General features: G+C 43.7%; 50 protein-coding genes (1 of these 50 cut by a window edge). 35 read left to right on the plus strand and 15 right to left on the minus strand.

Annotation, left to right across the window (positions count from 1 at the left end; genetic code table 11):
• On the minus strand, positions 1–84 hold the start of the coding sequence (locus D908_RS15140) for a YajQ family cyclic di-GMP-binding protein (RefSeq protein ID WP_001138888.1). The gene continues 399 nt to the left of window position 1, outside the view; only the first 84 of its 483 coding nucleotides appear in the window; the start codon lies at positions 82–84; its stop codon lies beyond the left edge, outside the window.
• Between the two features lie 11 nt (positions 85–95).
• Positions 96–1,157 (minus strand): 3-deoxy-7-phosphoheptulonate synthase, encoded by a 1,062-nt coding sequence (locus tag D908_RS15135; RefSeq protein ID WP_001128800.1) that lies wholly within the window; start codon positions 1,155–1,157, stop codon positions 96–98.
• A 286-nt stretch (positions 1,158–1,443) separates the two neighbouring features.
• On the opposite strand from D908_RS15135, the gene D908_RS15130 reads away from it, so the two are divergent.
• Positions 1,444–1,929, plus strand: a complete 486-nt coding sequence (locus D908_RS15130) for a PaaI family thioesterase (RefSeq protein WP_000950841.1) — start codon at positions 1,444–1,446, stop codon at positions 1,927–1,929.
• On the opposite strand, the gene D908_RS15125 is transcribed toward D908_RS15130, so the two are convergent.
• Positions 1,913–3,262 carry a hypothetical protein gene (locus D908_RS15125; RefSeq protein WP_000633705.1) on the minus strand — a complete coding sequence of 450 codons (1,350 nt, stop codon included), beginning with the start codon at positions 3,260–3,262 and terminating at the stop codon, positions 1,913–1,915. The two genes, D908_RS15130 and D908_RS15125, sit on opposite strands and share 17 nt — an antisense overlap.
• 101 nt (positions 3,263–3,363) lie before the next feature.
• On the opposite strand from D908_RS15125, the gene D908_RS15120 reads away from it, so the two are divergent.
• A complete protein-coding gene (locus D908_RS15120; RefSeq protein ID WP_005522971.1) occupies positions 3,364–4,197 on the plus strand; it encodes a CvfB family protein in 834 nt (277 codons plus the stop codon).
• A 172-nt stretch (positions 4,198–4,369) separates the two neighbouring features.
• Here D908_RS15120 and rsmF read toward each other — a convergent pair whose 3' ends face one another.
• From rsmF to D908_RS15100, 4 genes are all read right to left on the minus strand, one after another.
• Positions 4,370–5,791, minus strand: coding sequence for a 16S rRNA (cytosine(1407)-C(5))-methyltransferase RsmF (gene rsmF / locus D908_RS15115; RefSeq protein ID WP_005522973.1), 1,422 nt, complete (start codon positions 5,789–5,791; stop codon positions 4,370–4,372).
• A gap of 122 nt (positions 5,792–5,913) precedes the next feature.
• Positions 5,914–8,550, minus strand: coding sequence for a PqiB family protein (locus D908_RS15110; RefSeq protein WP_005522975.1), 2,637 nt, complete (start codon positions 8,548–8,550; stop codon positions 5,914–5,916).
• Positions 8,551–8,559: 9 nt separating this feature from the next.
• Entirely contained in the window at positions 8,560–9,804 is a 1,245-nt protein-coding gene (locus tag D908_RS15105; RefSeq protein WP_005522981.1) for a paraquat-inducible protein A, read from the minus strand.
• Positions 9,805–9,840: 36 nt separating this feature from the next.
• Positions 9,841–11,637, minus strand: coding sequence for an ABC transporter ATP-binding protein (locus D908_RS15100; protein WP_005522983.1), 1,797 nt, complete (start codon positions 11,635–11,637; stop codon positions 9,841–9,843).
• A gap of 83 nt (positions 11,638–11,720) precedes the next feature.
• Between D908_RS15100 and D908_RS15095 the strand changes: the two genes are divergently transcribed.
• From D908_RS15095 to rmf, 14 genes are all read left to right on the plus strand, one after another.
• On the plus strand, positions 11,721–12,194 hold the full coding sequence (locus D908_RS15095; protein WP_005522985.1) for a GAF domain-containing protein: 474 nt from the start codon (positions 11,721–11,723) through the stop codon (positions 12,192–12,194).
• 99 nt (positions 12,195–12,293) lie between these two features.
• The gene (gene proQ, locus D908_RS15090) at positions 12,294–12,917 is read left to right on the plus strand and encodes an RNA chaperone ProQ (protein ID WP_000432044.1); all 624 of its coding nucleotides are present in this window, start codon (positions 12,294–12,296) and stop codon (positions 12,915–12,917) included.
• 17 nt (positions 12,918–12,934) lie between these two features.
• Positions 12,935–14,932, plus strand: a complete 1,998-nt coding sequence (gene prc / locus D908_RS15085; protein ID WP_005522988.1) for a carboxy terminal-processing peptidase — start codon at positions 12,935–12,937, stop codon at positions 14,930–14,932.
• A 151-nt stretch (positions 14,933–15,083) separates the two neighbouring features.
• Complete coding sequence (locus D908_RS15080) at positions 15,084–15,755, plus strand: hypothetical protein (RefSeq protein WP_005522990.1); 672 nt, start codon at positions 15,084–15,086, stop codon at positions 15,753–15,755.
• Positions 15,756–15,936: 181 nt separating this feature from the next.
• On the plus strand, positions 15,937–18,543 hold the full coding sequence (pepN, locus tag D908_RS15075; RefSeq protein ID WP_005522992.1) for an aminopeptidase N: 2,607 nt from the start codon (positions 15,937–15,939) through the stop codon (positions 18,541–18,543).
• A 50-nt stretch (positions 18,544–18,593) separates the two neighbouring features.
• Positions 18,594–18,812, plus strand: coding sequence for a DUF2835 domain-containing protein (locus tag D908_RS15070; protein ID WP_005522993.1), 219 nt, complete (start codon positions 18,594–18,596; stop codon positions 18,810–18,812).
• A gap of 188 nt (positions 18,813–19,000) precedes the next feature.
• The gene (locus tag D908_RS15065) at positions 19,001–23,842 is read left to right on the plus strand and encodes an NAD-glutamate dehydrogenase (protein WP_005522994.1); all 4,842 of its coding nucleotides are present in this window, start codon (positions 19,001–19,003) and stop codon (positions 23,840–23,842) included.
• Positions 23,843–23,915: 73 nt separating this feature from the next.
• Complete coding sequence (gene pyrD / locus D908_RS15060) at positions 23,916–24,926, plus strand: quinone-dependent dihydroorotate dehydrogenase (RefSeq protein WP_005522996.1); 1,011 nt, start codon at positions 23,916–23,918, stop codon at positions 24,924–24,926.
• Between the two features lie 153 nt (positions 24,927–25,079).
• Complete coding sequence (locus D908_RS15055) at positions 25,080–25,622, plus strand: cell division protein ZapC (protein ID WP_000917534.1); 543 nt, start codon at positions 25,080–25,082, stop codon at positions 25,620–25,622.
• Between the two features lie 458 nt (positions 25,623–26,080).
• Positions 26,081–28,204 carry a bifunctional 23S rRNA (guanine(2069)-N(7))-methyltransferase RlmK/23S rRNA (guanine(2445)-N(2))-methyltransferase RlmL gene (gene rlmKL / locus D908_RS15050; RefSeq protein WP_005522998.1) on the plus strand — a complete coding sequence of 708 codons (2,124 nt, stop codon included), beginning with the start codon at positions 26,081–26,083 and terminating at the stop codon, positions 28,202–28,204.
• Positions 28,205–28,212: 8 nt separating this feature from the next.
• The gene (locus tag D908_RS15045; protein ID WP_005523000.1) at positions 28,213–28,455 is read left to right on the plus strand and encodes a glutaredoxin family protein; all 243 of its coding nucleotides are present in this window, start codon (positions 28,213–28,215) and stop codon (positions 28,453–28,455) included.
• On the plus strand, positions 28,433–30,352 hold the full coding sequence (locus D908_RS15040) for an ABC transporter ATP-binding protein (protein WP_005523002.1): 1,920 nt from the start codon (positions 28,433–28,435) through the stop codon (positions 30,350–30,352). The genes D908_RS15045 and D908_RS15040 overlap by 23 nt, the downstream gene beginning before the upstream one ends.
• A gap of 5 nt (positions 30,353–30,357) precedes the next feature.
• Positions 30,358–32,058, plus strand: coding sequence for a DUF3466 family protein (locus D908_RS15035; protein WP_005523004.1), 1,701 nt, complete (start codon positions 30,358–30,360; stop codon positions 32,056–32,058).
• 163 nt (positions 32,059–32,221) lie between these two features.
• Positions 32,222–32,395, plus strand: a complete 174-nt coding sequence (gene rmf, locus D908_RS15030; protein WP_001881287.1) for a ribosome modulation factor — start codon at positions 32,222–32,224, stop codon at positions 32,393–32,395.
• 92 nt (positions 32,396–32,487) lie between these two features.
• Here rmf and fabA read toward each other — a convergent pair whose 3' ends face one another.
• Positions 32,488–33,006, minus strand: coding sequence for a bifunctional 3-hydroxydecanoyl-ACP dehydratase/trans-2-decenoyl-ACP isomerase (gene fabA, locus D908_RS15025; protein WP_001180256.1), 519 nt, complete (start codon positions 33,004–33,006; stop codon positions 32,488–32,490).
• A gap of 64 nt (positions 33,007–33,070) precedes the next feature.
• Positions 33,071–34,720, minus strand: coding sequence for a S16 family serine protease (locus tag D908_RS15020; RefSeq protein WP_005523008.1), 1,650 nt, complete (start codon positions 34,718–34,720; stop codon positions 33,071–33,073).
• Between the two features lie 163 nt (positions 34,721–34,883).
• On the opposite strand from D908_RS15020, the gene matP reads away from it, so the two are divergent.
• The 3 genes from matP (at position 34,884) to D908_RS15005 (ending at position 36,124) form a co-directional block, all read left to right on the plus strand.
• Positions 34,884–35,333, plus strand: a complete 450-nt coding sequence (gene matP / locus D908_RS15015) for a macrodomain Ter protein MatP (protein WP_000877150.1) — start codon at positions 34,884–34,886, stop codon at positions 35,331–35,333.
• Positions 35,334–35,343: 10 nt separating this feature from the next.
• Complete coding sequence (locus D908_RS15010) at positions 35,344–35,661, plus strand: DUF3634 family protein (RefSeq protein WP_005523010.1); 318 nt, start codon at positions 35,344–35,346, stop codon at positions 35,659–35,661.
• Positions 35,662–35,791: 130 nt separating this feature from the next.
• Positions 35,792–36,124: a hypothetical protein gene (locus tag D908_RS15005; RefSeq protein ID WP_001257281.1), complete on the plus strand. Its 333-nt coding sequence runs from the start codon at positions 35,792–35,794 to the stop codon at positions 36,122–36,124.
• A gap of 214 nt (positions 36,125–36,338) precedes the next feature.
• Here the strand turns inward: D908_RS15005 and D908_RS15000 are convergent, their stop codons facing one another.
• The 3 genes from D908_RS15000 to D908_RS21410 form a co-directional block, all read right to left on the minus strand.
• Complete coding sequence (locus D908_RS15000) at positions 36,339–38,063, minus strand: ATP-binding protein (RefSeq protein WP_005523014.1); 1,725 nt, start codon at positions 38,061–38,063, stop codon at positions 36,339–36,341.
• Positions 38,064–38,065: 2 nt separating this feature from the next.
• The gene (locus tag D908_RS14995; protein ID WP_167733103.1) at positions 38,066–39,181 is read right to left on the minus strand and encodes an FIST signal transduction protein; all 1,116 of its coding nucleotides are present in this window, start codon (positions 39,179–39,181) and stop codon (positions 38,066–38,068) included.
• Between the two features lie 166 nt (positions 39,182–39,347).
• Positions 39,348–39,698: a hypothetical protein gene (locus D908_RS21410; RefSeq protein WP_005523018.1), complete on the minus strand. Its 351-nt coding sequence runs from the start codon at positions 39,696–39,698 to the stop codon at positions 39,348–39,350.
• Positions 39,699–39,956: 258 nt separating this feature from the next.
• On the opposite strand from D908_RS21410, the gene ccoN reads away from it, so the two are divergent.
• The 11 genes from ccoN to ttcA all read left to right on the plus strand — a co-directional run bounded on the left by ccoN (position 39,957) and on the right by ttcA (position 49,934).
• Positions 39,957–41,384, plus strand: a complete 1,428-nt coding sequence (gene ccoN / locus D908_RS14985) for a cytochrome-c oxidase, cbb3-type subunit I (protein ID WP_000076725.1) — start codon at positions 39,957–39,959, stop codon at positions 41,382–41,384.
• A 13-nt stretch (positions 41,385–41,397) separates the two neighbouring features.
• On the plus strand, positions 41,398–42,018 hold the full coding sequence (gene ccoO / locus D908_RS14980) for a cytochrome-c oxidase, cbb3-type subunit II (RefSeq protein ID WP_000097776.1): 621 nt from the start codon (positions 41,398–41,400) through the stop codon (positions 42,016–42,018).
• A gap of 11 nt (positions 42,019–42,029) precedes the next feature.
• Positions 42,030–42,194 (plus strand): CcoQ/FixQ family Cbb3-type cytochrome c oxidase assembly chaperone, encoded by a 165-nt coding sequence (locus tag D908_RS14975; RefSeq protein WP_000351116.1) that lies wholly within the window; start codon positions 42,030–42,032, stop codon positions 42,192–42,194.
• A gap of 7 nt (positions 42,195–42,201) precedes the next feature.
• Positions 42,202–43,182, plus strand: a complete 981-nt coding sequence (gene ccoP, locus D908_RS14970; RefSeq protein ID WP_005523020.1) for a cytochrome-c oxidase, cbb3-type subunit III — start codon at positions 42,202–42,204, stop codon at positions 43,180–43,182.
• Between the two features lie 81 nt (positions 43,183–43,263).
• Positions 43,264–43,740 carry a FixH family protein gene (locus tag D908_RS14965; RefSeq protein WP_005523022.1) on the plus strand — a complete coding sequence of 159 codons (477 nt, stop codon included), beginning with the start codon at positions 43,264–43,266 and terminating at the stop codon, positions 43,738–43,740.
• Positions 43,741–43,744: 4 nt separating this feature from the next.
• On the plus strand, positions 43,745–46,117 hold the full coding sequence (locus D908_RS14960) for a heavy metal translocating P-type ATPase (protein ID WP_005523024.1): 2,373 nt from the start codon (positions 43,745–43,747) through the stop codon (positions 46,115–46,117).
• Positions 46,118–46,119: 2 nt separating this feature from the next.
• Entirely contained in the window at positions 46,120–46,284 is a 165-nt protein-coding gene (ccoS, locus tag D908_RS14955; RefSeq protein ID WP_000445303.1) for a cbb3-type cytochrome oxidase assembly protein CcoS, read from the plus strand.
• On the plus strand, positions 46,281–46,955 hold the full coding sequence (locus D908_RS14950; protein WP_000074286.1) for a sulfite exporter TauE/SafE family protein: 675 nt from the start codon (positions 46,281–46,283) through the stop codon (positions 46,953–46,955). Before ccoS ends, D908_RS14950 begins: the two co-directional genes overlap by 4 nt.
• Before the next feature lie 89 nt (positions 46,956–47,044).
• Positions 47,045–47,797 (plus strand): FNR family transcription factor, encoded by a 753-nt coding sequence (locus tag D908_RS14945; RefSeq protein WP_000622578.1) that lies wholly within the window; start codon positions 47,045–47,047, stop codon positions 47,795–47,797.
• Between the two features lie 129 nt (positions 47,798–47,926).
• Positions 47,927–48,874, plus strand: a complete 948-nt coding sequence (uspE, locus tag D908_RS14940) for a universal stress protein UspE (RefSeq protein WP_000029908.1) — start codon at positions 47,927–47,929, stop codon at positions 48,872–48,874.
• Between the two features lie 127 nt (positions 48,875–49,001).
• Positions 49,002–49,934 (plus strand): tRNA 2-thiocytidine(32) synthetase TtcA, encoded by a 933-nt coding sequence (gene ttcA / locus D908_RS14935; RefSeq protein WP_005523027.1) that lies wholly within the window; start codon positions 49,002–49,004, stop codon positions 49,932–49,934.
• A 71-nt stretch (positions 49,935–50,005) separates the two neighbouring features.
• Here ttcA and D908_RS14930 read toward each other — a convergent pair whose 3' ends face one another.
• From D908_RS14930 to D908_RS14920, 3 genes are read right to left on the minus strand one after another with little or no spacing between them, the layout of a single operon-like run.
• On the minus strand, positions 50,006–50,665 hold the full coding sequence (locus D908_RS14930) for a DUF2987 domain-containing protein (RefSeq protein WP_005523029.1): 660 nt from the start codon (positions 50,663–50,665) through the stop codon (positions 50,006–50,008).
• A gap of 1 nt (position 50,666) precedes the next feature.
• On the minus strand, positions 50,667–51,458 hold the full coding sequence (locus tag D908_RS14925; RefSeq protein ID WP_005523031.1) for a glucosaminidase domain-containing protein: 792 nt from the start codon (positions 51,456–51,458) through the stop codon (positions 50,667–50,669).
• Positions 51,451–52,257 (minus strand): hypothetical protein, encoded by an 807-nt coding sequence (locus D908_RS14920; RefSeq protein ID WP_001058039.1) that lies wholly within the window; start codon positions 52,255–52,257, stop codon positions 51,451–51,453. Before D908_RS14920 ends, D908_RS14925 begins: the two co-directional genes overlap by 8 nt.
• A 323-nt stretch (positions 52,258–52,580) precedes the next feature.
• Between D908_RS14920 and potA the strand changes: the two genes are divergently transcribed.
• The 5 genes from potA to D908_RS14895 all read left to right on the plus strand — a co-directional run bounded on the left by potA (position 52,581) and on the right by D908_RS14895 (position 57,609).
• On the plus strand, positions 52,581–53,714 hold the full coding sequence (gene potA, locus D908_RS14915) for a spermidine/putrescine ABC transporter ATP-binding protein PotA (protein ID WP_005509866.1): 1,134 nt from the start codon (positions 52,581–52,583) through the stop codon (positions 53,712–53,714).
• Complete coding sequence (gene potB, locus D908_RS14910; RefSeq protein WP_005521044.1) at positions 53,698–54,555, plus strand: spermidine/putrescine ABC transporter permease PotB; 858 nt, start codon at positions 53,698–53,700, stop codon at positions 54,553–54,555. The genes potA and potB overlap by 17 nt, the downstream gene beginning before the upstream one ends.
• Positions 54,555–55,325 (plus strand): spermidine/putrescine ABC transporter permease PotC, encoded by a 771-nt coding sequence (gene potC, locus D908_RS14905; protein WP_000533751.1) that lies wholly within the window; start codon positions 54,555–54,557, stop codon positions 55,323–55,325. The genes potB and potC overlap by 1 nt, the downstream gene beginning before the upstream one ends.
• Positions 55,326–55,427: 102 nt before the next feature.
• Positions 55,428–56,459 (plus strand): extracellular solute-binding protein, encoded by a 1,032-nt coding sequence (locus tag D908_RS14900; RefSeq protein WP_005523037.1) that lies wholly within the window; start codon positions 55,428–55,430, stop codon positions 56,457–56,459.
• A 112-nt stretch (positions 56,460–56,571) separates the two neighbouring features.
• The gene (locus D908_RS14895; RefSeq protein WP_000791559.1) at positions 56,572–57,609 is read left to right on the plus strand and encodes an extracellular solute-binding protein; all 1,038 of its coding nucleotides are present in this window, start codon (positions 56,572–56,574) and stop codon (positions 57,607–57,609) included.
• Positions 57,610–57,671 lie beyond the last annotated feature (62 nt).

Genomic DNA, 57,671 nt, shown 5'->3' on the forward strand with positions numbered 1-57,671 from the left:
GCTGGCAAGTTCACGAGTTGAGTTTTCTACCGCGTTACGCAGTTCAACAGCATCAATTTCTGAAACAATATCAAAAGAAGGCATGAGGTATTCCCTTAATTACGAGAGCGACGGACTTTGATCGATTGCGCCAACATGTCGAGCATTGCGGCTGTATCATCCCATCCTAAACAAGGATCCGTGATCGAAAGTCCATAAGTCAGGTTATTGAGATCGTGCATTGGCTGGTTGCCTTCCACAAGGAAGCTTTCCGCCATGATGCCAGCAATTTTGTGGCTTCCAGCTTCGATCTGTTGGCAAATATCGCGCGCCACATCCACTTGTTTACGGTGCTGCTTTTGGCAGTTAGCGTGGCTGAAATCCACCACCAAACGTTCTGGAAGGTTGAATTGAGCCAATTGCTGACAAGCTTCATCAATCGAAGCGGCATCAAAGTTAGGCCCTGTATCACCACCACGAAGAATGATGTGACCAAATGGGTTACCACTGGTGCGGTAAACCGTCATACGGCCATTCTTATCTGGCGAATAGAAGTAGTGTGACGCTTTTGCTGCACGAATCGCATCAATCGCGATTTTCACATTACCGTTAGTGCCGTTTTTGAATCCAACCGGGCAGGAGAGAGCAGAAGCCATCTCACGGTGAATTTGCGACTCAGTGGTGCGCGCACCAATAGCGCCCCACGTGATTAGGTCAGCGATATATTGACCGGTAATCATATCGAGAAATTCAGTCGCCGTTGCCAAGCCTAGCTTGTTAATGTCGAGCAGTAGTTGACGCGCTTTGTTTAAGCCCGTTTCTAAAGCGTAGGAGCCATCGAGATTCGGGTCAGTGATCAAACCTTTCCAACCCACAACCGTGCGTGGTTTTTCGAAATAGGTACGCATTACGACAAAGAGTTCATCTTTGTAGTTTTCTTGCAATGCCGCGAGGCGGCGACCGTAATCCAGTGCGGCATCGGTATCGTGTACCGAACAAGGTCCAACAATCACCAAAAGGCGATCATCTGCACCGGTGAGAATGCTTTCGATTTGACGACGAGACTGCGCAATCCTTAGCGCGACTTCATCAGTAATTGGGTGTGCGTGACTAAGTTCTGCCGGAGTAGGCATAGGTCCCAATGCTTGGGTTCTTAATTCATCGGTTTTCAGTGGCATAGGAGCGCCTGTCCTTTTGTTGCGAAGCGCTAAAGATAACGAATTTGTCAACGAGAATAAACCATTGCGACGAAAACAGATTGGGAATCGAGTGTAAATCGTGCCGTTAAAACCGTATTTGGTGAGAATTTCCCCATCCACACCGCATGCATCAACAGATAGTTGCCTTTCGCACAGACTATCAACCTAGGAAAATCGCGACCAACAAGCACTTTATTAACAATTATTTGACATTTATTCAGTGATCGATTGAAGTGGTCGGACAACTTACTCATGCGGAGTTTTTATGCTGTCACCTTTAGCGAAAGCCAATCTTTATCTTAATCTGTTCGGCTTTTTTAAAGTGCCTTTAATTTGGGCATGTCGCCCGAAAATTCTTGCACTCAGTGATCACGCGGTGGAAGTACGCATTCCGCTGAAAAGACGCAATAAGAATCATCTTAACAGTATGTATTTTGGTGTGCTGGCAGTAGGCGCTGATGTCGCAGGTGGTTACATGGCGATGCACAAAGCCAAACAAAGAGGCAGTAAGGTTTCATTGGCTTTCAAAGCCGTGAGAGGCGAATTTCATAAACGCCCAGAAGCGGCGGTGCATTTTCATTGTGTGGAAGGCGAGAAGATTGACCAAATGTTGGATGAGACATCTCGCACAGGTGAGCGGGTTAACCAAGAGGTGCATATTATTGCGACCTGCCCAACACTGCATGGTGATGAGCCAATGGCTGAGTTTTGGTTAACCCTTTCTCTGAAAGCCGTTAAGTCAGCGGAATAGATTCAATATCCACAATTCGGCTTCGGTTAAGCACGATTTTCCAACGATAGTAAGTCGGTTCGCCTTTATGGTGGTTTTCTTTCACGATCAGGTTCAGCAAATGGCGTTTTTCCACTGATTCACGGCTCACTTGACCATTGTTGAGCTGATAAATATGGTTTGAGCCCTTGTCCATCTGACGCATGATCGAACGCAAGTCAATCATCAAGGTTTCACGAGTCTCCTCGTAACCACTCATAAAGCGAGACGTCGACATTTCAGTATGGGAGCGATAATGCAGAATCTGCTCTTCACGTTGCACAATACGCTTTTTACGAATCGCTTGAATGCGATCAGGCAGATCACTCAGCTTTTTGTAATCCAGCCATTCTTCTTTATCGCCGACTTGTTTGCCTGTAGTAGGGTCGAAATAGTGACGACGCCATTTAGGTCTACCTTTACGGATCCAGCGCCACAACATATCACGGAGATCATCTTTAAAGATTTCCCGTAGGGCATAGATAAAAGACATCGCAATGATGAACGAGGCGGTAATCTCTCCCCAGTAATCGCGCGCTGAAATAGCAGTAATAGTCACCGCGACCATCACCAAACCGGTCGCTAGGCCTTTTACTGCTCGTTTAGTGTTGTTGCCTAGCGACACTATTTTTTCATTCAGGATAACTGGGTGCTCAATCAAACGACGAAGCAGGCGCATTTTATTACTCAGGCGCGTAATGTCTTGATTCGCTTTATCGGAGTTGTATTGGTTGAGTGCACGGTGCGCTTGCTCTTTCTCCACCAGCGTAATCAAACGCTCTTTATTCGTCTTGTATTCATTATCACGCGTCATGTGCGCAATCATGGATAAGAAACTCTGCTCGGTATACCAAGAGAGGTAGTTATCAATGTTGGCGTAATAGCGCTTAAGCTGCTCTTCATAAGGAATACTACGACGCAAACGTCGCAGAATATCCAATGATAACTCAATGACGCTATCCACTTCTTCCGCCGTCACCGTATCACTGGTGTTATTGAGTTGGGAAACCGCTTTATCCAGCGCAATCACATACTGGTAAGCAAACAAACTCAAACTCACTCGGTATTGCGTTGTAGAAAGATGACCACGTTGAGCAAGGCGGCTGTGTACCAGCGGCAGGAGAATCTGGTCACTGTAGTAGGCGCGCTGCTGGTGAATAGAGCTATAGAAAAACTCAGACTCAGAGATCACTTCTGGTGAGATATCCAATTCACCGGGGATAAAAAGATAAAAGTTAAGGTCGAGCTTTTTGCTGCCCGTCATCTGACTGACAATCGTCAAGGTTGCCGCATCTTGCTGCTCTACGGTGATCAACGAAAACTCCTGTAAAAATTGCCGGATTTATTGCTCGAATGCGAGAAAGCATAACAGAGATAACGTATAATCTCTGCAAATTTGCTGTGAGACAGTTTTATATGATTAACATTGGTCAAATTAATAGTTTAGAAGTGGTGAAATTCGCCGAATTTGGTGTTTTTTTGGATGCAGGGGAATACGGTACTACCTTGCTGCCTAAGCGTTTCGTGCCAGAAGGTACTGAAATCGGGCAGTTTATCGACGTTTTCCTCTATTTCGATTCTGAGAACCAACTCGCAGCCACGACTGAAACTCCAATCGCTCAAGTGGGCGAGTGGGGCTTAATGAAGATCGAAGGGGTTAACAGCACTGGCGCATTTGCTAGCTGGGGAATCAAAGGCAAAGATCTTCTGATCCCGTATAGTGAACAGCGTGCCCGTTTTGTCGCAGGCCAAACGGTATTGGTTTATGTCTATACCGATAAAGCCTCTGGCCGGATCGTCGGTACGACCAAGTTCAACAAGTTACTTGATAAGACACCCGCGAAATACACGCCAAACCAGCAAGTCGATCTGCTGATTGCAGAACGTTCCGAGTTGGGTTTCAAAGCAATTGTTAACGGCACCCATTGGGGAATGATTTTCTCTTCAGATGTATTTGGCAAATTGTTCATCGGTAAGAAACTTAAGGGCTATATCAAGAGCGTGCGTGAAGACGGCAAGATCGATCTGTCACTGCAAAAAATTGGTATGGAAAAAATGGATGATCTGAGCTCTAAGATCTTAGAAACCTTAGAAAAGAAAGGTGGTTTCCTGCCATTGAGCGATAAATCGACGCCTGAAGCCATTTTTGCCACTTTCCGTACGAGCAAAGGTACTTTTAAAAAGACCATCGGCAGTCTGTATAAGCAAGGCAAAATTGTGATTGAAAATGACGGTATTCGTTTAGCTTAAACCGATTTTACCCCCGAAAAAAAGGCCCAAAACGTAAGGTTTTAGGGCCTAGGGGAATGGCTCCAAAGAGCCTGCGCTAATCGAAAATATAGGAAGTTGCTTTATCCTAAGACTAGTACAGATACTGAAATTAGCGACAGGCTTTTAGAATTTCATCCTATAGTTCACTCTATCAGAATAAATTTTTGTCTCTTACAAGCTCTCTTGGCAGTCCATTCTTCACCCGATTTCCAACCCATTTTCCTAACCCAATCACATCGTTAGCGTAACGAACGATCACTTCACCTTGACCACTTTTTCCCTCTGGTCTGACATCTCTACCCATGAACCATTCTCGTGCTTGAGCAGTATCCAACTCCACACTGTGATCGATACTTTCGGAAGCCAGACAGGTTGCAACTTGATGCTGCCAGCGATATCCAGATTTATGTGCTTCAGCAATTTTTATTCCCATACGGGAAAAACGCAGCTCACCCAACAATGGCTCTAATGCTTGGGGGAATAACCATACATCATTATCACGCAGCCAAACTTGTGAGTCCGATGGAAGCTCTACGCCAAGAGACTTATTGAGTTGCTGAGCAATTTCTGATTGCTGCTTTTGACTTGCTTTGTTAAAAGGAAATTTCCCCAGACGTTTATTCACTTCTGGAACGGGCACTGAAGCCAATTTGCGAATTTTGGCCACAAAGAAGCCTTCACAGTCGTACATTTGCGGGAAAATATGCAGAAAACCTTCTTCGGTCAGCGCAAGTGAAGCCTGTTCAAATAAGTTGTCCAGTGATTCAAAGCTCACTGCCTCCCCATAACTCTGTTTTAAGTGCCAACACACTTCCTGATTTTCCTCACGGCTCAGTGTGCAAGTCGAATAGACGAGGGTTCCGCCGACTTTCAAAGCCTGAAACGCGCTTTCAATCAAGGCTTTTTGTGTAGACGCAATACTGTGGATGGCATCCATACTCCAGTTTTTCATTGCATCAGGATCTTTACGAATGGTTCCTTCACCTGAGCAGGGCGCGTCAATCAACACAGCATCAAAACGTTCGGGAAGCCAGCCTCCGAATACACAACCATCAAAATTGGTTAAGGCGGTGTTACGAATGCCACAACGTTCAATATTGGCGTGTAGCACTTTCACGCGGCTCGCGGAGAATTCGTTAGCAACCAGCACTCCTTGATTGTCCATCAACGCGGCCATTTGCGTAGTTTTAGAACCCGGCGCAGCTGCCATATCAAGCACAGAATCATACTGTGCATGATCCATAAATAGGGCAGATACAGGCATCATTGAGCTGGCTTCTTGGATGTAAAACAGCCCAGCCATATGCTCTGCAGTATTACCCAGTGGAACTTGGCTTTCATCTGCTTCAATCCAAAAACCATTCTCACACCAAGGCACTGGCGATAGCTGCCAATTTTTCTCAGCTGCACGTAGGCAAAAATCCGCTACAGAAATTTTGAGCGTATTAACCCGAATGCTTTTTCGCAGAGGCCTTTGGCAGGCAGCAATAAAATCCGCAAGCTGGGTAGAATCGGGCAGTATTTTCGCCATCGAAGTGATGAAATCTTCGGGAAGAGAAATGTTCGGATGCACAGGCAAGTTCCGTTGATGAATAAGGTCGGCGATTATAACCAGATAGCTCCATGACATAAAGGCTAGCCGCTAAAGTAGAAAAGCAGCCTAAGGCTGCTTTTCTTCACGTGACATTTTTCTCGTTAAGGCTTGGGAATTGGCGTACGCCATTTAGTCCAATCTTCCTGAGCTTGAGAGTAGAGGTAGAAGGTATGTCCTTCTGGTGCTGCTGGTGGCAGATGCTTTTGCTCGGGAGTTGAGAAAGTAATGCCGCCGCGCAGCATACTCTCAAAAGTGCCTGCTTTGACATTTGCACCCGTAATACCAATCGACATATCTAACCCAGAAACATTCCAAAACACGCTATTTTCACGGAGCAAATAGGTGTACTGCGGGGCAATACGGATCGTAGTAATAACGCGATCGGCAAACTCACCCAAACGTACATCAATCACTTTGCCAACCTCAATATCACGATACAGAACTGGGGTACCGACACTGACTGAACCGCGGGTTTCACTCTGTAATGTGTACGTTTTTCCTGCACCACCATGACGCGCTTCTTTATGCAATTCAAACTCAAAACGGCTTTCTCCCGTTCCCGGTTGAACTTCGATGCTATGGCCCAACAGATTCTGCACATTCTCAATACCACTTAAGCCGATTTTGGCTTGCGAGAGCCAGAATTGCGTATTTTGCTTGGCAATTTTTGACGCGTATTGAGGCTCAATACGTGCGGAGAGTTTGACAAAATCGGACTCGAAATCAGGAATCACTTCGAAGATCTCACCAATAGGCACACCTTGATACTGCACTGGTGTCCCCACTTTCACACCCAATGTTCCTAAGGCGGTCAGGGTGATCTTTTCGCCATAACGACGAGCATGATCGTAGTCGTTATAAAGCTTCCACATCGATCCGATTTTGTTCTCAATACCCGGAAGATTATCAAACGCGATACCGCCGCGAATCAGAGTCTGCAATGGCGCAGCTTTTACGTCTACACCATCCATGGAGGCTTTGATTTCTACACCAGAGCGGTTCCAGAAAACCGTATCTGGGGTTAATAAATGCTGATATTGCTTTTCGATTGTCGCTTCAATCTGCACACCTTTTGGAGTAAGTGTAAAACCCGAAATGCTGCCCACTTTTAAGTTGCGATATAAAAGGGGAGAGCCAGCATTAATCGAAGGTAGCTCATTCGCAAATAGCGTGAGTGAGCGAGAACCCGATTGATTGTATTTCGCGAGTTCCGCTAAGGACTGGCTAGGGTAGAGGCGATATTGCTCAAGTGGTGTGCTACTACCTTCACTAGCAAAGCTGATTGAGCCGAGCAAAAGTTGTTTGGCTGGTGGAATGGATACAGAAAGGCCAGATTCAGTGAGCTCAGCAGAAGCACTGCCTGTAATATAAAAGCGGTTTTGCGAGCGGATCAATGCGCCATATTGCTCGTCAATCAGTACATTCAACTCTACATAATCGAACTTCAAATTCACCGCTGTGACGCTGCCGACCGCAACCCCACGGTACAGAATTGGCGTACCAACATCCAACCCGAAAGAGTTATCTGCCACCAATTTAAAGCTAATGCTGTTGGAGCTTGCATATTTAAATTCGTTCTTGCGTAGCGCTTTAAAGTTACGTGTACGCTCGCCTTCACCGGGAATTAAAGAGAGATAATTGCCTTTAACAAAGTTAGCGAGGTTTTCTACCCCAGCTAAGGAGACTTGTGCCTCTTCCAGCACAAATTGGCTACCGCTATTGAGCATGTCACTGAATGCTGGTTCGATTGCCGCAGAAGCTTCGATGCCTTTGCGATTTTCGGTCAATTGCAAATCGGTGATTTGGCCAATCTCGATTCCTCGGTACATGATAGGCGCAGGAGCAGAGATGTTGTTGTCATCCGGTAGGATGATTGATACAGCAATCCCGCGTCCCGCGGTTTTCAAATCTCGATACAGGCGGAACTGTGCGTTTTGCTCGACGGGTTTACCTTCATCTGGAGAATCAACCGCTATCGAGCCACCAATCAGAGCGCTCAAACTTTCTAAACGGACATCGACCCCTTCAAAACCAATGCTGGCACCAATACCACTAACGTTCCAAAAACGGCTTTCGGTGTTGATGATGTGACGATATTCCTCTTTGATGGAAGCTTGAACGGTTACAGATTGTGCATCCTCATCCAACTGATAGTTAAACACTTCACCGATCGGGATTTTTTTATAAACGATTTGTGAACCAACAGAAATGCCGCCCAAATCACTCGCTTTTAGTGAAATGGTCAAGCCTCGCTGCGACAATGGATCGGAAGGCGCAGATTCTAGTGCATTGTATTCGGTCGGATAATCATCTTGGTGAAGAGTTCCCGGCTGAATAGCGATATAGTTACCTGATACCAAAGCATCCAAACCGGAAACTCCTGACAAACTGGCCGTTGGTTTTACCATCCAGAATCGAGTTTGGGTGGACAATAATTTAGTGGCTTCAGGATAGATATCCGCTTCAACATAAATACTGTCAAGACCCTCAGACAGTTTAATGTCACGCACCATACCCACTTCTAAGCCTTGGTAGCGAATCGTAGTACGTCCTGCAATTAACCCTTGTGCATTTTCAAAATGGATTTGAATACGCACACCGGCATCATGTACGGCTTTAAACACTAACCAGCCAGCCAAAACCATAGTCACGATCGGTAAAATCCACAGCGGAGAGATGCCTCTATGCTTGCGAACTTCCGGTGTATACGAGGTTTGCGTTGTATTTTCTTGACTCATTCAAACAACCTATTGTTGAGTACGAGTAGAGTTGGGTTCATCCCACAACAGGCGCGGATCTAAGCTTTCCGCTGCCAACATGGTGAGAACCACAACCATACCAAAAGCCACAGCCCCATATCCGGGGGTAAAGTCGAGGATCTGACCTCGGTCGACCAAAGTGAGCATTATGGAGATAACAAATAGGTCCATGACTGACCATTTGCCAATCCATTTGATGCCCCGATAAATCATCATTCGCTGACGTTGATGTACTTTATGCTTAAACTTTATCGCCAGTAACAAGTAGGCGAGGCCAACAATCTTGATCACCGGTACCACAATACTGGCGACGAAAATAATCAGCGCGATTCCCCACATGCCATTTTTCACTAACGAAGCAACGCCTGAGAAAATCGTATCCTCTAAACGTTGTCCATTGGTGATCAAAATTGAGATCGGGATAAGGTTAGCAGGAAAAATGGCAACGGTTGCCGCCAATACATAAGCCCATGTACGCTCGATAGAATTGGGCTTTCTGTGGTGAAGCTGATGCTGGCAACGCACACAGTGTCCGCTCTCTGGTTGAGAAAGATGACAATTATGGCAATGAACCTGTTTTTGCGGTAAATCGTAATCCGTTTCCTTTTGCCAAGTTTCCCAATAACGACGCGTGCTAATTCGACTAAGTAAAAGGACAGTGAATAATTGCAAAAGCACTAAACCCCATAACCCCGGACCAATAAAGATGTCCGAGTAGTCTTTGAGTTTGAAACAAGAGACTGCAACGCTCACCAGAAACACATCCAGCATCACCCACACCTTGAGATGGTGAATAAGTGATAGCGAATAACGCAGCAATCGAAAATGACGAAAACGCAAAGCGAGATGGGCATTCACCACACTCACACACAAGATAAGTGGGGCAATAGAGCTACAAAACAATACGAGTAGGGCTAATGCCCAATACCCTTCATTCCACAGTGCGAAAACCCCTTGCGGCAAAGTGGCAGGGATCATCACCCCAAATAAGCGAATATTGATGTAGCTAAAAAAGTGCGAAGGAATAAACAGCAACAGGCAAGTAACGGCAAGTGCCAAGTTCCCAGATAAAGAAGGTGTACCCCCGCGATAGAGCTGAGTTCCACAACGAGGGCAGTATGCACTGTGGCCTTGACTAACTGTCACCGTATCAACAGGCAATTCGCAACCCGGACACAAGCGCACATGGTTTGGTGGCACAGAATGCTGGTGTAGAGAAGATGGCGGTATCATTGTCAAAAGACACCACCAATAGTGACATTGTCACACTCAATGATGTGATTGGACACTCCCATACAGAGTTTGGTAGAGGCCTTCTTGTTCCAGCAACTCGTTGTGCGTGCCAGATTGGCTGACATGTCCATCTTCCAATACATAAATTAAGTCCGCTTGTTTCACCGCTGAGAGGCGGTGGGCAACAATCAAAGTCGTTCTACCATGCAAAAATTGCGATAACGCACGGTGCAAGGCAGCTTCAGTTGCGGTATCAAGTGCTGAGGTAGCTTCATCCAAAATCACAAATTTCGGATTACTGAGCACCATGCGTGCGATCGCTAATCTCTGCCTTTGACCGCCAGACAAACGAATGCCATTACGGCCAATTTGGCTTTCCAGTCCATGATCTAACTTAGAGATCACATCTTGCAACTGCGCGATCTCTAAAGCTTGCCACAAGGCTTCATCGCTGAAATGGCCACCGAGCGTTAGATTATGCCGCAAAGTGTCATTAAACAGTATAGGTTGTTGTAAAACAACGGCAATTTGATCGCGTATCACATCAAAACTGATATCGTCACAGTTTTGCCCATTAAATCGAATCGCACCGCTTTGCGCACGATAAACGCCAATCAACAACTGGATCAAAGTTGACTTACCGCCGCCACTGGCACCCACCAAGGCCACTTTTTTACCTGCTGGGATGCTTAAAGACAAATTGTTCAGTACCGGTGTTTCACCATCATATGAGAAATTGAGGTTTTCTATCTCAATCTCAACTTCACCAGGTTTTGTAAACGGATTCACCTTACTAACAGGGCGGAACTCTTCTTCTAAATCCAACAAACCATTGATTCTAGTTAAAGCAGCTTTTGCAGCGTACCAAGAAAACTGAATACCAAGCAGCTCTTGGACTGGGCTTAGCATAAACCACAAGTAACCAAACACAGCAAAGATCTGGCCAATAGTGAGATCACTGAACACTACCATTAACATCGCAACAGCACGGAACAACTCAAAGCCAAGCAAAAAAAGTAAGAAGGAAAGGCGACCAGCAGCCTCAGATTGCCAAGCGTACTTATCAGCATTCTCACGAACGGCATCCGCATCGGCGATAAGTCGGTTTAAAAACTCACGCTCTTTATTCGCCGCTCGGAGCTGATAGATACCGTCTAAAGTTTCCACCAAGCGATTTTGAAAACGCTCAAAGGCTTGGTTCTCTCGTTTCTTAAGATGCTTGACCTGACCACCTAGCATTCGGGAAAAGTAGATGACAATCGGGTTAACCAAAAGAATGAACAATCCTAATCGCCACTCTAACCAGAGTAGAACGATGGCTGTACCAAATACGGTAAGTAGAGAAATTAGAAATTTGCTGAGCGTTGAACCGATGAATTGATCAATCGTTTCAATATCCGTGATGAGATGTGCATTGATGCCGCCGCTACCACGTGTTTCATACTGACGAATACTGATCCGGCCTAACTTCTCAATCATCTTACGACGCATCTCGTAAGTGATCGTTTTAGACACCAAAGTGAATTGACGATTTTGCAAAATATTCAGCAATTGGCTGGCAATTCGCATCAGCACAACCATCAATAGGGTCAGCATGATGTAGCCTGTTGCGGTTTGCCAGCCTTGTGGGAGGAAATGATTCATCACATCAATCCCTTTAGCAGGCTGATTAAGCAATACTTCATCGACCATTAAAGGCATTAATAGGGGAATTGGCACACTAATCAGTGTTGCTAGCACTGCAACTAGGTTAGCAAACAGAAGTTTAGTGCGATGTTTTTTTACTTGAGTTATCAGCCAAGAGCGGCTAATAGTGTCGTTGAAGTACGTCATATTAATGAGAATGCATCCTATTATTGATTTATATAGTACGTAGTTCAGAACGTGAAGTCTTTATTTTTCAAATGGAAGTTATTATGAATTTAGAGCAGTACCAACGCTTAGCCAAGCAAGCTGTGGCTTTATTAGAAGGTGAAAGCAACCTAGTGGCGAATCTTTCTAACTTGAGTGCCTTACTGAATATGGAACTTACAGAGCTTAACTGGGTAGGGTTCTATCTGATGCAGGATGATGAGTTGGTGCTTGGCCCGTTCCAAGGTAAACCAGCGTGTGTTCGTATTCCGGTAGGCAGGGGAGTTTGTGGTACCGCAGTTTCCGAAAACCGTGTTCAACGTGTGTATGATGTCCATCAATTCGGAGGACACATCGCTTGTGATGCCGCGAGCAATTCTGAAATCGTTATCCCGTTCTCGATTAACGGAAAAATTGCCGGCGTGTTGGATATTGACAGTCCAAACATAGGCCGTTTCAGTGAAATTGACGAACAAGGCCTGACCTATTTGATGAGCGAAGTAGAAAAGCTGCTCAATTCACAGGCTAATAAGGCATAATTTGCCCTTTGCCTGTGGTTTTTCCGTTGCAGGTCTTTATAATACCGCACATATTTACACTCAATGTTTGGCGGGCAGCCGCAATAACCAGGAATCCTCATGGAAAACACTGAAAAGTTAAAAAACAGCAAAGAAGTAATCGCGTACATTGCTGAATGTTTCCCTAACTGCTTTACTTTAGAAGGTGAAGCAAAGCCTCTGAAAATTGGTATTTTTCAGGATCTTGCTGATCGTTTGAATGACGACTCTAAAGTAAGTAAAACTCAGCTTCGTGCCGCGTTAAGACAATACACCTCTTCTTGGCGTTATTTACATGGTGTCAAACCTGGCGCAGTTCGTGTTGATCTTGATGGTAACCCATGTGGTGAGCTGGAAGAGCAACATGTGGAACACGCACAAGCGGCATTGGCAGAGAGCAAAGCTCGTGTTGAAGCTCGTCGTAAAGAACAAGTAAAGAAAGTGCGTGAAGAAGCGAAAGCGAGCAAGCCAAAGGCGAAAAAGCCTCAAGCTCGTCGTCCTCAAAACGCACCGAAAGCGGAGAAAAAACCCGTAGAAACTCGCACATTGACAGCGACAGAGCTCAACGTCGGCAAAGAAGTTAATGTGAATATGGGTAAAGGCAACATGGCTGCAACCATCGTTGAAATCAGTAAGGAAGATGTGCGTGTTCAACTTGCCAACGGCCTACAAATGGTTGTGAAAGCGGAGCACTTGCGCGCATAAGGGAGATACTCCTACGCATGAAATGCCGTTCAAAAATATCTCTGATTGCTGCTAGCCTTTGGCTAGCAGCCTCTTCAGCTCAGGCTCTGGAAGCCAAACTCAAACCAGAAGATTTACCTCTTCTTGCCCCTGAAGCTCAACACGAAACGGCAGCGAAACGTGTCACTTCGCGTTTTACCCGTTCCCATTACAAACAATTCAATCTGGATGATCAGTTTTCTCAAGCTATGTTTGAACGCTATCTTGAGATGCTCGATTACAGCCGCAACATTTTTACTCAAGCCGACATTGATTCGGTCAAAGCTTGGTCTTTGCAATTGGATGATCAATTAAAAGCGGGTAACAACCAGATTGCGTACGATTTGTATAACTTGTCGATGGAAAAGCGTTTCGAACGCTTTAAGTACGCGCTTTCTCTGCTTGATAAAGAGATGACGTTCGATACGGACGAATCGATCGAGTTAGACCGTGCTAAATCACCTTGGCCTAAGGACATTCAAGAGGTCAATGAGCTGTGGCGACAACGGGTAAAATACGACGCACTGAATTTGAAGCTAGCGGGTAAAGAGTGGCCAGAAATCAAGGAAACGCTTGAAAAACGCTACAACAACGCGATGAAACGTCTCACACAGACCAAGAGTGAAGATGTGTTTCAAGTGTACATGAACGCGTTTGCCCGTCAGGTCGATCCGCACACCAGTTATTTGTCACCGCGTAACGCTGAACAATTCCAATCTGAAATGAATCTTTCACTTGAAGGGATTGGCGCGGTATTACAGATGACCGATGACTACACCATTATCCGTTCATTAGTCGCCGGTGGGCCTGCCGCACTCAGTAAACAGTTGGGTGAGGGAGATCGCATTATTGGTGTTGGCCAAAACAGCGAAGAAATGGTGGATGTGATTGGCTGGCGACTCGATGATGTTGTGCAGCTCATCAAAGGCCCGAAAGGCAGCAAAGTTAAGTTGTTGATTTTACCGGAAGGTAAAGACGCAAAAAGTCACGTTGTCACTATTGTTCGTGATAAAATTCGTTTAGAAGATCGTGCGGTAAAAGCTGAAGTTATTGAAAAAGCAGGCAAAAAAATCGGTGTGCTAGAAGTGCCGAGTTTTTATGTTGGTTTGGCTCAAGACACAGATAAATTACTTGCTGAGCTAAAAGCGAAGAAAGTCGACGGTATTATTGTTGACCTGCGTAACAACGGCGGCGGTGCATTAACTGAAGCTACAGCACTTTCTGGTCTGTTTATTACCAGCGGGCCTGTAGTCCAAGTTCGTGACAGTTATGGCCGAGTTAATGTGAACTCTGATACTGACGGAAACATTAGCTACAACGGACCATTAACAGTATTGATCAACCGCTACAGTGCGTCAGCATCCGAAATTTTTGCAGCAGCGATGCAAGATTATGGTCGTGCGATTATTCTGGGTGAGAACTCTTTCGGTAAAGGCACGGTGCAGCAACACCGCTCTCTCAATCATATCTATGACTTGTTTGATAAAGAGCTAGGCTATGTGCAATACACGATTCAGAAATTCTATCGAATCGATGGTGGCAGTACACAGAATAAAGGTGTTGTACCCGACATTGCGTACCCAACAGCTATAGAACCTTCTGAGACAGGTGAGAGTGTTGAAGACAACGCACTACCTTGGGATAGCATTGATAAAGCGAAATATGAGCGTTTGAATAACTTCAAATCGATCATTGCCAATCTCGATGTGAAGCATCAACAACGTGTCGCTAAGGATTTAGAGTTTGGTTTCATTGAGCAAGATATTGCGAAATATCGTGCAGAAAAAGATGACAACCGGTTATCTCTGAACGAAAAAGTACGTAAAGATGAAAGTGCTAAAGCGGATGAAGAACGCTTAGCTCGTATCAACCAGCGTCAAAAAGCCTTAGGTAAATCTGCCTTTGCTAACTTGCAAGATGTACCGAAAGATTATGAAGCGCCAGATGCGTATTTAGATGAATCGGTAAACATCATGCTTGATATGATTACTCGATAAATCATTCATTTCAAACGGCATACTATAAACGGACCTCATGGTCCGTTTTTTTACACTTTTTTAACTTCCAAAAATAATGTGATGAGATTCAAATAATTTCGCATTTCATAATTTCTCTGCCTACGCTTACAAAAAAGCGAGGAGAAGACACATGAAATGGATTTTTGCATGCCTGATCAGCACACTGTTTGCCGCCTCATCACCCGTATTGAGCGCAAATAACGGTAGCCGTGCCGACTTAACCCAATTTGATCAACCTCTTTTGCTCGGCGACTGGTACTTGTTAAACCCAAATCCAGAACAATCTAGCGATAACTTTAGAGTGATTAAATTGAGTCTGGCTTCTGACTACCATTTCTCGATTGATATTCAGAAGAAAGACTACAGTGTCGATCACTGGAATGGTGATTATTCTGCGGATGCAAAAACCATCATTTTAGGTCTGGATAGCTCAGAGCCACAAACCTATCAATACGAAAACAATCACCATCTGCTAACACTTAATGGTGTGACTTTTACTAAAGGTTTACCCAACACACTAGCTGGTAATTGGAGTAGTGAGCAAATCAAGGCACTAGAAGGGGAAATTCTCGATCGCAGCCTTATACAACTGACCCTACAACCTGACTTTGTCTTTTCATTCCACATAGTCAATCAATACGGCAATGAAGCAACGCATCGTGGCGTTTACTACACAGAAGGTAATCGGCTGGTTCTCCTGTATGCAGAGGGAGAGCACGATACACGTTACGTACTCGATCAAGATCGACTCACTTTAGAAATTGATGACAGTATGACCGTAGTGATGAACCGCGTTCAATAAACAAGTAAACAGCAAGAGTGGCAGGGAGTTTACAGACAAACTCCCTGTTTTTTTGTGTATAGGGCTTGTTATTCATTCGTTCAGGCCTAAGATCTTGGTTCAATTAAAGCTTTTTACATCTCAAAATACTTAACGCTGTAGCGTTTTTGTCGCAGAACATAAAGTCAAAAGGATTACGACAATGGCTCATACACCTCAAGCCAAATACCGCCTTGATTATCAACCGCCTTCACATACCATCACAGACATCGATTTAGTGTTTGATCTTTATGACAACGCCACTTTGGTCACCGCTGTATCTCAAGTTAAACAGCAGCATGAGAGCAATACCTTAACGCTCGATGGTGAAGCACTCACGCTGAAAGAACTCAAAGTGAATGGTCAAGATTGGCAAGATTACACTTTAGCTGAAACTAGTCTTGAAATTCGTGGTCTGCCAAGTGAATTGACTCTCACCGTAGTCACGCAAATCGATCCACAAGCTAATACCGCACTCGAAGGGCTTTACAAGTCCGGTGGCGCATTCTGTACTCAGTGTGAAGCCGAAGGTTTCCGTCGCATCACTTATTATCTGGATCGTCCAGATGTATTAGCGCGCTATACGACAACCGTCATCGCGGATAAAGCTCAATATCCTTATCTACTCAGCAACGGCAACAAGATTGCCCAAGGTGAGTTGGAAGCAGGCCGACACTGGGTTAAATGGAAAGATCCTCATCCAAAACCCGCTTATCTGTTTGCTCTCGTTGCTGGTGATTTTGATGTTCTGCGCGACCAGTACGTCACTCAATCTGGCCGCCAAGTTGCGTTAGAAATTTTCGTCGACAAAGGTAATTTGGATCGTGCTAATCACGCGATGACATCATTGATCAACTCCATGCGCTGGGACGAACAACGCTTTGGGCTTGAATATGACCTTGACATTTACATGATTGTCGCTGTCGATTTCTTCAATATGGGCGCCATGGAAAACAAAGGGTTGAACATTTTCAACTCAAAATTCGTACTGGCTAATGAGAAAACAGCAACCGATACCGACTACCTTGGCATTGAAGCTGTAATTGGCCACGAATATTTCCACAACTGGACAGGCAACCGCGTAACTTGCCGAGATTGGTTCCAATTGAGCTTGAAAGAGGGCTTAACGGTATTCCGCGATCAGGAATTCTCCTCTGATCTGGGTTCACGTGCCGTAAACCGTATTGGTAACGTGCGCATTATTCGTGGCCCGCAGTTTGCGGAAGATGCAAGTCCAATGTCACACCCAATCCGTCCGGATAAAGTGATTGAAATGAATAACTTCTACACCCTGACCGTATACGAAAAGGGTAGCGAAGTGATCCGTATGATGCACACTTTGCTTGGCGAAGAGAATTTCCAACGCGGTATGAAGCTTTACTTTGAGCGCCATGATGGAACAGCAGCAACATGCGAAGATTTCGTTGCAGCAATGGAAGGTGCTTCAGGTATCGACTTACAACAGTTCCGTCTTTGGTACAGTCAATCTGGCACACCAACTCTAAAAGTGAAGAGTGAGTACGATGCAACCAGTAAAACCTATGAGTTGACGGTAGAGCAAAGCACCGAACCGACTCATGAGCAGAAAGAGAAACAGCCACTGCATATCCCGTTTGATATTGAGCTTTATGCACCAAACGGTGATGTCATTCCGCTACAGTGTAACGGAAAGGCTATTTCTAATGTGCTTGATGTAAAACAAGCTAAGCAAACTTTCCGCTTTGAAAATGTAGCGCAACAGCCAATTCCTTCATTGCTACGTGAGTTTTCTGCTCCAGTCAAACTGGAATACGCCTACAGTGATGAAGAACTGATCTTTTTGATGGTTCACGCTCGTAACGAGTTTGCACGTTGGGATGCAGGGCAAATGTTGCTTGCAAAATACATTCGTACCAACGTTGAGCGAGTACAGCAAGGCAAGCCTGTAGAACTGGCAGAAGCAGTAGTAGATGCTTTCCGTGGTGTATTGCTCAGTGACAACTTGGAAGCCGAATTTGTTGCAGAAATGCTTTCTCTACCAAGCCATAACGAAGTGTCTGGCTGGTATAAGCGCGTTGATGTTGATGCCATTGCCCAAGTACTGAAGTCAATGAAAACCATTTTGGCTAGCGAACTTGAAGATGAACTCAGCGCAACGTATCACACACTAAAACAAGACGCTTATTCCATTGAGCATGCGGCGATCGGTCAACGCACTCTACGTAATGTTTGTTTAGGCTATCTTGCATATACAGAGCAAGGTAACCAGTTGGTGCAAAAACAGTATGCGCAAGCCAACAACATGACGGACACCATTGCAGCGATGACTGCCGCTAACCAAGCTCAGTTAGCGTGTCGTGAAGCCTTGATGCAAGATTACAGCGACAAGTGGAAACACGATGGTTTAGTGATGGATAAATGGTTTACTCTGCAAGGTTCAAACCCATCACCACAAGTGTTGAACGTGATCCAACAAGCGATGCAGCATGAAGCGTTTAGTTTGAAAAACCCAAACCGTACTCGCAGCTTAATTGGCGCATTCTTGAATGCAAACCCAGTCAATTTCCATGCGAAAACAGGTGAGGGTTATCGCTTTGCTGGGCAAATTCTGCGTGAGCTCAACAGCAGTAACCCGCAAGTAGCATCACGCTTGATCGATCCACTGCTCAAGTTCCGTCTCTACGATGAACAGCGCCAAGCCCTGATCAAACAAGAGCTGGAACAATTGAAAGCAATGGAAAATCTCGCGCGTGATTTGTTTGAAAAAGTGAGCAAAGCACTCGAAGCATAATCGGTTAAGAAAGGTGAACCAGGTGGCACTTTGTGCCACCTGATACAGGCATGAACTACTATTTTTTTTCTCTCAACATCTCTTATCAAACCTTCGTGGCTCATTACTCAGGAGCTGCCAGCAGCGTTATGGTGACAACAGAGCAGGGGTTAAAGTTACAACTTCCTGCAACGCGTTTGCGGCCATTTTTAAGCCAAATTGGAGTAAAAGGTCGATTTCGGTTAACAACTGACCAGAGTAATCGTTTCGTTAAGTTAGAAGTTCTGTAAAAGCATTAATTTGTAGTGGTTTAAACAGGTACCTTAGTCACATTCTCACACTTTCATTCCACAGCAACCCCAAAACAATTAACTATTTATCAATAAAACTCTTACAATAAGCCCTGCATTACCAATAGTAAGCGCTATGCTTACTGCACACCCCCTACAAAAATAAGAATCAAATTCTGGAGTCGACCATGACTGCGCGTGAAACTTTGATGCCAGTTTTGCTTGAAAAAGTGTATCAACTGATTCAAGACAAACTAGAGCTTGCTCAACAACCCTTAGTCACTCAACTTGGACAACACCTGTTCAGCAATATTTCGCAAGACGACCTACTCGAACGTAACGAGTCCGATCTTTATGGTGCAGTGCTTAGCTTATGGCACCACATTAATGAAAAGAAAGCGGACGAACGCTCAGTTCGAGTGTTTAACCCAACGGTCAGTCGCCAAGGTTGGCAATCGACTCATACCATTGTTGAAATTGTTCTGCCAGATAGCCCATTTTTGGTCGATTCGATCAAAATGGCATTAAGTCGCCTAGGATTGGCTTCTCATTTAATGCTCAATGGGCCGGCATACATTGAACGTCATGAAGACGGTTCAGTGAAAAGCATCAACCAGGGAGAAGGGCAACTCATTTCCATGTTCCACATTGAAGTGGATCGCTTAAGCAGCAAGGAAGAGATGACACAGCTTAAAGACGAGCTACTCGATATCCTGCAAGACACTGCTTTGGTCGTGAAAGACTGGAAACCTATGTCTAGCAAGCTTGAGCATGTGATCAAACAATTGGAAACAGAACAAAAACAGATTCCGATTGAAGCAGAACGCTTACATGAAACCATTCAATTCTTACGCTGGCTTGGTAACCATAACTTTACTTTTATGGGTTACAAAGAGTTCGACTTGGTAGAAAAGAATGGCGATACAGAACTGACTCCGACCAAAGAAGCAGGTTTAGGTTTATTCTCAGAACATGAGCGTGTGCGCAGTGTAAAACTCTCTCAATTCCCAGACTCTGCTCGACTCGAAGCGAAAAAACCATTCTTACTGATCCTCACCAAAGGCAATAAACAGTCCCGCATTCACCGCCCGGCATATACCGACTACATCGGTATTAAGAAATTTGATGCGAAAGGCAAAGTGATTGGTGAGCATCGCTTCACTGGTTTGTACACCTCTGCCGTGTATAACCAAAGCGTGGAAAGCATCCCGCTTATTCGCGAAAAAGTAGGCCGCATCTTAGCCGCAAGTGGTTACCGCCAAGGTTCTTATGCTTATAAAGCACTACACAATATTCTGGAAAACTACCCACGCGATGAACTACTGCAAGCGCGTGAAGAAGAGCTGCTTGAAGTAGGGATGGGTGTAGTGCAGATGCAAGATCGCGATCTGCTACGCCTGTTTGTGCGTAAAGACCCGTTCGGACGTTTCTTTAGCTGCATGGTTTATGTGACCAAAGAACGTTATAACACTGAGCTTCGCCGCAAAACGCAACAAGTGTTTAAACACTATTTTGGTTGTGAGCAAGATGTTGAATTCACAACCTATTTCTCAGAAAGCCCACTGGCTAGAACTCACTACATCGTTCGTGTAGACAATAACAACATCAATGTTGATGTGAAAAAAATAGAGCAGAACTTAATGGAAGCCTCAACCACGTGGGACGATCGTCTCGCTGAAGCCATCGTCGCGAATTTCGGTGAGAGCCGTGGATTACCGCTCTCGAAAGAATATCAACGTGCTTTCCCACGTTCTTATAAAGAAGAAGTGATGCCAGGCTCAGCGCTGGCTGATATTGAACATCTCGAAGCTTTGGATGAAAACAATAAGCTTGGCATGTTGTTCTACCGCCTTCAGGAAACCGCTAAAGATTCCAAAGCTGTACGCTTAAAGCTCTACCACAAAGATGAGCCTATCCATTTGTCAGATGTGATGCCAATGCTAGAAAACCTTGGCCTGCGTGTGATTGGTGAATCGCCTTTCGAGGTGGTGAAAGCCAATGGACAAGTGTATTGGATCCTCGATTTCTCCATGCTGCATAAGAGCGATAAGCAGGTTGATCTTCGTGAGGCTCGTGACCGATTCCAGCAAGCTTTTGCTGCGATTTGGGCAGGTGAGCTAGAGAGTGATGGTTTTAACCGTTTGATTTTAGGCGCATCGCTTTCAGGACGTGAAGTATCTATCCTGCGCGCTTACGCACGTTATATGCGCCAAGTGGGCTTCCCATTTAGCCAACACTATATTGAAGATACACTCAGTCACCATCCTGATCTTGCCAAAGGACTGGTCGATCTATTCGTACATCGCTTTGATCCTAAACACAAAGGTAGTGAAAAAGGCCAAGCCGAACTGATCAAATTGCTCACCGAGCAGTTAGATCAAGTGGAAAGCCTTGATGATGACCGGATCATCCGTCGCTACATGGAAATGATCAATGCGACTTTACGTACCAACTATTACCAACTGGATGAAAACAAACAGCCGAAACCTTGGCTATCACTCAAAATGAAACCGAGTGAAATCCCAGAGATTCCAGCTCCTGTACCGGCTTTTGAAATCTTCGTTTATGCGCCAGATATCGAAGGTGTGCATTTGCGCGGTGGTAAAGTTGCTCGTGGTGGCTTGCGCTGGTCTGATCGCCAAGAAGACTTCCGTACCGAAATTTTGGGCTTGGTAAAAGCACAACAAGTGAAGAATACCGTTATCGTTCCTGTTGGTGCGAAAGGTGGCTTTGTTTGTAAGAAACAGTATCTATATACCACACGAGACGAGATCTTTGCTGAAGGTCAACGCTGCTACAAACGCTTCATCCGCGCGTTACTCGATGTAACAGATAACATCCTTGAAGGGCAGGTTGTACCGCCGAAAAATGTGGTTCGTCACGATGAAGATGATCCGTATTTGGTTGTTGCAGCAGATAAAGGCACTGCAACCTTCTCTGACTTAGCTAACTCCGTTTCAGCCGAATACCAATTCTGGTTGGGTGATGCGTTTGCTTCTGGTGGCTCTAATGGTTATGACCACAAAGCCATGGGTATCACAGCCAAAGGCGGCTGGGAATCAGTGAAACGTCATTTCCGTGAGATTGGCATTGATTGCCAAACGACCGACTTTACCGCAATTGGCATCGGCGATATGGCGGGGGACGTCTTTGGTAATGGTATGTTATTGTCGCAACACATTCGCCTACTAGCGGCCTTTAACCATATCCATATTTTCATTGACCCAACGCCAGATTCAGCCAGTAGTTGGGAAGAGCGTAACCGTTTGTTCAATCTACCTCGTTCCAGTTGGGAAGATTACAATCCTAAGCTCATTTCCAAAGGTGGCGGCGTCTTTTCACGTAAGGCAAAAGCCATCACGCTGACACCTGAAATACAGAAAATGCTCAACACCAAGAAGGCATCTCTGGCTCCAAACGAGCTGATCAAGATGATCCTTAAAATGGAAGTTGATCTCCTCTGGAATGGCGGTATCGGTACCTACGTGAAATCGTCAATCGAAACCCATACTGATGTGGGAGATCGTGCAAACGATGGTTTACGTGTTGATGGACGTGAGCTGAATGCCAAGATTATCGGCGAAGGTGGCAACTTAGGTATGACCCAGCGTGGGCGTATTGAATTTGCGCTCAAGGGTGGCCGAGTCAACACCGACTTCGTGGATAACGTAGGCGGCGTGGATTGCTCAGATAACGAAGTCAACATCAAGATCTTCCTCAATGGCTTAGTCGCCAATGGTGATTTAACGCTGAAACAGCGCAACCAAATTCTTGAATCGATGAAAGATGAAGTCGGAAGCATTGTTATTGAAGATGCTTACGGCCAGTCTGAATCAATTTCCGTCACGGAAGCGCAGGGCGTTTCTCTGATGAAAGAGCAAATCCGCTTTATCCATCATATGGAGAAAAACGGATATCTGGATCGCGCATTGGAATATATTCCTGATGATGAAACTCTGCTTGAGCGTGAAAGACAGGGCATGGGTTTAACTCGTCCTGAGCTTTCTGTACTGATGGCTTACGGCAAGATGGCTCTGAAAGAAGAGCTCGCCAACGAAGAGATTGCGCAAGATGAATTCCATGCAAAACAGTTGGTTAATTACTTTCCAACTGAGTTACGCGGTCACTACTCTAAGCAGATGACCAATCATCCGCTACGAGTTGAAATCATTGCGACAGCTCTGGCAAACCAGATGGTCAATGAAATGGGCTGCAACTTCGTTACTCGTTTGCAAGAAGAAACGGGCTCAAGCGTGGTTGATATTGCAAACGCCTATGCTGCAGCACGCGAAATTTATGGCCTTGGTACAGTGCTGGAAAAGGTACGCCAATTGGACAACATCGCGCAAAGTAGCGCTCAGTATGATGTGATGTTCCTCGTGCGTCGCACGTTACGCCGCCTCACTCGTTGGTTACTACGAAACCGTACTGGTAAACCATGCGTAATGAGTATGGTGGAGCGCTATCAAGGTGATGTTAAAGCCATTACTGAACAGCTTGATCATGTTTTGGTGAAAGAGGAGATTGCGGAGCATCAACTGATGGCCGAGGCATGGATAGAGAAGGGTGTCGAGAAAGAATTGGCTCACTATGTAGCTCGTCTCTCTAGCCTCTATTCAGCACTTGATATCTCTAGCGTTGCCAAAGAGAAAAACACTGAAGTAGCTCAAACCGCTAAACTGTACTTCAGCTTAGGGGATCGCTTATCACTGCACTGGTTCTTAAAACAGATTAACCAACAAGCCGTAGACAACCATTGGCAAGCACTCGCAAGAGCCTCTTTCCGTGAGGATCTTGATTGGCAACAGCGTCAGCTGACTGCTCAAGTGCTTGGTGGGAATTTCAATGGCATGCAATTGGATGTAGGGCAGGCTCTTGATAGCTGGTTGGAACGCAATCAAATATCGATTAGCCGTTGGGAGAATATCCTGAACGAATTCAAAGTCGGTACTGTACATGAGTTTGCGAAATTCTCTGTTGCACTAAGAGAGTTGACTTTGCTCAACTTAAATTGCCTAACTGCAGAATAAGCATTGAATTGACCCACGAATGCGTCAATAATAACGCCCCGTTTATTCGGGGCTTTTTTCTTTCGGAGGCATTATGCTTTACCGCTTAGCCAGAGCTGGCTTTTTTCAATTGGATGCTGAAAAAGCACATGATCTAGCCATCTCTAATTTCAAACGTTTTACCGGCACACCTCTCGATCTCTTCTACCGTCAACATCTTCCTCATCGTCCAGTTCAATGCATGGGTTTAACCTTCAAAAACCCAGTAGGTTTAGCAGCAGGACTCGACAAAAATGGCGAATGTATCGAAGCGTTTGGCGCTATGGGTTTTGGTTTCATTGAAGTAGGAACGGTAACGCCAAGACCACAAGCAGGCAATGACAAACCACGTCTGTTCCGCTTAGTACACGCTGAAGGCATCATCAACCGTATGGGTTTCAATAACCTTGGTGTTGATCACTTGGTCGAGAATGTCAAACGCGCTAAATACGATGGGATCCTCGGGATCAACATTGGTAAAAACAAAGATACTCCGATCGAGAAAGGGGCAGAGGACTATTTGATCTGTATGGACAAAGTCTACCCTTATGCTGGTTACATTGCGGTGAACATCTCTTCACCTAACACGCCGGGGCTTCGTTCACTGCAATATGGTGAAGCACTTGATGAGTTGCTCTCCGCTCTGAAAACACGTCAAGCAGAATTGGCAGCTAAGCATGATAAATATGTGCCACTTGCACTAAAAATTGCCCCAGATTTAAGTGACGACGAAATTAAGCAGATTTGTCAGTCTCTACTAAAAAACAAGATCGATGGGGTGATTGCGACCAACACCACTTTGGATCGTTCATTAGTAGAAGGAATGAAGTTTGCTGATGAAACCGGCGGTCTCAGTGGACGTCCACTACAAACTCGCAGTACTGAAGTGATCAAGAGCCTATATAAAGAACTTGGAGACGAAGTTCCTATCATCGGTGTCGGTGGCGTTGATTCTTACATCTCCGCAAAAGAAAAACTGATGGCAGGAGCCAAACTGGTTCAGGTATACAGCGGTTTTATTTATCAAGGCCCACGTCTAGTAGCAGATATTGTGAAAAATCTCTAATTTCTTGAAAGCTACGAGCTGAATTACAGAGGAAATGCTTTATGCATTTCCTCTTTTTTTTTCTCAGCGCCCTCATAAAATTACCGATATTCATAGGCAAAGGTAATTTAAGCGTTTTACCTAGTCCCCAAATATATCGTTGAGAGTGGAACAATGCTTAAACCAAGTGACAAATGGAGTTGGTACTACTCAGATAGCGAAGGTTATCTGATGCTCAACCTTGGTGACGATATGTTATTTCGCACAAACCTCAGCCGTAATCTCTTAGTCGATTGCGCGTTTGTCGAAAACCACTTTACCGTCGATGATGCTTCCGATTTTCAGCTGTATAAAGAACGTATTGCTTGTTTACCATTAAGTGAACCTCGCAAAGCTGAGCTGGCGCTTTACTGTATTGCCGCTAAACGATTCCATAAACCAGTACAACCTAAAAGTTGGTTTTTTGAATCGCAAGGCGTTGGTCATGCACCAGAACAAGGGGATCTCGTCAGCTTACGTAACGCTCTCAATGACGGTGTTTTTATCGCATTGGAAGTGGGGGAGAATGCTACTCTTTGCGCCTATACCGATCTCGTTCCTTTTGCATTAAATGACAGCAAAACGTTGGAATTTGGCCAAGTGATTAAAGTGATGCATGACAGAATGTCTGATGCCAATACGCTTTTCTTCACACAGCAGATGGCCATGGTCGGCTAGTTTTCTTTTTAATATTCGTTCCTTTCCTATTTCGTTCCTTCATTTCTTATCGGCGTAAGCCGATTTTTTTTACCTTTCATTTAAGTTGACCTAGCTCACATTGTGAACTTGGTACAAATTTTAGACATTCTTTTCAGCATAGTTAATGACCCAATTCTCATTTCAAACTGGAAATTTCCATTAAAAATTCCCTTTTTTAGGTCTTTTGTAACTTATTTACAGTGTAAAAACCCATCTGGTATAGTCCAATTTAGTGGTGCATAAGTAGTCACTTCAAGGCAGGGAGCCTTAAATATCAGTTGCTAGAGAAGGAGTGTGCGCACACTGACCAAAATGATCAGGAGTGAAGTAGCTTCAGCGAAAAACAGAGATTTTTTGGCTTGTAGGTGAGTTAGCTTTAGGTATGGTTCACATTGTCAGTTATAATCTGAGACCATTTTTATCAGCAAAAGAACACTATGAATCAGTATCTAGCGGTGACGTCTAACGGCCTTGAGAATCTATTAGTTGAAGAATTAACCCAACTGGGTATCAGCGATGCAAAACCCGTTCAGGCCGGGGTTAAATTTAAAGCAACCAATGAGCAGATCTATCGCTGCTGTCTTTGGAGCCGTCTCGCATCAAGATTTGTTCGTATTGTGGCTGAATTTAAGTGCCAGAATGATTTAGATCTTTACCTATCAACGACCTCCGTTAACTGGGTAAACCATTTCCACAGTTCCAAGAAGTTGGTTGTTGATTTCAATGGTACTAACCGAGAAATTCGTAACAGCCAATATGGTGCGATGAAGGTAAAAGACGCCATTGTCGACTGCTTTACCAAGAAAAACCTACCTCGTCCTTCGATCAGTAAAGATCTTGCGGATCTTCATATTCACGTACGTTTGCACAAAGAAACTGCCTTGCTTGGTATCGATATGGTAGGTTCAGGCCTGCATGCTCGTGGCTATCGTACTGAATCAGGCAAAGCGCCACTAAGAGAAACATTAGCCGCAGCAATTATTCTGCGCAGCGGTTGGGATGCAACCAAGCCGTTGCTAGATCCTATGTGTGGTTCTGGTACGTTGCTGATTGAAGCTGCGATGATGGCTGCAAACATCGCTCCTGGATTACAACGCAAGAAGTGGGGCTTTGAGTCATTAGAAGATTTTGAGCCAGAGCTATGGGCGAGTGTAAAATCTGAAGCGAGCGTGCAAGGCAAACGTGGCGCCAAGAAAGTTGAAACGCATTTTTACGGTGTGGACAACGACAGCCGAGTGCTACAGACAGCAAAAGATAACGCACGTCGTGCTGGTGTAGAGGAGTTGATCACCTTTACTTTAGGTGATGCCGCGAAAGTGAAACGTCCAGAGAACTTTGCTGAAGGTATTGTGATTTGTAACCCACCCTATGGTGAGCGTTTAGGCACTCATCCCGGCTTGATTGCTCTTTACACGGCATTCGGTGCACAGCTCAAAGCGGAATTTGGCGGCTGCAAAGCCTCTATTTTCTCTAGTTCTGATGAATTGCTCAGCTGTTTACGCATGCGGGCTGACAAACAGTTCAAACTCAACAATGGTGCGTTACCTTGTCACCAAAAAAACTACACTATTTCGGTACGTGAAAACACTACAACCAATGAGGGTACTCAGGAAACACTGGTTGCCCCAGACTTTGCTAACCGTTTGAAGAAAAACTTCAACAAGATTGGCAAATGGGCCAAACGCGAAGGGCTAGATTGCTTCCGCCTCTATGATGCTGATCTACCTGAATACAATGTTGCGATAGATGTCTATCAAGATCATCTGATGATTCAAGAATACGCGGCACCGAAAGATATTCCTGAAGAAAAAGCGAAGCGTCGTTTGACCGATATTATCCGTGCGGCTATCCAAGTCCTAGATGTAGATGCAAACAATGTCGTACTTAAAGTCCGTGAAAGACAAAAGGGTACTTCACAGTACGAGAAATTAGGACAACAAGCACAAACCATGCAGATTAATGAGTATGGTGTGAAGCTAATCGTCAACCTATACGATTATCTCGATACCGGTTTGTTCCTTGACCACAAAATTACTCGCCGCCGTTTAGGCCAAATGGCTAAAGGCAAAGATTTTCTCAATCTGTTCTCATATACAGGTTCTGCAACGGTTCATGCTGCTTGTGGCGGGGCAAAATCAACAACTACGGTTGATATGTCAAAAACCTATCTTGAGTGGGCGAAAGAAAACATGCAGCTCAATGGGCAAGTTGGTCGTCAGCACCAATATATTCAAGCTGACTGTTTACAGTGGCTTGCCAATGCACAAGGTCAGTACGATCTCATCTTTATTGATCCACCGACTTTCTCAAACTCCAAGCGTATGGAGCAGACATTTGATGTTCAACGTGACCACGTCACTTTAATGACCAATCTCAAGCGTTTGCTGCGCCCTGAAGGCACGATTGTGTTTTCTAACAACAAGCGTCATTTCAAGATGGACTTGGAAGCATTACAAACTTTGGAGCTTAATGCGCAGAATATCTCACATCAAACCTTGCCGATGGATTTTGAACGCAACAAACAGATCCACAACTGCTGGTTGATCACCCATCAAAGCTAGGATAGTCAATGATAACCTTGTATAGCACTGAAGGATGCCATCTCTGTGAGATGGCATATGCATTACTGGATAAAGTAGGGCTTAGCAAACAACTCAACGTAGTTGATATCGCATTTGATGACCAGCTATTTTCTCGTTACGCGGTCACTATACCTGTTGTTGCTTACCAAACTAGCGAATTGAATTGGCCTTTTGACTTACAAGAATTAATAGAGTGGTTACAGAACAATGGCATTAATTACCATCCATAACGGATTGTTGGCATTTGGTGATCATCCATTACTGGATAACGCCGATTTTGCGTTGCAAGAAAATGAAAGAGTGTGTCTGGTTGGGCGTAATGGCGCTGGTAAATCAACACTGATGAAAGTGCTCGCGGGTGAGATTCTACTGGACGATGGCAAAATGCAAATTATGCAAGATGTCGTTGTGTCACGTTTAGAGCAAGATCCGCCACGTAACCAAGCTGGAACTGTGTTTGATTATGTATCCGGAGGCCTACAAGGCATTGGTGAGCAACTCAAGATCTACCAAGATCAATTAGATCTCGTTGCAACAGATCCAACAGAATCCAACATCAACAAGCTCGCACACATTCAGGAACAACTTGAGGTTTCCGGAGCTTGGCGTTTTGAAGATCGGATTAAAAACGTACTGGGTTCTCTGAAATTAGATGGCCACACGAAATTGACGGATCTTTCTGGCGGCTGGCAGCGTAAAGCAGCGTTAGCCCGAGCACTTGCGTGTGATCCGGATGTACTACTTCTAGACGAACCGACTAACCATCTTGATGTGACTACTATTGAATGGCTTGAGGGATTCCTGAAAGATTTCCGCGGTTCCATCATTTTCATTTCTCACGACCGTGCTTTCATTAAATCCATGGCGACTCGAATTGTGGATTTAGATCGTGGCAAGCTCAGTTCATTCCCTGGTGATTATGAGAATTACCTGAATGAGAAAGAGGAGATGCTGCGTGTCGAAGAACTGCAGAATGCAGAGTTTGACAAAAAGCTTGCTCAAGAAGAAGTATGGATCCGCCAAGGTATCAAAGCACGAAGAACCCGTAACGAAGGGCGCGTGCGTGCGCTCAAGCGCCTTCGCCAAGAACGTAGTGAACGCCGTGAAGTACAAGGCAAAGTCAATTTGCAAATTGACGACACCAATCGCTCAGGCAAAATTGTTTTTGAAGCTGAAAACCTGCACTACACAATTGGTGGAAAAACGATTGTTGATGGCTTCAGTTTCAATATTATGCGCGGTGATCGTATCGCGTTAATCGGGCCAAATGGCTGCGGTAAAAGTACATTACTCAAAATTCTGCTTGGTGATTTACAAGCGGATAGCGGCAAATTGCATTGCGGCACTAAGCTTGAAGTCGCTTATTTCGATCAATATCGTGAGCTACTTGATCCGGAAAAAACGGTTATCGACAATCTAGCCGATGGAAAACAAGAAGTGATGGTAGGTGGGCGTACTCGCCACGCTTTAAGTTATCTTCAAGATTTTCTGTTTTCACCGAAGCGAGCAAGAACTCCAGTTAAAGCATTATCGGGTGGAGAGAAAAACCGCCTACTGCTTGCGCGTATTTTGCTCAAAGCCAACAATTTATTGGTTCTCGATGAACCAACCAACGATTTAGATATCGAAACTTTGGAACTTTTGGAAGAATTGCTTGCCAATTACCAAGGCACTTTGCTGCTCGTGAGCCATGATCGTGAATTCGTTGATAACACTGTCACTTCAAGCTGGATTTTTGAAGGCGATGGTAAGATTGAAGAATTTGTCGGCGGTTACCACGATGCGCAGCAACAGCGTGCACAAGTTTTACAAAGCAGAGCTGTTGAAAATATCGTCAAAAAAGAAAAAGTGGTTGAGGAGTCTCCCAAATCCGCACCATCGAAAACTAAGCTGAAGAAGTTATCTTATAAACTGCAACGCGAACTCGAAGCTCTTCCTCAAAAGTTAGAAGAGTTGGAAGTTGAGATCGCAGCATTACAGGATCTCGTCAATGGTCCAGACTTTTTCAGTCAGCCTGTCGATAAAACACAACCCATTTTAGACAAGTTAACTGCAACAGAGCAGGAACTCGAAATTGCTTTTGAGCGTTGGGAAGAGCTTGAAGCGATGCAACAGGAAAGTGAATAGAAAACATGAGTCGTATTACTTTTAAACGTTCGATCTTAGCAACTGCAGTGATGCTCGCTACCCAAACAGCTAACGCGGCACTCTACCAAGTAATGGAAGTGACACCGAGTACTGGGCAAAGTTACGGGAGTGCATGGGGTGTAGCGATTCAACCAAGTACTTCGAGTGATAGTTGTTTTACTAACTCAACGGTCGGTGGTGTCAGCTGCCAAAATTTTGCATTAGCAGGTGAAACTCGTATAGAGAAAGCCAGCACTGGCAAAGCAGTTGATGGCTTAAGCTATCGTGATGAAGTGGCTTTTGGAATTGATAATGCCTTCTTATATGTACAAGAACGTGAAGATTTTGAACGCTACTGTTACAGCGAACTTTTGTACTCGACTTGTAATACGTGGGCTGAACCACATTGGAATCGCTGGCAGGCAGAAATCAACGCATCACAAATTCCAAACTCAATCGCTTTTGTAGGTACTGGTGCAACAGGAACTTCTGTTGACGAATCTCGAAACGTAGTAATTAATAGCCTTACTAGCACAGCAGAACCTATTGGTATCAATGTAAAACCCGGAGACGTGACAGTGTATCGTCGCAATTCTGGAGCGATTACCGCCCGCAGCACAGGCACTGCACCAAATTTAACAGCGGGTTTTCTTTATACTCGCGCATGGAAAAATGACGGAAACTACACAGTAGGTAGTGTGTCTCGTCCTTTTAAAAGTGACGAAGGTGATTACTTCTCTTCAAAACCTGCAATTTGGAAAACTGATGGCACGGCAGTTGAACTTAACTGGCCAAGTAATACCGAAAACAAAAGTAACCGACTAGCACAAGGCAGTATGCGTGATGTGATTGAGAGCGGAGGTAAGCTATTCGCAGTCGGTTATAGCACATACGATCCCGACAATAACTACATGCAAGCTTCTGTTTTTCAACTTGATATCCTAGCTAATTTTTCGAATATCGCTAATTGGGCAACCAAGGCTGTTTCTGGTGCCGAAGCCAAAATTGGTGATGACTATATTCACAGTAACTCGGTTGTCACTGATGTGAACAACAATTTGGTTGCTTTGGGTGCCGCGAAACGTGCAGGTAGTCGACCAGAAAATGGGGCAGCAGGAAATCGTCTATTTGTTATAAATGATGTTTCTGCAAGTACACCAACAGCATCATTTTTGACTGGCGGTATTTTCTTTACAGGTGCCGGTGGTAAAGCGGGTTCAATCAATAACTACAATGAAATTGTCGGCCAAGTTGACGCTAATGATACTCGCGAAAACGACGGCAAACCTCGTCGCAAAAGAGGTTTTATTTATCCATACAGTGCAAATGGCAGCGATGTAGGCCGCATGGCCATTTTTGCTAACAAAGCATGGTGGCTGGATGACTTGACCAATGACGGTTCAGTCACAGGTAATAACCAATTCCGTATTATTGACGCAACCGACATTAACGATGCTGGAGTAATCTCTGCTACTGCGCTGAAATGTGCCGGTGGATATGATACGACCGCACACAATTCACTTTGTGGTGGTGGTGATCGTGAGGAAACCGTGGTTGCTGTGAAGCTAATTCCAATTACCAATGCAACAAGTGCTAATATTCAGCCCCGTAGCACTGAAGAGCAAGCCTCTGAACGTAAAGGTGGTAGTTTGGGTTTTGGGTTCTTGGCGGTGCTTGGATTACTAGGGTTCCGTAGAAAATTGTAAATATTGTCAGGAAGGGTACAAGCTCACAGATTTGGGCTTGTGCCTTTTTTATTGCTTGAGAAAGGCGCAGATTTGATCGATTCTTTAATTGTGTGGTCATAAAAGATCCACACAACTTTAATAGTTGTACGTTATACCAAAGTTACCGTATGAGGACAGAACTATGAAGAGACAAAAGCGTGATCGCCTAGAAAGAGCTCAATCGCAAGGATACAAAGCTGGTCTAAACGGCCGATCCCATGATGAATGTCCCTATCAACAAACGGAAGTACGCTCTTATTGGTTAGGTGGTTGGCGTGATGCTAGAAATGACAAACTTTCTGGTCTCTGCAAATAATTTCCCATACAACAAAGCCCGACTCGGGCTCATTAGCAAGGAAAACAGCCCTAAAAGGGCTGTTATTCGTATATAAGGACTCAAAAATGAGTTTAAAACGCTGAAGTATCTTGGAATAGACCGACTTTCAGATCTTTCGCTACGTAGATTTCTTTACCATCTACCAATACGCGCCCATCAGCTAATCCCATTACTAGCTTACGATTCACGACACGCTTCATGTTAATTTCGTAAGTCACTTTTTTAGCTGTCGGCAAAATTTGCCCTGTGAATTTAACTTCACCCACACCAAGAGCACGACCTTTACCTTTACCGCCAACCCAGCCAAGGAAGAAACCAACCAGTTGCCACATAGCATCCAAGCCTAGGCAGCCAGGCATTACTGGATCACCAGGAAAATGGCAATCAAAGAACCACAAATCAGGCGTAATATCGAGCTCAGCTAAGATCAAGCCTTTACCAAATTCTCCCTCAGTTTCTGACATCTTGGTAATGCGATCCATCATCAACATATTAGGAGCAGGGAGTTGAGGATAACCCTCACCAAACAACTTACCTTGGCTTGACGCTAAAAGATCTTCTCTAGTATACGAATCACGTTTGTTCTGCATTATTGATTACTCCATTTTTTGTTGGGTGCATCTTAGTGAACAAGTGTACGCCAAACAACTCTGATCAGTGCCAGCCAAGCCAGTTTTTGATCCGTTCCACAATTCCGAGTGGCTGTACAAGTTTTTCAAAATTATCAATTCGTTCAGCGATTTTAGCAATCACACTATCTTCATCTTCGCCTCGGAAAGGTTTACCCATTAGGAGAGGAATTGCTTCATCAACTGTTGAAACAGGCCAGATGTTGAATTCACCATTTTTAATGCTTTCTACAACCGATTTATGAAGAGACAAGTGCTTGAGATTCGAACTAGGTAAAATGACCCCTTGTTCACCCGTTAGACCTTGATGGCAGCAAACTCGATAGAAGCCTTCAATCTTTTCATTTAGGCCACCGACAGCCTGAACCCGACCAAATTGGTCAACGGCTCCAGTAACTGCTATTTGTTGGTCAATAGGGTACTCAGAAAGAGCACTCACTAAGGAGCATAGTTCAGCTAACGAGGCGCTATCTCCATCAACTTCACTATAAGACTGTTCAAAAACAACCGAAGCAGAAAAGGGCAGAGGACCATCCAAATTCAAGGCACTACTCACAAAAGCTTGCATGATCATCATGCCTTTAGCATGTAAATTGCCGCCAAGTTCTACTTTACGTTCCACGTCAGCAATATCACCATCACCAAAGTGAATGACGCAAGAAATACGCGCTGGTTCACCATAAGCTAATGGATGTCCTGCAACTTCGATTACAGTTAAACCATTTACTTGACCAACTTGTTCACCTTGGGTTTCGATAATCACTTGCCCATCAAGAATGTCATCTAAAGCTCGCTCTGGGAGATAAGATTCGCGCAGATAACGCTTATCTAACGCTATCTCAATGTGCTCCTCATCTAGCAGCTGATTTTGAGACTCAAAACGGGCTTCTTCGAGCAAAGCTCGAAGCCACATTAAGCAGAGAGGAGCATAGTGTTGATCTTCGGTATAGCGTGCTCCCGCCGTCATCAATGACTTGATGGCAGGAATGGTTAGAGCGGGTAAATCATACTGCTCGCACAGCCAAAGCAAATAGCCTAAGTAATCTTCAATAGATTCTTCATCAATCTTCAGATCAAGTTCAAGTTCTGAAAATAAGCACAAACCGGAGTGAATATCGACATCAAGAAAATCAAGATCACCCAATTGCGTCCGATCACCAACAACAATTAGCTTTACGTCATAGCTTGTGCCTAGCCCATTTGGAACCGGAGACTTAGGGTCACAGTTGATAGGTGAAACCATCTCGCCCAAGACAGCAGCTTTTAAAGTCGGCCAATATCTTGGGTTAGCCAAAAGCAAATTGGCAGAGACAATTAAATATCCACCGTTGGCTTGTTCAAGATATCCTGCAGTTTTCTGCGTTACGGCACCTTGCTCAACTTTGATTTGTCCCAATACCTCTGAAATGTCTAACGTTTCCGTGCTCAAAACGGGTACACCAAGCCCCTCATCGAGGAGAGTTTCCTTAAATAGAGCGCGGTAAATCGAGTTATCGGGAGCGTTAATCAACAGAATTCGACTAAACCCTTTTAGATGTACAAATTGTTCAAACGCACTGGTCAAACGAGGTTGAAGATCGATCAGTGAATTGAGAGCTAGGTTAGGGTAGTTTTCAAAGACTTTGTTAAACTGCTCAAATTGAGGCGTTACACTGCGCCAGATGCTTTGGGTCATTGAGATATCGAACTGATTGAAAAGAGCCAAATTATATAGAAAAAGCCCTGCAGCGAACAGCACAACTCAACAATGATCTTGCTCGCTTTTTTTGTGGTGAGAGTTGCAGGTTAGGTAACACTGGGTTACGCTGTCACTGTATAACAAGGGAAAGTGGCTAGAGATGAAATATCAACAACTTGAAAATTTAGAATGTGGTTGGAAATGGCAATATCTCATCAACAAATGGAAGGATGGGGAACAAGTAACTCACTACATTGATCGAAGTGAAATCGAAGCTGCAGTGCAAAAGCTCAAAGCCATTGAACATGAGCCTACACAAGTGTTGTCCTGGATTGAAGAACACATGTCGCCAGAGCTGGATAATAAGCTCAAACAAGCAATTCGAGCGAAGCGAAAGCGCCATTTTAATGCCGAACAAATACATACACGCAAAAAATCTATCGATTTGGACTATCGTGTTTGGGAAAAATTATCCCTTAAGGCAAATGAATTAGGCTGCACGTTATCTGATGCGATTGAATATCTACTTAGCGAAGCATCAAGAAGTGAAAAGGCGAGCAAAACCGTCAATAGTTTAAAAGAAGATCTCAGCCGATTATTGTCAGAATAAGGATATGGGTATGTTGTACGTCATATTAGTCGCAGCCATCATTATTTTTTGGTTAGTTGCAGTCGATAGACCGGTTTTAGTTGTGACCTTTAAAGATGGCCACATTACGAAGAACAGAGGACATTTCCCACATACTTTTAAACATAATCTTATAGATATTGCTCAGCACGAACCATTCTCAGGGCAACTTAAGGTTTACCAGCAAAGAACAGGTGCAAAACTCACTTTCACAAATCAAGTACCCAAAAAAGTACAACAACGAATTCGTAATGTATTTCCTCATCAAGGTTTTACACATCAGAATTCAACACTCAAGAAAGGTCGCTGAAACTCATTAACACACGACAAGTAACTTGCAACAAAACCATTCATTAGCCTCAAATACCGCAAAATCAGATAAACCAAGGGGACAAATCCAGTAGATTGTTTCCTTGGTTTTATTTTTTACGAGTCAATCTATGCGGTCTCTATATCTATTTACGATATGTACAATTGCTATTGTTTGCAGTCATTCTGCAGTTGCAGATGATGCAGAGTTAAATCGTGTTGCCAAAAAAATTAAAGCTCAAATTGAAAAATCGATAAAAAAGAGCAAGGAGCCACTCAACGGCTATTGTGACGTTTTCATAGATATCGATTATTCACATGAAAAGAAGGCAATCGTAAAGAAAGTCTCTACGCTCGGTGATCACGAGATATGTCTGGTCGCAAAGAAAACAATCAAAATTGGCAAACAGTATGCTTATGATTGGCCAGAACGTTACTTGAGAATCCATGTTGTAGCTAAATGATCCTCAATGCAGTACATGGAAGATTCATAGGTTAAGTGAAACCGCTAAAAAACTCTCCCAAAACTAAAACACCTTGGTGCGCATTATCAATCTTATGTTAAATAAAGCAGGGAGTAAACTTACTAACTAATGCCCGAACCACTTTCCTGCGAAGAATTAAACATAACTAGATTTACCATAAAATACCTAATAATCATATTTATCATTTTCAATGTTAAGTATGATTATTAGGCAGAAACCGATTAACGACATTCATGATATCTTTGCTTCGGATTGGTTTTAGCACAATGTCATTCATACCAGCATCAATACAATTCTGTTTGTCGCTTCCTGCTGTATGCGCTGTCAAAGCTATAATCGGTATATCGATATCCTGACTTCTAATTTTTCTAGTAGCCATGATGCCATCCATTATGGGCATGGAAATATCCATAAGAACAAGATCGAAAGCATTGTTGTTTTTCTCTAGTAACTCTATCGCTTCTAAACCATTTTCAGCGATTGTCACATCGTACCCCATCTTATTCAGCAAAAGTTGAATGACCATTTGATTCGTCTTTGTGTCTTCTACTACAAGAATATGATGATTTTTTGCGATTGTACTTTGTTGTAAATAAGTGACTTGATCTTTAGGGCGCTTTAACCGTGAATTAAGTGGTATTCGTAGAGTAAACAATGTGCCAATATCAATTTTACTATCAACATTAATCGTTCCATCCATTAATTCAACTAGATGTTTTGTAATTGCAAGGCCTAATCCTGTACCACCATAGTTTCTTGTAATTGAGTTATCAGCTTGGATAAATGGAGTAAACAATTGTTCAATGCGTTTTGGTTCTATGCCAATCCCCGTATCCTGCACTTGAATATCAATACCATCTTCTATGTAATTCAACTGTATGTCGACACGACCTTGTTTTGTAAATTTGATAGCATTACCAACAATATTAAATAAGATCTGAGTTAATCTCGCAGAGTCGGTGTAATATTCAATTGCTGTATTCTTATTAGATTGAACATTAAATTGCACACCTTTATCTTGTGCGATTTGTCTATGATAAACCAAAGATTGGTCAAGTTTCTTCTCAAGATCTATCCAGTGACAATGTAACGAAAAATGCCCTGATTCTATTCGACTTAAATCCAGAATATCGTTGATGATTATCAAAAGGAGTTCAGCTGAATTCTCCATTTGCTCTAGCAATTCAACTTGATAACTCGTTGAATCACTTCGCAATATATCAATTAAGCCAAGAACTGCGTTCAATGGAGTTCTTAGCTCATGGCTCATCATGGCAAGAAAATTTGACTTGGATTGGTTCGCTTGCTCTGCCAACTTTTGCGCTAAACGGAGTTCACGGGTCCTTATTTCAACCAATCTTTGAAGTTCTTCTTTATGCTCAATGTCAGATATCGCCCTTTCAAGCAGAGGCCGAAAACGTGACAACGTCTCTTTTGATTCTAAGGAAAATTGCCCTTTTAGATTACCTAACAAAATTAAGACTGAATCACTCGTTTGTGCCTGAATACCAGTGATCATTGCAGAATTGACTTGATTTACACAATTACTATCTAAACAGGTAAACTCTTCTAATTTACAAGGTTCAAATAATATTATGCATTCACCACCAAGAACTCGCTTAAATTTCAATCCATTCGGCCATGCAATCTTTTCAAATATTGGATTAGAGGTAAGTAAGGTACGAAATTCTTCACTAGCCTTATCTTTAGAAATCACTAGAAAATGATCAAACTTAATATAACGATTGAGTAGTGTTTTTAACTCTTCAAAAATTTGATTCTTGTTTGCGGCTGTACTAAAAGCTGAAATAGCGGATAAAATAACCCTATTCTCTTCTGCAAGCTGTTTCCCTCGATCTATACTTCTTTGTAGCTCAAGAGTTAGCTCATTTAATTTCTCTGTGTATTCAGAATCCATTTTTATGCCTCATAAAATACAACAGAAGAAATCATTAAATTACCATGTGCATTTTCACCATTAACAAATCGACCTTGTTCACCAAATGTGAAAGGACAAATAAAATCACAACCATTCAGTTGCTCTATCATTTTTTTGTGTACTTTATGTATATCTTTCCCTAGGCGTAACATAGAACCAGCGCAGAATATCGTTAATGAACCAAAATGAGCTCGGTCTTGATAACGTTTATAACAGGCTTCTTGGATAACGCGAGATACGCGTTCAATGAGTTGATTTTGAGATCCCGTCATCAAACTGATCTGCTCCCCCACTTCAACATTTGCAAAAACTTCTAGACCACCGTCTTGAGTGCGTCTCACAGGATGCGTCAATTTATATTGTGGAGAGCCTTGATGTTTTCCGACTATTCGCCCTAAAGGAAAGCGTGTGACATGATCAAAAACATATTGCTCAGCTATCTGAATGCCAGAATGATCTCCAACCCACTCTTTGTATAATTCACTTGCAGATTCATGATCTATTTCTTCAATCACTCGTCCATTCGCTTTTGTAATTACTCCAGAGAATTCCGTTGGCGAATATCCTGCACTGAACCCACTAAATACTGACTGTGATGGAAACATTACTTGAAGCGCAACACCTTTATTTGTCATTCCTTGTTCAGTGAAGATCGACCAATTTTGATTGATGTAGTTATCTGCCGCACTGCCACCGATAATGGGAACTTGAGAACCAAATTTACAATCAATACTTTCGATCAACACCTCTTCCATACCTGGTGTCGCGTGTAAAAGAACAAGACTCGGTAACTCCCCTGTTCGATTAGCACTTTCTAATGCGTTATCAATAGCTTGATCGATAAGCGATGAAATTGGGGCTTGATCGTGGAGATTAATTAAAGCACTTCCGTACCCTGCATTCGACTGATCATAAATCCCCATCAGACCAACCGCCGGATTGGGGAAATAACCATCCTGTGTCATTACCCCTCGGCATGATGAACAACCAATAATTGGAATGTTTGGAAAAGCTTCAGTCAATGCTTCGGCTAATTGCTTTGCATCATATTCCTGCGTGAAGTAGCAGACTAGATTGGATAAATCACTACACTCCATCGCTTTTTGAAGCTCATGGAGACAAGATTTGAGATCTGTTTGAGTGGAAACGGTTGTTTTTAGCCGCATTAAACAAATATTCTTACGCTACATGGCGCTCTTTATACCCGACATAATCATGCGTTTAAATAGCGTCAATCTATGGTTTAATTTTTCAATGACAATTCTATGGCGCACCAATCAATTTTAGTGTGATGTTCCGGTCAATTTTAAGGTCTATTCGTGGTTCATCATTGGGAAAGAGCAGCAACATTCCAGCTTGAAACTCAGTTTTACCATTAACTTCTACTTCCCAGTGCTCATCCCATGGCGAAAAAGTGTAATAGGCCGCACTTTCTTTTCGAGACACTGTCACTAATTCACCGTCAACACGAAGTTGGCAAGGTTTATCTATTCGACAAGTCACAGCGATATCACTCTCGTATGTGAAAGTTCGCCATATAAATGCGCTGATCAAAACCGACAATGTGATTAGGATTTGAACAAGTCGACCTTTTGTTAATTTTCCTACTGCCATGAATGCGGGTTCCTCGTGTAACAAACTTCAAATTTTTGAAATAAAAGGCCAAAACCTGATTGAGTGTAAGGTTACTACACTGTCATTGAATTGTTAATTGAAGTATAGTTATACGTTGAAAATGCCACTTTTTTATAAAGTCAGCAATAAGAATTAACATTTTAGATGTCATTGTTTTTATTGTGGATTTGGGTGGCATTACGACGAAAGTCGTGTTGGAAGTAAAAGTGTAGTTAATTAAACATTGGAAGCATGCAAATGAGCCAAGAAAAGCAGCTTGAACAAAACTACAACTATACCGTGGTCCGCCAATTTACCCTTGTGACAATTCTCTGGGGTATCGTCGGTATGGCTGTAGGGGTTTTGATTGCCGCTCAATTAGTTTGGCCACAGCTAAACTTTGATACGCCGTGGTTGACGTATAGTCGCTTACGTCCTCTGCATACTAATGCGGTAATTTTTGCGTTTGGTACTAGTGCCCTGTTTGCAACATCATATTATGTTGTTCAGCGTACCTGCCAAACTCGTCTGTTCGGTGGACCGTTGGTTCCCTTTACGTTTTGGGGATGGCAAGCCATCATCGTTTCCGCTGCAATCACTTTGCCTTTGGGTTATACCTCTGGTAAAGAGTATGCGGAATTGGAATGGCCAATTGATATTGCCATCGCAGCGGTTTGGGTCGCTTACGCGGTTGTGTTCTTTGGAACTTTAGTTAAACGTAAAACCTCTCATATTTACGTTGCAAACTGGTTCTTCGGTGCCTTTATTATTACGGTTGCTATTTTACATATCGTTAATAGTATGGCGCTACCTGTATCAATGGGTAAATCTTACTCAATCTATGCAGGTGCCGTCGATGCAATGGTGCAATGGTGGTATGGCCACAACGCCGTAGGTTTTCTGCTCACTGCAGGCTTCCTTGGTATGATGTATTATTTTGTCCCGAAACAAGCTGAACGCCCAGTCTACTCTTACCGTCTGTCTATCGTTCACTTTTGGGCTTTGATCTCTCTATATATTTGGGCAGGTCCACACCACTTACATTACACAGCTCTACCTGATTGGACACAATCACTGGGTATGGTGATGTCTTTAGTGTTGTTTGCTCCATCTTGGGGCGGGATGATCAACGGTATCATGACTCTTTCTGGAGCATGGCATAAATTACGTTATGACCCTATCCTTCGTTTCTTAATCGTATCTCTGTCTTTCTATGGTATGTCTACCTTTGAAGGCCCAATGATGTCGATTAAAACCGTCAATGCTCTATCCCACTACACCGACTGGACGATTGGTCACGTTCACTCTGGTGCTCTAGGTTGGGTAGCTATGGTATCGATTGGTTCTGTTTACCATCTTATCCCACGTCTATTTGGACAAGAGCGCATGTATTCTGTAAGTCTGATCAATGCTCACTTCTGGTTAGCAACGATTGGTACCGTGCTGTATATCGTCGCAATGTGGATTTCAGGCGTAATGCAAGGCTTGATGTGGCGTGCAGTTAACTCTGACGGCACACTGACTTACAGCTTCGTAGAGTCAGTTCAGGCATCATACCCATTCTATACAGTACGCTTCATTGGTGGTTTCATCTTCTTGTCTGGGATGTTCCTGATGGCATACAACGCCTATAAGACAATTTCTGCACCTAAAAATAGCCTAAAAGCTATTGTGCAGCCGGCATAAGGAGAATTAAGCAATGAGTTCTAATTCTAATAATCGCCATGAACTACTTGAGCGTAATGTCGGCTTATTGGCCATTTTCATTGTTTTTGCAATCAGTTGGGGCGCGCTTGTCGAAATCACCCCTTTGATTTTCCAGAAACAAACTACGGAAGAGGTACAGAACCTTAAACCTTACACCGCATTACAACTAGAAGGTCGTGATATTTATATCCGTGAAGGTTGTAACGTTTGTCACAGTCAGATGATTCGCCCATTCCGTTCTGAAACTGAACGTTATGGTCATTACTCTGTTGCCGGTGAAAGTGTTTGGGAACACCCATTTTTGTGGGGCTCTAAGCGTACTGGTCCTGACTTAGCTCGTGTTGGCGGTCGTTATTCAGATGAATGGCACCGTGTTCACTTATTGAACCCGCGTGAGCTTGTCCCTGAGTCAAATATGCCTGCATTCCCATGGCTGGCAAAAAACACTCTGGACGGTAAGTACACTCAACAAAAAATGACGTTGTTCCGTGATCAGTTTGGTGTTCCGTACACAGATGAACAAATCGCAAACGCGACAAAAGATGTAGAAGGTAAAACAGAGATGGATGCCATCATTGCTTATCTTCAGTCTCTTGGTCATGCAATGAAATAACAGAGGTAATTATGGATATCGGTACTATTCACAGTATTTGGACCATAGTGCTGTTCATGTGCTTTATAGGCGTGGTGTGGTGGGCTTATGGCAAAAAACGTAAAGCGCGTTTTGATGAAGCAGCCAATCTTATCTTCGCCGATGAAGAGCAAAATACCTCTAAAAACAAGGAGTGACTAAGTAATGACTACATTCTGGAGTCTTTGGATCATCGTTATTACCGTTGGTACTTTGCTAGGTTGCGCTATTCTGCTCGTTTGGTGTCTGAAAGACAAAATGGGAGTTGAAGAAGGCGTTGACATGGGCCACGAGTACGATGGTATTCGCGAACTGAACAACCCGTTGCCAAAATGGTGGACCTATCTATTTATTGGTACTTTCATTTTTGCAGCCATTTATTTAACCCTTTACCCAGGTTTGGGCAGCTTTAAAGGCGTTCTCGGCTGGCAAAGTTCAGACCAAACCGTACGTTCTATTGAGGAATCACGTGCTTCGATCGCTGCAGCGCAGCAAAACAAGCAGCTTGTTCAATACTCAAAAGAACTGGATGATGCGGAAGCCTATTACGGAGAAGCCTTTAAACGTTTAGCTTACCAAGATGGCACCACTAACCTACGCGAAATCCCAGAGATCGCAGCAGATAGTGATGCACTCAAAGTTGGTCAGCGTCTGTTCTTACAGAACTGTTCTCAATGTCACGGGTCTGATGCTCGTGGTCAGAGAGGATTCCCTAACCTGACTGACAATGCGTGGCTTTACGGTGGTGAACCACAAGCGATCGTAACTACGATTCGTCATGGTCGTATCGGCCAAATGCCTGCATGGAAAGACATTCTAGGCGAACAAGGTGTACAAGAAGTTGTGAGTTACACATTGAGCCTATCTGGTCGTTCTGTTAATGCAAAAGAAGCGGAAGCAGGTAAAACTCGCTTTGCAGTTTGCTCTGCGTGTCACGGTACAGACGGTAAAGGTAACCCAGCCTTTGGTGCACCTAACCTAACGGATAATGACTGGCTATTCGGTGACTCACGTGCCGATGTAACAGAGACTGTGATGAACGGTCGCTCTGGTGTCATGCCCGCTTGGATCGATATCTTAGGTGAAGATAAGGTTCAATTGGTTGCTGCTTACGTATGGAGCTTAAGCAACTCAGAGAATAAGTAACATTCTAATAACAGCCCCTTTCCAAGGGGCTGTCTTTCTTATATTTTCTAGCCTATTTCCCCCGTTGTTGAGAACTTTTTTATGGTAAAGCCTTGGTATAAGCAATTCTGGCCGTGGTTTCTGATTATTCTTCCACTCACGGTTGTCATTTGGACGGTTGTTACCGTTATCGTATTTGCAAATAACTCAGTTTCGTTAGTCACTGAGGATTACTATAAAAAAGGCAAAGGCATCAATATCGACCTCACTAAAATCAATGTAGCGAAAGAGTTAGGCCTACAAGCGACGGTACACTCTGAAGGTAGCACAGTGATCATTGTATTTGATAAAGGTCAACTGACGCATTTTCCGGCAATTCAAGCTATGTTTGCGCATCGTACACTGCCTGACCGAGACTTCTCACAACTCATTACCGCCGATGCAAAAGGTGTTTACCGTGTGAAACTGGATAGTGAGTTGCAAGGCCCTTGGTTCATCGAGTTGACTCCTCATGATGGCCAATGGCTCCTTCAAGGTCGCGTTACTTTCCCCTCTTCTTCAACATCATTAATGAATTAAGATCATGAACAAAACGTGTTATCACTGTGGTGAAGATGTACCAGCCAACACGAACTTTAGCGTTGATATCTTGGGCGAAAACCGTGAAATGTGTTGCCCGGGCTGTCAAACCGTCGCTCAAACGATAGTCGATAGTGGCTTGGTCTCTTATTATCAGTTCCGTACAGCTCCCGCCGAAAAAGTAGAGTTGGTCCCGGAACAACTGAAAGCTTTGATTCATTACGACAATACCGATGTTCAAGCCGAGTTTGTACGCAACAAAGAAGATTGCTCAGAGGTGACATTGTCACTTGATGGTGTCTCTTGTGCGGCTTGTGCGTGGTTAATAGAGAAACAACTGCATACTGAACCCGGCGTCGTTTCCATTCGAGTTAACACAACAACCAACCGCGCATTACTTAGTTGGAATCGTTCAAAAACACAATTGAGTCATGTCTTAGCTCAGATCCATAAATTGGGCTATAAAGCGGCACCTTTTGAAGCAGATAAGCATGAAGCACAGTATCACGATGCCATGAAGACTTATCTGTACCGTTTGGGGATTGCGGGGCTAGCCAGCATGCAAGTCATGATGCTGGCAGTGGCACTCTATCTAGAAGCTTTCGGTGACCTGGATGCTGAATTTAAAAACTATTTTCGCTGGGTGAGCTTAATTTTTGCCACACCGGTTCTGCTTTATTCGGCTTTACCCTTTTATCTCAATGCATGGCGTAGTATTCGTGGCCGAACCTTAGGTATGGATGTGCCAGTATCATTGGCACTAATTTTTGCTTATGTGGCAAGCTTGGTCGCAACGATTACTGAAAAGGGAGAAGTTTTCTTTGAATCGATTTCCATGTTCACCTTCTTCCTCTTGGTTGGTCGTTTTCTCGAAATGCGAGCTAGACGAAAAGCTGCTGCGGCCAGCGGTAATCTACTCAAGCTTATTCCTGCTATTGCCACCACTTTGGATGGTAAACAAGTTCCAGTAAAAACACTCAAACCAAGAGATTGTGTACGCGTTCTTCCTGGTGAACATATCCCCGCCGATGGGGAGATAATGCATGGTCGAGTTCATATTGATGAATCCATGCTCACGGGTGAATCTTTGCCTGTAGTAAAGAGCGACGGTGATCAAGTGTTCGCTGGAACCCTTAACGGCGATGAATCATTTGATTTGCGTGTGACAGCCTCTAAAGCTGATTCTGTCATTTCTAACATCGTCAGGCTTCAAGATGATGCGCAATCTTCAAAACCCAAAATTGCCGAAATCGCCGATATCGTCGCACGCTATTTCGTTGCAATTATCCTAGTGATCGCTGCAGGAACCTGGTTATTTTGGCATCAAGTTCGTCCTGAAGATGCATTTTGGATCATGCTCTCCGTCTTAGTGGCAACCTGCCCTTGCGCTTTATCACTCGCGACCCCGACAGCATTAACCTGCGCTACCTCTAGTATGGGCAGTGTTGGTGTGATGCTGCGGAAAAATCATGTTTTTGAAACACTCTGTAAAGTCAATCACTTAGTTATCGACAAAACAGGCACCCTCACTCATGGCAATATTGAAATCAGCTCTGTAGAAACTTTTGCGCAATTAACCAAACAAGAATGTTTGAGCATTGCCGCTGAGCTTGAGAGCCATGCTAATCACCCGATTGCTAAAGCTTTCCGCCGTTACAAAGCAGACAATGTTCAAGTAAGTGATGTAAAGAACATCATCGGTAGCGGGATTGAGGGTATTTTCCAAAATCAAACAATCAAAATTGGTAGTGCCGAGTTTGTGTTGAACTCTAAGAACGACACTGCAACAAACTGCGTGTTCTTATCTTTAGATAATCAGCATATCGCCACTTTCCATTATCGAGATCCGATTCGCAAAGAAGCCAAAGATTTCATCAATAAGTTTCATGAAGCGGGAATAAAAATAACCTTATTGACGGGAGACTCACAAACCAATGCACAAAGCGTTGCGAAAGAGATGCAAATCGATAAGGTTGTCGCCCAAGCAAAACCAGAAGACAAGCTAGCCTATCTACGAGAGCTAAATAAAACCGATGTCACTATGATGGTTGGTGATGGAATTAATGATGCTCCGACTCTTGCAGGTGCACATATCTCGGTAGCCATGGGTGGTGGTACTGATGTCGCAAAAGCTTCTGCCGATATGGTGCTGATTGGCGACCGTTTAGACAAATTACTTGAAGCCAGAACATTAGCCATCAAAACGCGTAAAATCATTCGCGAAAACCTTGCTTGGTCATTAGGTTATAACTTGCTGATTTTGCCTCTCGCTGTTGCTGGATTAGTGGCGCCTTATATTGCAGTTGTGGGAATGTCCGGAAGTTCGATAATTGTCGTCACCAATTCACTTCGTTTGCTTAAGAAGCAAGGGAGATAGATATGGAAAGCTTATATTTGCTCATTCCCATTGCCATCGTGCTGGTTTGTGTCGCGGTTGGAATTTTCCTATGGGCGGTGAAAAGTGAGCAATTCGAAGATCTTGAACGGCAAGGACATAATATTTTGTTTGAAGACGATGAAAAGCAGAATAAGGATAAGCAGTGAGCCCTGATTACTTGGGTGCTTGGATTGTAGGGTTACTCGGTGCTGGCCATTGCCTTGGAATGTGCGGTGGTATAAGTACCCTATTAACCCTCAATCAACCTAAAAGCTCTCCTGTTTTATTGCTCTACTACAATTTGGGTCGGTTACTCAGTTATGCACTGATTGGCGGAATTGTAGGGGGAATTACCTCTTCTATTACTGGTTTGATCGATCTTCAGTCAGCATTAGTATGGCTCAGAATCATTGCGGCTATGTTAATGATTGTGTTAGGCCTCTATATAGGCCGTTGGTGGTTTGGCTTACTTCGCCTTGAAAAAATCGGCCAGAAGCTATGGCCATTGATTTCCCCGCTAGGCAAATCACTTTTACCACTGAAAAAGCAGTGGCATGCTTTGCCTTTTGGATTGATTTGGGGCTGGCTTCCTTGTGGATTGGTTTACTCCATGCTGACTTGGTCAGCAGTGGCTGGAGGTTTCTCTCAAGGTGCGTTGATCATGCTGGCTTTTGGTCTAGGAACCCTACCCGCTATGTTGGTAAGTGGCTGGGGAGCAAATAAGTTAATACATTGGCAAAATTCAATTTTTTTCCGCCAATGTGCAGCGTTATTGTTAATTGCCTATGGTGTATACACAGCTTATGACGCCATAAAGCTTATGGTTAATCTCGGTTGATGGTTTAGTTATTGCTGATTTATTTTAACTACCCTTTAGGGTTAAGCGATGCTAAAATATTGACGTACATCAATTAGTGAAAGGTTGTTATGATTTCCGAAAAGCCTGCTGCGAAGCGCATTCAATCGGGTGGTTGTGCTATTCACTGTCAAGATTGCAGTATTAGCCAACTGTGTATCCCTTTTACCTTGAATGAGTCTGAGCTTGATCAGCTTGACCAGATCATCGAGCGTAAAAAACCGATTCAGAAAGGTCAGGAGCTGTTCAAAGCTGGTGACGAGCTACGCTCTCTCTATGCCATTCGTTCTGGCACCATTAAAAGCTACACCATCACTGAACAAGGGGATGAGCAGATCACTGCATTCCACTTAGCGGGTGATTTGGTGGGATTTGATGCCATTACTGAAGATCAGCACCCAAGCTTTGCTCAAGCGCTTGAAACCTCAATGGTTTGCGAAATTCCATATGAAATTCTCGATGACCTTTCTGGTAAAATGCCAAAGCTTCGTCAGCAAATCATGCGTTTGATGAGTAGCGAAATTAAAGGCGATCAGGAAATGATCCTGTTGCTATCAAAGAAAAATGCAGAAGAGCGTCTAGCGGCATTCTTATACAACCTTTCTACTCGTTTTTCTCAGCGTGGTTTCAGCCCTCGTGAGTTCCGCCTCACTATGACTCGTGGTGATATTGGTAACTACCTTGGACTCACGGTTGAGACTATCAGCCGCTTGTTAGGTCGCTTCCAAAAATCAGAAATCCTTAGTGTTAAAGGCAAATACATCACCATTCTCAATCATGCGGAATTGATGGAATTAGCTGGCGTTTCAAAAGAAACTAAATAACTTCAATGATGTAGCTCTTAATGAGCTACATCATACTTCTTCTAAATACCTACTCTTTTTGCTAAAACTCTGCTCATAACTAAGCTAAAGTAAAGCTAACAAACCTCCTCACTGAACAAGGAGTTTCTCATGAGCATATACAGTAAAATTCTTGTCGTGGCCGACATCAACCATGATGAACAACCTGCTTTAGCTCGGGCAATGCAACTGGCGCAAAAAAGCACCTCAACCAGCCACGTAACTTTCTTCCTGTCTATATATGATTTTTCTTACGACATGACTTCCATGCTTTCATTTGAAGAGCGTGATGCCATGCGTAAAGGAGTTATCCATCAACGGGAACAGTGGATGCGTTCTATTGCAGAACCTTACATCGATAAATCTGTTCAGTTTGAGATCAAGGTGGTGTGGCACAACCGCCCCTATGAAGCAATCATTGGTGAAATATTTGCTGGCGAACACGATATCCTGATCAAAGCTACACGTAAGCACGACATGTTGGAGTCCGTTATTTTTACTCCAACCGACTGGCATCTAATGCGTAAATGCCCAACACCTGTCTTATTAGTAAAAAATGCTGACTGGCCAGAAAATGCCAACATTATCGCTTCTGTACATGTGGGTTCAGAGGTTGACACACACATAGATTTAAACGACCGCATGGTTGATCAATTGCTTAACCTAAGCCAGCGCCTAGGGGCGAACCCTTATTTGGTCAACGCCTATCCAGTAACTCCGGCTAACATTACCATCGAACTGCCAGAGTTTGATCCGACCACTTATACAGATGCAGTTCGTGGACATCACCTCACTGCGATGAAAGCTCTGCGTCAAAAACATGGTTTAAGTGAAGAACAAACCATTGTGCAACAAGGATTACCTGAAGATGTCATACCGGAAGCGGCAAAACAGCTTAATGCCGCTATGGTAATTTTGGGTACAACAGGTAGAACTGGACTCTCAGCCGTATTTATCGGCAACACAGCTGAACATGTTATCGATAAAATCAATTGTGATGTTCTTGCACTAAAACCTAATGGTTATGTCAGCCCCCTCGATCCGCAAACTGCAATCTGAGTCTAACTCTTAATCCCTGCCTTATTGGCAGGGATTTTTTATCTCTTCACGCTATAGATCTAGCATCTCGTTTATTTATCCGTATCATACGCACTTCATTTTGTTTCGAGATTTAAGATACCAAGCAATGACAGCGCAAACTCAAGAGTTGACCAAAGCTCAACAATACAATTTCAACAAGTTGCAAAAGCGTATTCGTCGTAATACCGGTCAAGCAATTGCCGATTTCAATATGATTGAAGATGGTGACCGCATTATGGTGTGCCTGTCCGGTGGTAAAGACAGTTTTACCATGCTGGATATTTTGATGAGCTTACAAAAAAGTGCGCCTATCTCTTTTGAACTCGTTGCTGTCAATCTTGATCAAAAGCAACCGGGATTTCCAGCTCACGTATTACCTGAATATTTGGAAAGCTTGGGTGTTGAATACAAAATTGTAGAGGAAGACACCTACTCCATCGTTCAAGACAAGGTTCCAGAAGGTAAAACGACATGTGCACTTTGTTCTCGACTACGTCGCGGCATTTTATATCGTACTGCTAAAGAACTAGGTGCAACTAAAATTGCGTTGGGCCATCACCGTGATGACATCCTAGAAACTCTGTTTCTGAATATGTTCTACGGCGGAAAAATGAAAGGCATGCCACCTAAATTGGTTTCTGACAACGGTGAACATGTTGTTATTCGTCCACTCGCTTATTGTCGCGAAAAAGACATCATTAAATATTCAGACATGCGCGGCTACCCTATCATTCCTTGTAATCTATGTGGTTCACAGCCTAACTTGCAGCGTCAAGCTGTAAAACAAATGCTCAACGATTGGGATAAGCGTTTCCCTGGCCGCATTGAAACCATGTTCAGAGCAATGCAGAACGTGGTACCAAGTCATCTAGCCGATTTCGCATTGTTTGATTTTAAGTCAATCAATAAAGATTCTGGCGTCATCAATGGTGGTGATATTGGTTTCGATAAAGAAGAAATTGCACCACAAGTGGTTGAAGATGAAGATTTGGTCGTGGAGTTCGATCCTGCACTCCAGTTAAATGTCACCAATCTCTAACCGAAAGTCCGACTAATAACAAAGGCTGCCCTTAGGCAGCCTTTGTTTTATGTACGCTAGAAAATATGCGTTTATTTTTTCGCCTTAGGTAAATACGGCAGTACTCGTAAGGTAGGGGCAGGTAATTCCATCCAACCATCTGGACCAATTTGAGATAGAGCTACTTGAGCTTTGTGATTCACAATCGCCACCGTTTGCCCGTTACTCAAGGTAATAACCCCTTCTGTTTCTGGTGAAAACTCCAACGTGACACCTTCAACTGCCGGAGTAAACCAACTTGCAAACATACCGCCGAGTTGTTCAAGCATGGCTTGCATCTGCGGTAACAACACTTCCACTTCTTGGTAAGCGACTTTGCCTTCAAACGGCTTTTTAGCCATCACCACCATAGAAAAATCACAGCGCTTATCTTGAGGTGTATCAACAAACACCAGAGGGTTCGCTTGTCGCAGATTGTTATCCAATGGGACTAAAAGCTCATAACCCGGCCCTGTTTTCAACTCTTCATAATGCTCTTCTTTTTCCATCCACGCTTTTTCAATCACGCAGTTTTGTTTGCTCTGTGCATCAATAAAGAAAATACCCATTTTCACATCAGGGTGATCTTCTTTCGTGTTGCTTTTCATCTGAGAAAACAACTTACTGTAGGTAAACATGTACTGTTGAGCCATTACAGGTGTGCTTATAGTTAAAGCTAAAGAAGCGAGTAGGAGGTAAGATTTTGATTTCATTTTAGTTATCATTCCAATATTTTTGATTCGCCGACATCATGGCTTGTAAGTCTTGTACGTACGCTTCCCCACGCTCTGAGTATTTCAAAAGACCGTTACTCATAGCAAAAGCGCTTTCATCACTGATGGGATTCTTCTTCTTTTGGCGAAGTTGAAAACGTATTTCACGCAAGTCTTGATAAGCCGCGTTGCGATTCACATTCATAAAGTAGCCAAGAATGGAGTCTTGAACTGAGTCGAATTTGGCAACCTCATGTGTAGCACCTGGCGCGCGTTCTAGAGGAACCAAACCGCATCCCGAGTTATAGCACCACTGACCAAAATAGTTATTCGCTTCTCGAGCAAATCTTGATGTACCCCACGCCGATTCATTGGCGGCTTGTGTGAGCACTAACGCCTCAGGAATCACATCAACCCGATGTAACATCTCTTTTATCCATACGGCATCAACATTGCCATCTTTTAACTCGAATGAGTATGCACTTGCCAAACGCTCAGCCTGCACTAAATTCTTCGAGGATAGTTGGCCATCTGCGAAGTCTTTCTTGATACGTTTAAGTAACGCGCGCTCTTGTAAAATCCGCGAGTTCTCATACATCACACCGGGTTTAAGAAAACTAAAAAACGCTTCTTTTCTTTCTGAAATATCACTCATCGATGCAAAGTCAGGAGCTTGCCCCACCACTTCACCTCTCATCAAGGGAAGCTTTTGTGGTCTTTTCTGCTTTTCAAATCGATAAACCCCAAAAACCGCGATAGCAATAATAACCAGCCAGATTAACCCATTACGCATCAAATACTCCGGATGATTTGTTGCTATCTTGCTGGTCAGAATGTGGTTGATCCGTCGCAATAATTTTCAGGCGAATGCCGAACATATTACGGTAGATGATGCCTTTAACATGGAAAAAGAATGGCAAAAATAGCACTAAACCGATGCCGTATAAGAAGACGGCCATCATAAACAGCACCATTAAGACCGAGTAAATTGCGATCAGCGGGAAAATTTTCTTATTCACGGCTCTTAGTGACAGCAGTAAAGATTGCATCGGTGGTACTTTCTTTTCACAAATAAGTAACAGCGAGTTACTGAAAGCAATCGACAAATACATAGAAAGGAACGGCAAAATCATTCCTGCCACACCTTGTAACAATAAACTAAATAACGTGGCCAGAATGACAGGAATGGTAAATTGTAGGCCTTTGCTGATATGTCGCGTTTGGGTTTTAAGCCCTGCCGCATGACTCATCGCCATTAGGCTGATCCCTGCATAGATCGGAGCACTGATCACTTCATAACTGAAATTAGCGATGAACATGGCTTGAATAAGCCCTTCTGGCAATGTTCCACCGTCTTCAAACACGGATAAAATCACCGAGAGATCGCCGATCTGCAATTTGAATGCAAAATAGAAGATTGCCAATTGCACTAAGATCAGCGCAAAAATGGCAGGTGTGAAATTAATAAAGTGTTTTACTGTAATGCCCCAAGCTTCCTTTAGTACATCACCCACTTTTAATTCATAACTTCCCGATAAGGCTTTTTCTATCGAGCCGCCAAGATTGAACTCTCTTTCGATATCGTTATTCATAAATTACCCTAGTTCGGTCAAATGCGCGGATAACGTCACGCTTCGACGTGAAAATTGCGTTCATTATACTGAAATGCAGCTCAGGCTAAAATCTGATTACCAATCTGTCTTGCATTCTTGTCGATATGATTGATAATTAACCGCTTGATAGCATTAAGAGTTAAGCAAAATCAGTATGCTAGATAAAGTGGATTTAAACTGGCAAAAATTTTTATGTTTCAAGATAAGAAAAAGACTTTGAAATCGTGCTCTTGGTGTTTATGATGCGCCCCTTATTTTTGTTTAACTACAGGTCCAACAAGTAGAATTGTCTACAGGCCGAGGTGGGAGAAATACAGACGTTGAACGAACAACACTCAGTAGGAAAGCCAGTTATTCGCTTATCTGGCATTAGCAAAAGTTTCGATGGTAAGGAAATCATTGGTAACCTAAATCTTGATGTGAATCATGGCGAGTTCTTAACCATCCTAGGCCCATCAGGCTGTGGTAAAACAACAGTGTTAAGAATGATTGCTGGTTTTGAAACTGCAGATCAAGGTCAGATTCTGCTAGATGATCAAGACGTTACTCAAGTTCCTGCTGAACAACGACACGTCAATACGGTCTTCCAAAGCTATGCTCTATTCCCTCACATGACTGTGTTCGAAAACGTTGCTTTTGGCCTGCGTATGCAAAAAGTGCCAAACAGCGAAATCGAGCCTCGTGTTATGGAAGCTTTGCGTATGGTACGCCTTGCTGAAATGGCACAGCGTAAACCGCATCAACTTTCTGGCGGCCAGCAACAGCGTATTGCTATCGCTCGTGCGGTCGTCAACAAACCTAAAGTACTGCTACTTGACGAATCTCTTTCTGCTTTGGACTACAAACTGCGTAAACAAATGCAGAGTGAGCTAAAGCAACTACAACGTCAATTAGGTATCACCTTTATCTTCGTTACTCACGATCAAGAAGAAGCACTGTCAATGTCAGACCGCATTATTGTTATGCGTTCAGGCAAAATTGAACAAGACGGTTCGCCTCGTGAAATCTACGAAGATCCTAAAAACCTCTTTGTTGCTCGTTTTATTGGCGAAATCAACGTCTTCCAAGCAACGACTTTAGACCGTATTGATGAAAAACGCATTCGCGTTGAAATCGAAGGTGTCGAGTCTATTGTTTATTATGAAGATGAAGTAAAGGCTGGTGACAAGCTGCAAGTGCTCCTCCGTCCTGAAGACTTACGTATCGAAGAAATTAAAGAGTCAGAAGAAAAAGGCATTGTAGGTCATGTGACAGACCGCACCTACAAAGGCATGACTCTGGAATCAGTGGTAGAACTGGAATCCGGTATGTGTGTGATGGTTAGCGAATTCTTTAACGAAGATGACCCAGATGTGGATCACTCTATCGGGCAGAAAGTTGCTATCACTTGGGTTGAAAGCTGGGAGGTAGTACTCAATGATGAGCAAAAAGCTTAATCTGCAAAATGCGATTATTGCCTTAATTGTAGGTTGGTTAGTGCTGTTTGTACTGATCCCTAACCTAATGATTATTGGTACCAGTTTTCTGACTCGTGATGAAGCAAACCTGATTAAGTTTGTTTTCACGTTTGAAAACTACACGCGCCTTCTTGATCCACTTTACGGAAAAGTAATGTTGCATTCGTTTTATATGGCGATTGTAGCAACTCTAATCTGTCTCGTGATTGGCTACCCTTTTGCGTACATAGTGGCAAAAATGCCTGAAAAATGGCGTCCATTTATGCTGTTTTTAGTGATTGTTCCTTTCTGGACTAACTCACTAATCCGTACCTATGGTTTAAAAATTGTACTCGGCACGCAAGGTATCCTTAACCAAGCATTGATGTCACTGGGTCTGATTGATGCCCCATTACGCATCATGTTTACCGAAACAGCAGTAATGATTGGTCTGGTTTACATTTTGTTGCCATTTATGATCCTTCCGCTCTATTCGGCTATCGAGAAATTGGATGGCACTTATATTGAAGCGGCACGCGATCTGGGTGCAAACAAGTTTCAAACGTTAGTTCGTGTGATTCTGCCTCTGACTATGCCGGGCATTATCGGTGGTTGTTTACTAGTTCTGCTCCCTGCACTCGGTATGTTCTACATCGCTGACTTGCTTGGCGGCGCGAAAAACTTACTGATTGGTAACGTAATTAAGAGCCAAGTACTTAACGCCCGTGACTGGCCGTTTGGTGCAGCAACCAGTATTGCGCTGACTCTGGCAATGGCGATCATGCTGTACGCTTACTATCGTGCAGGTAAACTATTGAATAAGAAAGTGGAGCTAGACTAATGGGACGTTCAATTAGATTTAGCTTTATGAGTTTGGTGTACTTATTTTTGTACCTACCAATCATTGTTCTGATTGTAAACTCATTTAATGAAAACAAGTTTGGTATCAAATGGGGTGGTTTTACCACCAAGTGGTACCACGCTCTAATGAATAACGACAGCTTAATGCAAGCGGCTTGGCACTCTATCAATGTTGCCGTGTTTTCTGCTACTGCTGCTACACTGATCGGCAGCTTGACTGCGGTTGCCCTCTTCCGTTACCAATTTAAAGGTAAGAAAGTGGTTAGCGGTATGCTGTTTGTGGTGATGATGTCACCAGATATCGTGATGGCAATCTCGCTGCTTGCGCTGTTTTTAGTGATGGGTGCAAAGCTGGGTTTCTTTACCCTTTTGATTGCACACATTACCTTCTGTCTGCCATTCGTTGTAGTTACGGTTTATAGCCGACTCAATGGTTTTGACGTGAAGATGCTCGAGGCAGCAAAAGATCTTGGTGCAGGCGAATGGGTTATCTTGAAGAAAATCATTCTGCCACTCGCTAAACCTGCGGTAGCAGCAGGCTGGTTACTTAGCTTTACCCTATCGCTGGATGATGTGATCATCAGTTCATTTGTAACCGGACCAACCTACGAAATTCTGCCATTGAAGATATACTCAATGGTGAAAGTGGGAATTTCACCTGAAGTAAACGCACTGGCGACCGTCATGCTTGTGGTTTCTTTAGTTCTTGTTATCGCTTCACAGTTGTTAGCAAGAGAAAAAGTGAAGTAGAATCCACGTCCGTTTGGAAACACGCGAAACAGAATGACGGAAGTCATTCTGTTTTTCTTTGCAACGCCCAAAAGGGCAACGTTTAGTTTGGAGCTAACGTCGATGAAAAAACTGGCTACTCTTTTAGCAGGTAGCGCATGTGCGCTTTCTCTGTTGTCTGGCACAGCGGCAGCGGAAGATAAGGAACTGGTGTTCATGAACTGGGGTCCGTATATCAATAGCGGTATCCTAGAGCAATTCACCAAGGAAACAGGAATCAAAGTGATTTACTCAACTTATGAGTCAAATGAAACTTTGTATGCAAAACTCAAAACGCACAATGAAGGTTATGATCTGGTAGTTCCATCTACCTACTTCGTGGCAAAAATGCGTGATGAAGGCATGCTACAAAAGATTGATAAATCTAAGCTGAGCAACTTCAATAACCTTGATTCTAATTACCTAGACAAGCCTTATGATCCAAACAACGACTACTCTATCCCACACGTTGTTGCTATCACAGGTTTGGCTGTAAACACTGACATGTATGATCCAAATGACTTCCAAAGCTGGGGCGACCTATGGAAGCCTGAGCTAAAAGGTCAACTGATGTTGATGGATGATACGCGTGAAGTGTTCCACATCGCTCTGCGTAAGCTAGGTTACTCAGGTAACTCAACTGACGATAAGCAGATTGATGAAGCTTATGCGGAACTGCAAAAACTGATGCCAAACGTGTTGGTTTTCAACTCTGACAACCCTGCTGCACCTTACCTTTCAGGCGAAGTTGGCCTAGGTATGCTGTGGAATGGTTCTGCCGCTGCTGCACAAAAAGAAGGTCTACCAATTAAACTGGTATTCCCGAAAGAAGGCGGTATCGGTTGGGTTGATAACTTCGCTATCTCTTCTGGTGCGAAAAACGTTGATGCAGCACACAAGATGATCGACTTCTTGCTGCGTCCTGAAATTGCTGAGCAAATTTCACGTGATACTGGTTACCTGACGGGTGTTAAAGCCTCAAACGACAAGTTTAAAGATGTTGCTCCACTGTTCCCATCTCAAGAAGATCTGGATCGTGTTGAGTGGCAATCAGCGGTAGGTGATAAAACTGTGAAGTACGAAGAGTACTTCATGAAGTTGAAAGCCGGCCAATAAAGTCGCAGAAAAGCATCAAATAGGCAGCATTTGCTGCCTATTTTTTTTTATCTTGTTATACTCCCCCCTTCTATCGCCTAGTTAGGTTCTTTCTATACACTATGGGAACGTAATGAAAAATAAACTGTTTGCGAGTGCTCTGTGCGCAGCAGCATTGTTCACCACCAATGCAATGGCTAAAGACCAAGAACTCTATTTCTACAACTGGTCTGAATATATCCCGAGCGAAGTCCTAGAAGACTTTACCAAAGAAACTGGAATCAAGGTGATCTACTCTACCTATGAATCCAACGAAAGCATGTATGCCAAGCTCAAAACGCAAGGCTCTGGTTATGACCTAGTGGTTCCATCCACTTACTTTGTTTCTAAGATGCGCAAAGAAGGCATGCTGCAAGAGATTGACCACTCTAAACTCTCCCACTTTAAAGACTTGGATCCAAACTATCTGAACAAGCCTTTTGATCCAGGCAATAAATACTCCATTCCTTACATTTGGGGAGCCACTGGTATCGGTATCAACACTGATATGCTGGATAAAAAGTCCCTCAAAAACTGGGGAGACCTTTGGGATGCCAAATGGGCTGGTCAGCTGATGCTGATGGATGACTCACGCGAAGTATTCCATATTGCTCTGAGCAAGCTTGGTTATTCTCCAAACACAACGAATCCAAAAGAAATCGAAGCGGCGTATCGCGAGCTTAAAAAGCTGATGCCAAACGTTTTGGTGTTTAACTCTGATTTCCCAGCCAATCCTTACCTTGCAGGTGAAGTATCCCTCGGTATGTTGTGGAACGGCTCTGCCTATATGGCTCGTCAAGAAGGTGCTCCTATTCAGATCATTTGGCCTGAAAAAGGTGCGATTTTCTGGATGGATAGCATTTCGATTCCTGCTGGTGCAAAAAACATCGAAGCGGCGCATAAAATGATCGACTTCCTATTGCGCCCAGAGAATGCGGCCAAAATCGCTCTTGAGATTGGTTATCCAACTCCAGTCAAAACTGCACACGATCTCTTACCTAAAGAGTTTGCTAACGACCCAAGCATCTATCCTCCACAATCAGTGATGGAGAATGGCGAGTGGCAAGATGAAGTTGGCGATGCCAGCGTGCTTTATGATGAGTATTTCCAAAAGCTCAAAGTAAACGACTAATTTACTCTGAACTGTATCTATGATTGATAGCCACCTCTGGGTGGCTTTCTTTTTTATTTAGC

This window comes from Vibrio mimicus CAIM 602, assembly GCF_000338875.1.
GTDB classification, from domain to species: Bacteria; Pseudomonadota; Gammaproteobacteria; order Enterobacterales; family Vibrionaceae; genus Vibrio; species Vibrio mimicus.

Coding starts and splice junctions, on each gene's coding strand:
- D908_RS15135 (WP_001128800.1), bottom strand. CDS start 1,157: ATGCCACTGAAAACCGATGAATTAAGAACCCAAGCATTGGGACCTATG.
- D908_RS15130 (WP_000950841.1), top strand. CDS start 1,444: ATGCTGTCACCTTTAGCGAAAGCCAATCTTTATCTTAATCTGTTCGGC.
- D908_RS15120 (WP_005522971.1), top strand. CDS start 3,364: ATGATTAACATTGGTCAAATTAATAGTTTAGAAGTGGTGAAATTCGCC.
- D908_RS15110 (WP_005522975.1), bottom strand. CDS start 8,550: ATGAGTCAAGAAAATACAACGCAAACCTCGTATACACCGGAAGTTCGC.
- D908_RS15105 (WP_005522981.1), bottom strand. CDS start 9,804: ATGATACCGCCATCTTCTCTACACCAGCATTCTGTGCCACCAAACCAT.
- D908_RS15100 (WP_005522983.1), bottom strand. CDS start 11,637: ATGACGTACTTCAACGACACTATTAGCCGCTCTTGGCTGATAACTCAA.
- D908_RS15095 (WP_005522985.1), top strand. CDS start 11,721: ATGAATTTAGAGCAGTACCAACGCTTAGCCAAGCAAGCTGTGGCTTTA.
- proQ (WP_000432044.1), top strand. CDS start 12,294: ATGGAAAACACTGAAAAGTTAAAAAACAGCAAAGAAGTAATCGCGTAC.
- prc (WP_005522988.1), top strand. CDS start 12,935: ATGAAATGCCGTTCAAAAATATCTCTGATTGCTGCTAGCCTTTGGCTA.
- D908_RS15080 (WP_005522990.1), top strand. CDS start 15,084: ATGAAATGGATTTTTGCATGCCTGATCAGCACACTGTTTGCCGCCTCA.
- pepN (WP_005522992.1), top strand. CDS start 15,937: ATGGCTCATACACCTCAAGCCAAATACCGCCTTGATTATCAACCGCCT.
- D908_RS15070 (WP_005522993.1), top strand. CDS start 18,594: ATGAACTACTATTTTTTTTCTCTCAACATCTCTTATCAAACCTTCGTG.
- D908_RS15065 (WP_005522994.1), top strand. CDS start 19,001: ATGACTGCGCGTGAAACTTTGATGCCAGTTTTGCTTGAAAAAGTGTAT.
- pyrD (WP_005522996.1), top strand. CDS start 23,916: ATGCTTTACCGCTTAGCCAGAGCTGGCTTTTTTCAATTGGATGCTGAA.
- D908_RS15055 (WP_000917534.1), top strand. CDS start 25,080: ATGCTTAAACCAAGTGACAAATGGAGTTGGTACTACTCAGATAGCGAA.
- rlmKL (WP_005522998.1), top strand. CDS start 26,081: ATGAATCAGTATCTAGCGGTGACGTCTAACGGCCTTGAGAATCTATTA.
- D908_RS15045 (WP_005523000.1), top strand. CDS start 28,213: ATGATAACCTTGTATAGCACTGAAGGATGCCATCTCTGTGAGATGGCA.
- D908_RS15040 (WP_005523002.1), top strand. CDS start 28,433: ATGGCATTAATTACCATCCATAACGGATTGTTGGCATTTGGTGATCAT.
- D908_RS15035 (WP_005523004.1), top strand. CDS start 30,358: ATGAGTCGTATTACTTTTAAACGTTCGATCTTAGCAACTGCAGTGATG.
- rmf (WP_001881287.1), top strand. CDS start 32,222: ATGAAGAGACAAAAGCGTGATCGCCTAGAAAGAGCTCAATCGCAAGGA.
- fabA (WP_001180256.1), bottom strand. CDS start 33,006: ATGCAGAACAAACGTGATTCGTATACTAGAGAAGATCTTTTAGCGTCA.
- D908_RS15020 (WP_005523008.1), bottom strand. CDS start 34,720: ATGACCCAAAGCATCTGGCGCAGTGTAACGCCTCAATTTGAGCAGTTT.
- matP (WP_000877150.1), top strand. CDS start 34,884: ATGAAATATCAACAACTTGAAAATTTAGAATGTGGTTGGAAATGGCAA.
- D908_RS15010 (WP_005523010.1), top strand. CDS start 35,344: ATGTTGTACGTCATATTAGTCGCAGCCATCATTATTTTTTGGTTAGTT.
- D908_RS15005 (WP_001257281.1), top strand. CDS start 35,792: ATGCGGTCTCTATATCTATTTACGATATGTACAATTGCTATTGTTTGC.
- D908_RS15000 (WP_005523014.1), bottom strand. CDS start 38,063: ATGGATTCTGAATACACAGAGAAATTAAATGAGCTAACTCTTGAGCTA.
- D908_RS14995 (WP_167733103.1), bottom strand. CDS start 39,181: ATGGAGTGTAGTGATTTATCCAATCTAGTCTGCTACTTCACGCAGGAA.
- D908_RS21410 (WP_005523018.1), bottom strand. CDS start 39,698: ATGGCAGTAGGAAAATTAACAAAAGGTCGACTTGTTCAAATCCTAATC.
- ccoN (WP_000076725.1), top strand. CDS start 39,957: ATGAGCCAAGAAAAGCAGCTTGAACAAAACTACAACTATACCGTGGTC.
- ccoO (WP_000097776.1), top strand. CDS start 41,398: ATGAGTTCTAATTCTAATAATCGCCATGAACTACTTGAGCGTAATGTC.
- D908_RS14975 (WP_000351116.1), top strand. CDS start 42,030: ATGGATATCGGTACTATTCACAGTATTTGGACCATAGTGCTGTTCATG.
- ccoP (WP_005523020.1), top strand. CDS start 42,202: ATGACTACATTCTGGAGTCTTTGGATCATCGTTATTACCGTTGGTACT.
- D908_RS14965 (WP_005523022.1), top strand. CDS start 43,264: ATGGTAAAGCCTTGGTATAAGCAATTCTGGCCGTGGTTTCTGATTATT.
- D908_RS14960 (WP_005523024.1), top strand. CDS start 43,745: ATGAACAAAACGTGTTATCACTGTGGTGAAGATGTACCAGCCAACACG.
- ccoS (WP_000445303.1), top strand. CDS start 46,120: ATGGAAAGCTTATATTTGCTCATTCCCATTGCCATCGTGCTGGTTTGT.
- D908_RS14945 (WP_000622578.1), top strand. CDS start 47,045: ATGATTTCCGAAAAGCCTGCTGCGAAGCGCATTCAATCGGGTGGTTGT.
- uspE (WP_000029908.1), top strand. CDS start 47,927: ATGAGCATATACAGTAAAATTCTTGTCGTGGCCGACATCAACCATGAT.
- ttcA (WP_005523027.1), top strand. CDS start 49,002: ATGACAGCGCAAACTCAAGAGTTGACCAAAGCTCAACAATACAATTTC.
- D908_RS14930 (WP_005523029.1), bottom strand. CDS start 50,665: ATGAAATCAAAATCTTACCTCCTACTCGCTTCTTTAGCTTTAACTATA.
- D908_RS14925 (WP_005523031.1), bottom strand. CDS start 51,458: ATGCGTAATGGGTTAATCTGGCTGGTTATTATTGCTATCGCGGTTTTT.
- D908_RS14920 (WP_001058039.1), bottom strand. CDS start 52,257: ATGAATAACGATATCGAAAGAGAGTTCAATCTTGGCGGCTCGATAGAA.
- potB (WP_005521044.1), top strand. CDS start 53,698: ATGAGCAAAAAGCTTAATCTGCAAAATGCGATTATTGCCTTAATTGTA.
- potC (WP_000533751.1), top strand. CDS start 54,555: ATGGGACGTTCAATTAGATTTAGCTTTATGAGTTTGGTGTACTTATTT.
- D908_RS14900 (WP_005523037.1), top strand. CDS start 55,428: ATGAAAAAACTGGCTACTCTTTTAGCAGGTAGCGCATGTGCGCTTTCT.
- D908_RS14895 (WP_000791559.1), top strand. CDS start 56,572: ATGAAAAATAAACTGTTTGCGAGTGCTCTGTGCGCAGCAGCATTGTTC.